The organism is Novosphingobium sp. 11B, assembly GCF_054589055.1.
In genome coordinates this window covers 7,182-52,093 of sequence record NZ_BAAILP010000332.1, presented here as the reverse complement: position 1 = coordinate 52,093, position 44,912 = coordinate 7,182, and the positions used below count along the sequence as shown (strand labels likewise).

Annotated in this window: 42 protein-coding genes; 9 read left to right on the top strand and 33 right to left on the bottom strand. The window is 65.6% G+C overall.

Features of this window, described 5'->3' with window-relative positions; translation table 11 throughout:
- Window positions 1-11: 11 nt before the first annotated feature.
- The 4 genes from ACYPYD_RS27470 to ACYPYD_RS27455 form a co-directional block, all read right to left on the bottom strand.
- The gene (locus tag ACYPYD_RS27470) at window positions 12-1,427 is read right to left on the bottom strand and encodes a sensor histidine kinase (protein ID WP_459666952.1); all 1,416 of its coding nucleotides are present in this window, start codon (window positions 1,425-1,427) and stop codon (window positions 12-14) included.
- Window positions 1,382-2,317 (bottom strand): hypothetical protein, encoded by a 936-nt coding sequence (locus tag ACYPYD_RS27465; RefSeq protein ID WP_459666950.1) that lies wholly within the window; start codon window positions 2,315-2,317, stop codon window positions 1,382-1,384. Before ACYPYD_RS27465 ends, ACYPYD_RS27470 begins: the two co-directional genes overlap by 46 nt.
- A gap of 35 nt (window positions 2,318-2,352) precedes the next feature.
- On the bottom strand, window positions 2,353-3,534 hold the full coding sequence (locus tag ACYPYD_RS27460; RefSeq protein ID WP_036522951.1) for a hypothetical protein: 1,182 nt from the start codon (window positions 3,532-3,534) through the stop codon (window positions 2,353-2,355).
- A 133-nt stretch (window positions 3,535-3,667) separates the two neighbouring features.
- Window positions 3,668-3,970 (bottom strand): hypothetical protein, encoded by a 303-nt coding sequence (locus ACYPYD_RS27455; RefSeq protein ID WP_008833042.1) that lies wholly within the window; start codon window positions 3,968-3,970, stop codon window positions 3,668-3,670.
- Window positions 3,971-4,039: 69 nt separating this feature from the next.
- On the opposite strand from ACYPYD_RS27455, the gene ACYPYD_RS27450 reads away from it, so the two are divergent.
- Window positions 4,040-6,682, top strand: coding sequence for a coiled-coil domain-containing protein (locus tag ACYPYD_RS27450; protein WP_459666948.1), 2,643 nt, complete (start codon window positions 4,040-4,042; stop codon window positions 6,680-6,682).
- 143 nt (window positions 6,683-6,825) lie between these two features.
- Here the strand turns inward: ACYPYD_RS27450 and trhO are convergent, their stop codons facing one another.
- From trhO to ACYPYD_RS27345, 21 genes are read right to left on the bottom strand one after another with little or no spacing between them, the layout of a single operon-like run.
- Window positions 6,826-7,782 carry an oxygen-dependent tRNA uridine(34) hydroxylase TrhO gene (gene trhO / locus ACYPYD_RS27445; RefSeq protein WP_459666946.1) on the bottom strand — a complete coding sequence of 319 codons (957 nt, stop codon included), beginning with the start codon at window positions 7,780-7,782 and terminating at the stop codon, window positions 6,826-6,828.
- Between the two features lie 38 nt (window positions 7,783-7,820).
- Window positions 7,821-8,111 carry a DUF1467 family protein gene (locus ACYPYD_RS27440; RefSeq protein ID WP_459667045.1) on the bottom strand — a complete coding sequence of 97 codons (291 nt, stop codon included), beginning with the start codon at window positions 8,109-8,111 and terminating at the stop codon, window positions 7,821-7,823.
- A gap of 10 nt (window positions 8,112-8,121) precedes the next feature.
- Entirely contained in the window at window positions 8,122-9,747 is a 1,626-nt protein-coding gene (locus ACYPYD_RS27435; protein WP_459666944.1) for a ribonuclease J, read from the bottom strand.
- Window positions 9,744-10,523, bottom strand: coding sequence for a type III pantothenate kinase (locus ACYPYD_RS27430; protein WP_459666942.1), 780 nt, complete (start codon window positions 10,521-10,523; stop codon window positions 9,744-9,746). Before ACYPYD_RS27430 ends, ACYPYD_RS27435 begins: the two co-directional genes overlap by 4 nt.
- A gap of 14 nt (window positions 10,524-10,537) precedes the next feature.
- Window positions 10,538-11,236 carry a biotin--[acetyl-CoA-carboxylase] ligase gene (locus ACYPYD_RS27425; protein ID WP_036522932.1) on the bottom strand — a complete coding sequence of 233 codons (699 nt, stop codon included), beginning with the start codon at window positions 11,234-11,236 and terminating at the stop codon, window positions 10,538-10,540.
- On the bottom strand, window positions 11,233-12,696 hold the full coding sequence (nuoN, locus tag ACYPYD_RS27420) for an NADH-quinone oxidoreductase subunit NuoN (RefSeq protein WP_036522929.1): 1,464 nt from the start codon (window positions 12,694-12,696) through the stop codon (window positions 11,233-11,235). The genes ACYPYD_RS27425 and nuoN overlap by 4 nt, the downstream gene beginning before the upstream one ends.
- Window positions 12,696-14,228, bottom strand: a complete 1,533-nt coding sequence (locus ACYPYD_RS27415; protein WP_037521769.1) for an NADH-quinone oxidoreductase subunit M — start codon at window positions 14,226-14,228, stop codon at window positions 12,696-12,698. Before ACYPYD_RS27415 ends, nuoN begins: the two co-directional genes overlap by 1 nt.
- 4 nt (window positions 14,229-14,232) lie before the next feature.
- The gene (gene nuoL, locus ACYPYD_RS27410; RefSeq protein WP_036522926.1) at window positions 14,233-16,344 is read right to left on the bottom strand and encodes an NADH-quinone oxidoreductase subunit L; all 2,112 of its coding nucleotides are present in this window, start codon (window positions 16,342-16,344) and stop codon (window positions 14,233-14,235) included.
- 4 nt (window positions 16,345-16,348) lie between these two features.
- A complete protein-coding gene (gene nuoK / locus ACYPYD_RS27405; RefSeq protein ID WP_008833052.1) occupies window positions 16,349-16,654 on the bottom strand; it encodes an NADH-quinone oxidoreductase subunit NuoK in 306 nt (101 codons plus the stop codon).
- Entirely contained in the window at window positions 16,651-17,268 is a 618-nt protein-coding gene (locus tag ACYPYD_RS27400; protein ID WP_008833053.1) for an NADH-quinone oxidoreductase subunit J, read from the bottom strand. Before ACYPYD_RS27400 ends, nuoK begins: the two co-directional genes overlap by 4 nt.
- Before the next feature lie 28 nt (window positions 17,269-17,296).
- Window positions 17,297-17,782, bottom strand: coding sequence for an NADH-quinone oxidoreductase subunit NuoI (nuoI, locus tag ACYPYD_RS27395; protein WP_008833054.1), 486 nt, complete (start codon window positions 17,780-17,782; stop codon window positions 17,297-17,299).
- Window positions 17,779-18,825 (bottom strand): NADH-quinone oxidoreductase subunit NuoH, encoded by a 1,047-nt coding sequence (gene nuoH / locus ACYPYD_RS27390; protein ID WP_036522919.1) that lies wholly within the window; start codon window positions 18,823-18,825, stop codon window positions 17,779-17,781. Before nuoH ends, nuoI begins: the two co-directional genes overlap by 4 nt.
- Window positions 18,822-20,840 carry an NADH-quinone oxidoreductase subunit NuoG gene (gene nuoG / locus ACYPYD_RS27385; protein ID WP_459666941.1) on the bottom strand — a complete coding sequence of 673 codons (2,019 nt, stop codon included), beginning with the start codon at window positions 20,838-20,840 and terminating at the stop codon, window positions 18,822-18,824. Before nuoG ends, nuoH begins: the two co-directional genes overlap by 4 nt.
- On the bottom strand, window positions 20,840-22,150 hold the full coding sequence (gene nuoF / locus ACYPYD_RS27380; RefSeq protein ID WP_036522913.1) for an NADH-quinone oxidoreductase subunit NuoF: 1,311 nt from the start codon (window positions 22,148-22,150) through the stop codon (window positions 20,840-20,842). Before nuoF ends, nuoG begins: the two co-directional genes overlap by 1 nt.
- The gene (locus ACYPYD_RS27375) at window positions 22,150-22,818 is read right to left on the bottom strand and encodes a complex I 24 kDa subunit family protein (protein WP_459666939.1); all 669 of its coding nucleotides are present in this window, start codon (window positions 22,816-22,818) and stop codon (window positions 22,150-22,152) included. Before ACYPYD_RS27375 ends, nuoF begins: the two co-directional genes overlap by 1 nt.
- The gene (locus ACYPYD_RS27370) at window positions 22,811-23,014 is read right to left on the bottom strand and encodes a hypothetical protein (protein WP_232493429.1); all 204 of its coding nucleotides are present in this window, start codon (window positions 23,012-23,014) and stop codon (window positions 22,811-22,813) included. The genes ACYPYD_RS27375 and ACYPYD_RS27370 overlap by 8 nt, the downstream gene beginning before the upstream one ends.
- A 22-nt stretch (window positions 23,015-23,036) precedes the next feature.
- The gene (locus tag ACYPYD_RS27365) at window positions 23,037-23,387 is read right to left on the bottom strand and encodes a nuclear transport factor 2 family protein (protein ID WP_459666937.1); all 351 of its coding nucleotides are present in this window, start codon (window positions 23,385-23,387) and stop codon (window positions 23,037-23,039) included.
- Window positions 23,384-24,589, bottom strand: coding sequence for an NADH-quinone oxidoreductase subunit D (locus ACYPYD_RS27360; RefSeq protein ID WP_036522905.1), 1,206 nt, complete (start codon window positions 24,587-24,589; stop codon window positions 23,384-23,386). The genes ACYPYD_RS27365 and ACYPYD_RS27360 overlap by 4 nt, the downstream gene beginning before the upstream one ends.
- Before the next feature lie 2 nt (window positions 24,590-24,591).
- Window positions 24,592-25,401, bottom strand: coding sequence for an NADH-quinone oxidoreductase subunit C (locus ACYPYD_RS27355; RefSeq protein ID WP_459666935.1), 810 nt, complete (start codon window positions 25,399-25,401; stop codon window positions 24,592-24,594).
- A 6-nt stretch (window positions 25,402-25,407) separates the two neighbouring features.
- Window positions 25,408-25,935, bottom strand: a complete 528-nt coding sequence (locus tag ACYPYD_RS27350) for a NuoB/complex I 20 kDa subunit family protein (protein ID WP_197524448.1) — start codon at window positions 25,933-25,935, stop codon at window positions 25,408-25,410.
- Window positions 25,936-25,973: 38 nt separating this feature from the next.
- Window positions 25,974-26,348, bottom strand: coding sequence for an NADH-quinone oxidoreductase subunit A (locus ACYPYD_RS27345; RefSeq protein WP_036522900.1), 375 nt, complete (start codon window positions 26,346-26,348; stop codon window positions 25,974-25,976).
- 431 nt (window positions 26,349-26,779) lie between these two features.
- Here ACYPYD_RS27345 and ACYPYD_RS27340 point away from each other — a divergent pair, with 431 nt between their 5' ends.
- Window positions 26,780-27,973, top strand: coding sequence for an acetyl-CoA C-acyltransferase (locus ACYPYD_RS27340; RefSeq protein ID WP_008833065.1), 1,194 nt, complete (start codon window positions 26,780-26,782; stop codon window positions 27,971-27,973).
- A 277-nt stretch (window positions 27,974-28,250) separates the two neighbouring features.
- The gene (locus tag ACYPYD_RS27335) at window positions 28,251-31,046 is read left to right on the top strand and encodes a bifunctional diguanylate cyclase/phosphodiesterase (protein WP_459666933.1); all 2,796 of its coding nucleotides are present in this window, start codon (window positions 28,251-28,253) and stop codon (window positions 31,044-31,046) included.
- Window positions 31,047-31,056: 10 nt separating this feature from the next.
- On the opposite strand, the gene ACYPYD_RS27330 is transcribed toward ACYPYD_RS27335, so the two are convergent.
- Entirely contained in the window at window positions 31,057-31,533 is a 477-nt protein-coding gene (locus ACYPYD_RS27330) for an SH3 domain-containing protein (RefSeq protein ID WP_459666931.1), read from the bottom strand.
- An 83-nt stretch (window positions 31,534-31,616) separates the two neighbouring features.
- On the opposite strand from ACYPYD_RS27330, the gene ACYPYD_RS27325 reads away from it, so the two are divergent.
- From ACYPYD_RS27325 to ACYPYD_RS27315, 3 genes are all read left to right on the top strand, one after another.
- Window positions 31,617-32,615, top strand: a complete 999-nt coding sequence (locus tag ACYPYD_RS27325; RefSeq protein WP_459666929.1) for a 2-hydroxyacid dehydrogenase — start codon at window positions 31,617-31,619, stop codon at window positions 32,613-32,615.
- Window positions 32,616-32,757: 142 nt separating this feature from the next.
- Window positions 32,758-34,056: an ammonium transporter gene (locus tag ACYPYD_RS27320; protein ID WP_459666928.1), complete on the top strand. Its 1,299-nt coding sequence runs from the start codon at window positions 32,758-32,760 to the stop codon at window positions 34,054-34,056.
- Window positions 34,057-34,087: 31 nt separating this feature from the next.
- The gene (locus tag ACYPYD_RS27315; protein ID WP_459666926.1) at window positions 34,088-34,564 is read left to right on the top strand and encodes a DUF805 domain-containing protein; all 477 of its coding nucleotides are present in this window, start codon (window positions 34,088-34,090) and stop codon (window positions 34,562-34,564) included.
- Between the two features lie 21 nt (window positions 34,565-34,585).
- On the opposite strand, the gene ACYPYD_RS27310 is transcribed toward ACYPYD_RS27315, so the two are convergent.
- The 7 genes from ACYPYD_RS27310 to ACYPYD_RS27280 form a co-directional block, all read right to left on the bottom strand.
- Entirely contained in the window at window positions 34,586-35,992 is a 1,407-nt protein-coding gene (locus ACYPYD_RS27310; protein WP_008830975.1) for an NAD(P)H-dependent flavin oxidoreductase, read from the bottom strand.
- 31 nt (window positions 35,993-36,023) lie between these two features.
- Window positions 36,024-36,788: a class I SAM-dependent methyltransferase gene (locus ACYPYD_RS27305; protein ID WP_008830976.1), complete on the bottom strand. Its 765-nt coding sequence runs from the start codon at window positions 36,786-36,788 to the stop codon at window positions 36,024-36,026.
- Between the two features lie 110 nt (window positions 36,789-36,898).
- Window positions 36,899-38,026 carry a peptide chain release factor 2 gene (gene prfB / locus ACYPYD_RS27300; RefSeq protein ID WP_036522883.1) on the bottom strand — a complete coding sequence of 376 codons (1,128 nt, stop codon included), beginning with the start codon at window positions 38,024-38,026 and terminating at the stop codon, window positions 36,899-36,901.
- 119 nt (window positions 38,027-38,145) lie between these two features.
- Entirely contained in the window at window positions 38,146-38,697 is a 552-nt protein-coding gene (locus ACYPYD_RS27295; protein WP_008830978.1) for a peroxiredoxin, read from the bottom strand.
- 41 nt (window positions 38,698-38,738) lie between these two features.
- Entirely contained in the window at window positions 38,739-38,969 is a 231-nt protein-coding gene (locus ACYPYD_RS27290; protein ID WP_008830979.1) for a biotin/lipoyl-containing protein, read from the bottom strand.
- A gap of 236 nt (window positions 38,970-39,205) precedes the next feature.
- Entirely contained in the window at window positions 39,206-40,621 is a 1,416-nt protein-coding gene (locus ACYPYD_RS27285; RefSeq protein WP_459666925.1) for an acyl-CoA reductase, read from the bottom strand.
- Window positions 40,618-41,967 (bottom strand): hypothetical protein, encoded by a 1,350-nt coding sequence (locus ACYPYD_RS27280; RefSeq protein ID WP_459666924.1) that lies wholly within the window; start codon window positions 41,965-41,967, stop codon window positions 40,618-40,620. Before ACYPYD_RS27280 ends, ACYPYD_RS27285 begins: the two co-directional genes overlap by 4 nt.
- Window positions 41,968-42,099: 132 nt before the next feature.
- Here ACYPYD_RS27280 and ACYPYD_RS27275 point away from each other — a divergent pair, with 132 nt between their 5' ends.
- From ACYPYD_RS27275 to ACYPYD_RS27265, 3 genes are all read left to right on the top strand, one after another.
- Window positions 42,100-42,747, top strand: a complete 648-nt coding sequence (locus tag ACYPYD_RS27275; protein WP_459666923.1) for a TetR/AcrR family transcriptional regulator — start codon at window positions 42,100-42,102, stop codon at window positions 42,745-42,747.
- A 50-nt stretch (window positions 42,748-42,797) separates the two neighbouring features.
- Window positions 42,798-43,661 (top strand): SDR family NAD(P)-dependent oxidoreductase, encoded by an 864-nt coding sequence (locus ACYPYD_RS27270; RefSeq protein WP_459666921.1) that lies wholly within the window; start codon window positions 42,798-42,800, stop codon window positions 43,659-43,661.
- 306 nt (window positions 43,662-43,967) lie between these two features.
- On the top strand, window positions 43,968-44,855 hold the full coding sequence (locus ACYPYD_RS27265) for an HpcH/HpaI aldolase/citrate lyase family protein (RefSeq protein WP_459666920.1): 888 nt from the start codon (window positions 43,968-43,970) through the stop codon (window positions 44,853-44,855).
- Window positions 44,856-44,912: the final 57 nt, after the last annotated feature.

Genomic DNA, 44,912 nt, shown 5'->3' with positions numbered 1-44,912 from the left:
GCTAAAACCAGTCAGGCGTCGGGATCGACCGGCACTGCGAGGATGAACCGGGCACCCTGCCCCGGCGAGCTTTCGATGGAAAGCTCGCCGCCCATCGCGCGGGCTAGTCGCCGGGAAATATAGAGACCAAGTCCTGAGCCGCCGTCACCACTGCGGCCCAGACGCTCGAACTTCTCGAATACCCGGAGCTGATCTTCATCGCTGAGGCCAGGCCCCTGATCCGCGACGACGACGATGGCGCGTCCTCCCTCGACCGAAACCCGCACATCGATGCGCGACCCTTCCGGCGAGTAGCGAATGGCATTGCCGATGAGGTTCAGCAGAACCTGCAGGACACGGCGGAATTCCGCCAGAGCCGGGGCATGGTCATCGAGCGGCGGCGCCACGATCGAGATGTCTTTCTCCCGCGCCCGGACGCCCAGGATACCGGCGGCCTGCCGCGAGACATCGGCGAGATCGATGTAATCCGGCGTCGTCGAGAAACCGTCCTCCTCTACGACTTCCAGATCGGCCATGTCCTCCAGCAGACCCAGCAGCAGCTTGCCCGCGCCGGCGATCTCTCCGGCATATTCGGCATAGGCGTCGGGAAGCGGTCCGGCGAGGCGTGTGCGGATGGTCTCGGCGTTGGCGACGATCCGCGCGATCGGCTGCTTGAGCACCGGCGCCAGATCCTGCCCCACCAGTCCGCGGCGCTGCAGCGGCGCTTCAGGCTCCGCTACCGACACCCAGTCCGACGGTGCCTCGTCGGAAAGCAGCAGCAGTTCGAAGCCCGACGGCTCGAAGCCGGGCCGGATATGCGGCACCAGCGAGACGCGCCAGGATCGCGGCGAGCCCGCGACGACCACCGGCGCGCCGTCGAGCAGTCGCCAGTGAAGCGGCTGCTGGTGCGTCACGTTCTCCGGCGGCAGGAAGTCGGTCCAGCAGCGCCCCGCGCCTTGCTCCATCGCGGCGGACACTTGCGCCAGTTCGGGAGAATCGCACGTCACCGCGACCAGGCGCTGCCCCGCGTCGAGCCATGCACACAGTTCCGCGACATGGCGATCGGTCACCGCGCGGCGATGTTCGCCCGGACTGCCTTCCTCGGAATCCAGAGCGGCCGTCTGCCAGCTGCGCACATGGATCGAGCATCCCTCGCCCTCCGGCTCGACTTCGATCCACGAAGAAATCGTATCGTTGCCATCCTGCGCCCTGATCGCCTGAGCCAGGCGGCGGCGCGCTTGTCGGGCACGGCGCACCAGTTCGAGCAATTCCGGCACCGCGATCGTGCCGGGCATTTCGCCGCCACAGCGCAGTTGCAGTCCGGCGAGAGGCTCGTCGGCGCTGATCAGGCGGTCATGCCCGTCGCACGTCGCATGGGCCAGAATGGCGCCTTCGCCCGGGCTCATCGTGAAGTCGCACCGTTCGAGAGGATCGACGCAGCGCGCCATGCATCGATGCCGGATAGCCCGTTCGGAAGGTTCGCCCCCGCGTGAATCGCCAACACCTGCTCCTCGGCAAGACCGGAGGGCAGTTGCGCGGCGAGCAGGCTCAGCGCCAGTCGCGCCTGCTGGCCCGGTTGCGTCGCCGTGGCGGCCACGTCGCGTGGTTCTCCCGAGCGCAAGGACAGAGCCGTCAGGAACAACGCGACCCCGGCATGAGAAATCGACAAGGCCGTCTCGGTGTCCAGATCGGCGACCAAGTGTTCCGCCCACTGCAGCCGATTGGCGTGGGCCGCGTGATGACGCCGGGCCTCCGCTTCGACCGCAGACGCGCGTTCGGATAGAACAGGTTCGGCACCGACAAGCGCACGCAGGATCGCAAGCACCGCTTCCAGCACGGCGTCAGGCAGTTCCGCCAGGGGCAGAGCCATGCGCCGTTGCCCCTGGCTCCAGTTCGCCTGAGCCGCAAGGAAGCCGCGCGCCAGGGCATCGCCGTAGCCTGCACGTTCGCGTATGAGCGGCGAGGCGACCGGGTCTAGACCGATCCGCTCCTGCAATCGTTCGGTCAGTTGCCATTCCAGCGCGGCGGCGTGGATATGCGCCAGCAACACCGGCTCATCGAGGAAAGCCCGCGTCAGCACCGCGATTTCCTCGGGAGCATGCGCGCGCCGGTCGGCGCTGCCGATCAGGGCGTCAAGCAATTGCCCGGCGATGTCGGCGAGAATGCCCTTCACGCGCGCGAGAATCTCCTCGCTCAAGGCCGCGTTCTGCTCGGCCGCGACGAGATAGCGCAGCACCGGGAGCGCAGACGCCGCCGCAGCGTCACCGCGCACGAGGTCGCGTCGCAGAGCGGCCTCCACGGCTTGCGTATCCGCCGGATGAGCGGCCTGATCGATCATATGACCCGTCTAACCGGCATCTGGTTAATTCGAGGTTAGCCGTCGCGCCGACGCGGCAGCACGAGTGCCGCAGCGACCAGCCCGGCCGAAAGTAGCCTCACGACAAGCAGCACCTGCCCGAACCCGGACGCGAACGCGAGGATCAGGCCCAGCAACGCCCGGTCTGCGAAGAGACCGGCGAACCGCCCGGCGGCGATGCGCGGCAGCAGCACCAGAAGCATCATGAGAACAGCCGGAGTGCACAGCCAGGCCAGCACCGGCTCCCCCGGAAAGCGCGGCGTGTCCAGCAGTATCAGCGCAGCGAAGACCACATCGACCAGCCAGACCAGTGCGTCCGCGCGCGGGATCGCCGGAGATGCCTGGCCCAGCGCGTGCCGCTCCGCCGCGCGCAGCAGTCTGCTCGCCTCCACCAGCAGCCAGGCGATCGCCAGGAACCCGAAGGCGCACCACAGGAAGCCGAACCAGCCCGCACCCGCCGCAATAAAGAGCATGACCAGCACCGCCGCCGACACCACATTGCTGGCATTGCCCGCATGCAGCAGCGACGATCCGAAGCTCAGGACCGCAAAGCGCGCGATCGTACGTCCCGGCGTCCGCGCTCCCTCCTGCGCGAAGCGCGTACGCATCCACTCGTCCTCCAGCGCGTAGGCTTCCGCCTCGCTGCGGACCATACGCCAGCCTGACCCCGCCCGCGCCGCAGGCGGAACCTCGCGCATGGTGATGCCGGACTGGAGCGCGATGCGTGTCAGCGCCGAGATCGCATCCACGTCGAGCGGCAATTCGTGCAATCGCTCGACCAGCGCCCCCGGCACGCGCATCAGCCCGGCGGTGGCGCGATTGATGTCGATCCGCTCGAAACCGGCGGCAAGCGCGCCTTCGACCGGCTGAACCAGCACGGTCGGAGCCCGTCCTTCGAGAAGCGCCGCAGCCGCCGTCGGATCGGCGAAAAGCCCCTCCGAAACGACGATCAACTCGTCTCCGGCCGTAACCAGACCGGCCAGTTGACCCGCCCCCGTCGCAATGCCGAACTGAAGCCCCGCGTCCTCCGCATCGTGTTGAAGGGCGATCAGTTCTGGCGTGGTGCCGCGCGCCATGCAGATGACGCGCTGGCATTCCAGCGCCAGCGCCATACCGAGTTGGTGCTGCGCCACGCTCGCCCCTGCAACGCGCAGGAATGCGCGCGGGAACGGCTGCCCTGTCGCGGCAGGCTCCGTCATGGCCAACAATGCTATGCGCAAATCCGAAACTCCAGCACCCCGGCCAAGGATGTAGGCAGGTCGGAGCCCAGTGCCAAGCCCCAGTGCCAAACCCCAGTACCCGACCAAACCGGCAGTCGGCCTGAACGGGGGATCAGGTTCCGGAAAACTCCGTCAGGTAGGTCTTGAGGCGGCGCACCACGGCAGGCTCACCCGGCGCGGCATCAAGGGCATCCTGTGCCAATCCCAGCAGATGCACCGAGTGAAAGCTCGCCGCCAACCCCTTCAGCCGCGTCGCTGCCACCACCCAGTTGCCGTCGCACCGCGCCCGCTCGAGGAGATCGACCTGCCGACCGACGCCCTCGATATAGGCCGCTCGCAGTTCCGCCATCAGTACGGGATCGCCCCCGGCTGCAGCGGCGAGAGTGGCTTCCAGGGCTCCTGCTTCATATGCCATTTCCCCAGTTTAATCCCGGAAGTCTTAAACCGGGGTTTATCGGTCCGGTGCACGTGGTATCCTGGCTGGATGGTTGGGGAAAACAGGATCATCGCGTTCGGCGCGGGCACCGGCGAGCCGTCGGACACCCAGATGTCGGAAACCGCCGTGGAATCGGCGACGGAGTCGGACACCTCCGAAACCTGGGACGACGCCTGGGTGGCGGCAGATGATGCCGGCGAATCCTTCACGCCCTCTTCCGGGCGCGAATGGATCGCGCCCGCCGTTGCCGGGGCGGCGGTCGTCGCATGGAGCGGCCTGTTCCTGTTCGCGCAAGTGCCCGCAATGAAAACCGGCCTGACGCTCGCCGCGGTTCCCGCGCTCGTCATGCAATGGTGTGTGCCCGTGCTGCTGGTCGGCGTCGTCTGGTTGATCGCGATGCGCCGTAGCACACGGGAGGCACGGCGCTTCGGGCATATCGCGCAAACGCTCTCGGCCGAATCCGCCCTGCTCGAACGCCGCCTCACCACGGTGAACCGCGAGTTGAGCCTCGCACGCGAATTCGTCGCCGCGCAGGCTCGCGATCTCGAAACGCTGGGCCGCCTCGCAGCGGAACGTCTTTCCCAGAATGCCGAACGCCTGCAGGAACTCGTGCGCGACAACGGCGCGCGGGTCGATTCGATCAGTTCGGTCAGCAGCGCCGCGCTCGACAACATGGAGAAGCTGCGCGGCCAGTTGCCCGTCATCGCCAGTTCGGCGAAGGACGTCACCAACACCATCGCCAATGCCGGTCGCACCGCCCATGCCCAGCTTGAGGACATGATCAACGGCTTCAACCGGCTCAACGAGTTCGGTTCCGCCAGCACCCGGCAGGTTTCGATCTTGCGCGATCAGGTCAACGAGACGCTCGACGGCTTCAGCGCCCGCAGCGAACAGCTCGAACAGGCCGTCACCGCGCGTTTCTTGGCCCTCCACGAACGCGGAGAGGAATTCCGCACCCGACTGGACAAGCACGAGGTCGATGCCCTCGCCGCGATTCGCGTCCGCGCCAAGACGCTGACCGACGAAATCGACGAAGGGCGTCGCCAGCTCGACCGTCAGGAAGCCGAAAGCCTCACCTCGCTGCGCGCCCGCCTCGGTGCCCTGCGCGACGAGAGCGACGTCGTCTCTCGCGCACTGCGCCAGGCCGAGGAACGTGCGACCGAGCACCTGCGTACGTCGCTTTCCAACCTGTCGGAAGAACAGGCCGCCACCGGCGTCGCCATCATGGAGGCTCAGCAAACCGCCGTCGATGCGCTGGCCAGCCGTCTGGCGGCGATCGCCGGCGAAGCCTGCCAGATCGACGAATCGATCGGCCTTCGTGCCGAACACCTCGCCATGGAAGCCGAGGAACGCCAGTCGCGCCAGGTCGAGCAGGAGCGGCACGCGATCGCCCGCATCGACCACATGCTGGGTGAACTCGACGCCTCGATCGCCGAGCGGCTCGAACGGCACCGTATCCAGGCCGCTGCCCTTGCCGAACGCGCGGCTGCGGTCACCGGCGAACTCGGCCGTTTCGAGGCCCGCCTCGAAACCATCGCCGCACAAACCGGCGAAGCGGAAGATCGCTTGTCCATCAGCCTCACGGCGCTCACCGATCGCCTCACTGCCGCGCGCGCCACGCTCGCGGTCACCGACGATGAGGTGGAGAAGCTCACCGAAGACAGCGTGCGACTGCTCGAACTCATCCAGGCGAGCGCCCGCCAGACCGGCAGTGCCCTTCCCGAAGCGCTGGCGGTTTCGGAAGACCGCCTGCGGCGCATTCAGGAAGGGCTCGGCAGCGTGCTTGCGCAGCTGCGCGAAGCGGCACAGGGCGGCGAGGATGTCGCAGCCGAAATCGGTGTATCCGGTCGCGATCTCGACGCGCTCATCGGTGGACTTTCGCAGGCACAGGCGCAGATTTCCGCACGCGGCGCCGATCACGTCGCCTTGTTCGGGCGCCTGCAGGACACGCTCGGCGAGATCGACGCGGCCACACAGACGGCCGCCGACAAGGCGGGAGGCGCCCTGGTCGGCGCCCTCGCCGCGCTCGGCACCACCCTCGACGAGACGGTGTCCGCGATCGAGGAAGACAGCGCCGAACGCATCGTGCGCATCGCCGAAACCCTCGGCGACGAAAGCGCCGCCGCTATCGAAAAGGCCATGCGCGGCAAGGTTTCGGAGATTTCCGGCCAGCTCGAGCAGGCCGTGGCTCATGCCTCGGGCGTCACCCGCGAAGCCGCCACGCAGCTACGCGAACAGATCGCCAAGGTGGATGACCTCGTCGGCAATCTCGAAGGCAGGGTCACGCAGGCACGCGAACAGGCAACGGAGCAGGTCGACAACGACTTTGCCCGCCGCGCCGCGTTCATCACCGAATCGCTCAATTCAAACGCCATCGACATTGCCACGGTTCTGTCGAGCGACATCTCGGACAGTGCCTGGGCCGCATACCTGCGTGGCGACCGGGGCATATTCACCCGCCGGGCAGTAAGCCTGCTCGACGCCGGCGAGGCCAAGGCCGTCCAGCAGGTCTTCGAGCGTGACGACGCCTTCCGGGCCAACGTCAGCCGCTACATCCACGATTTCGAATCGATACTGCGGCAGGTGCTCTCGACCAGAGACGGAAACGCCCTTGGCGTCACCCTGCTGTCGTCGGACATGGGCAAGCTCTACGTCGCGCTGGCACAGGGCATCGAGCGCCTGCGCGGGTGAGGTTGGGCTGACCGACCTTTCGTCATTGCAAGCATGGTGAAACAATCCAGGGCCGCGCTGAACCGCCCCGGGATTGTTTCACCATGCTTGCAATGACACAATATTAGGGCGTTGCGGCAGATACCTCAGCCCTCGTCGCGGCCTTATTCGCCCCGATATACCGCCCCGACATGAGCCTCACCCCGGCGGGCCGCGAGCTTTTCCTGCCGTTCGCGTTCGCGGTAGGCGGCGCGCTGTTCCTCGGTACGCTCACCGTGACAGGCCGGACAACTGACGCCAATCTCATAAAGTTCCGAAGCCCGGTCTTCGGCGCTGATCGGACGGCGGCAGGCATGGCATAGTTCATAGCTGCCCGGTGCCAGCCCATGGCCGATGGTCACCCGCTGGTCGAAAACGAAGCACTCGCCTTCCCACAGGCTCTGTTCCTCCGGCACGGTCTCCAGATACTTCAGGATGCCGCCCTTGAGGTGAAAGACGTCCTCGACGCCTTCCTGCTTGAGAAAGGCCGTGGACTTCTCGCAGCGAATGCCGCCGGTGCAGAACATCGCCACTTTCGGCGCCTTGCCCTGCCCGAGCAGCCGCTCGCGCTCGCTACGGAACCACTCTGGAAACTCACGGAAAGTCTTCGTGTGCGGATCGATGGCCCGCGCGAACGTACCCACCGCTACCTCGTAGTCGTTGCGGGTATCGATCACGATCGTATCCGGATCGGCAATCAGCGCGTTCCAGTCCTGCGGCTCGACATACGTGCCCACGATCGCCAGCGGGTCGATGTCGGGCTGGCCCATCGTCACGATCTCACGCTTGAGGCGCACTTTCATGCGGTGGAACGGCATGTGCGGCGCGTCGGAGAACTTGACGTCCACGCCCTCGCAGCCCGGCAGCCCACGCACATGCGCCACGATCGCATCGATCCCGGCGTCGGTCCCGGCGATGGTCCCGTTGATGCCTTCTCCCGCCAGCAGCAAGGTGCCGCGAACGCCATGCTCATGACATAGCGCCTCGAGCGGCGCCTTCAGCGCGGCCGGGTCGTCGAAACGGGTGAAGCAGTAAAGCGCCGCCACGCACAGACGCGGCGCGCTGGTATCCAGTGGTTCCATGGCGTGCCTCTAGCGCGGAACGACGCCAAAGCCAAAGCTCAGTAGCCGAGATCCTTGACCGGCGGCGTCCCGAACAGGTTCACGTCGTCCACGGTGATCCACCCGTTCGCATAATTGGCGTAGTAGAGCCCGAAAAGCACCACCGCCACGATGGTCGCCCGGCGCGCGACCAGCTTCGGGCGGAAGTTCACCGGCGCGCTGGAGGCGTGGCCCTTCTCGATGACATGGCCCTCCACCTCGTCGGGCGTGCGCAAGCCGACCGGGAGGACGATAAACGCGCTCAGCACCCAGAACAGGGCGTAGATCGCGATCATCGAGGTCCAGTTCATCGCCATCGCATCAATCCTCCAGCAACAGCACCTGCACTTGCGGCTTCTTGCCCGACCAGCGCGTCGCAGCGCGGCGAGCGGCAAGGCGCGCGGCTTCGGAGCGCGTATCGCGATCCGCCTTGCCCGCGCGCTTCAGCGCCTCGGCAACGTCGCGCCTGGCTTCCTCGACGAACCCAGCGTAGTCCTCGTCGAGCGGCAGGCCCAGCGCCGAGATTTCGACCCTGCCCTTGCGATCCGCTGCCACTGAAATGACGCCGTTGAAGGCGATGCGGCGGCGCATGATGATCGCCTCGCCGTCAGCGGGCGCGATGATGTCGCCGTCGAGCACCAGACGGCCCGCGCGCACTTCGCCGAACTTGCCCGGGTGACTGGGCGCGAGGCGCACGAGATCGCCGTTTTTCTGGAAGATCGCCTTGGGAATGCCGCTGGCGACGCCGAGACGTGCCTGCTCCTTCATGTGGCGGATTTCGCCGTGGACCGGCAGCAGGATCTGCGGACGAATCCACGAATAGAGCGCCTCCAGTTCGGGACGACCGGGGTGGCCGGAGACGTGGATTTCGCTCTGACGATCGGTGACGACGATGACGCCCTGCTCGGCCAGACGGTTCTGGATGCGGCCGATCTGGATTTCGTTGCCGGGAATCTGACGGCTGGAGAACAGCACGACGTCGCCCTTGTCGAGCTTGATCGGGTGATTGCCCTCGGCCACGCGGGCGAGTGCGGCGCGCGGTTCGCCCTGACCGCCGGTGGCGACGATCAGCACGTCGCCGCGCGGCAGGTCCATCGCGGTGTCGGGATCGACGAGGTCGGGCAAGTCCTTGAGATAACCGCAGGACTGGCCAGTCTGGATGATGCGGTCGAGCGAGCGGCCCGCCACGCACAGCTGGCGGCCGGTCTTCTTCGCGACATCGCCCAGCGTCTGCAGGCGCGCGACGTTGGAGGCGAAAGTCGTCACCAGCACGCGGCGGCCCTTGTGCTTCTTCACTTCGGCCAGCAGGCCCCGGTAGACGTCACCTTCAGAACCCGAAGCCTCGGGATTGAACACATTGGTGGAATCGCAGACGAGCGCCAGCACGCCCTCGTCGCCGATGGCGGTCAGTTCGGCCTGAGTGGCCGGGGTGCCGACTTGCGGCTCGTCGTCGAGCTTCCAGTCGCCGGTGTGGAAAATACGGCCATACGGCGTCTCGATCAGCAGCGCGTTGCCTTCGGCGATCGAGTGCGCCAGCGGCACGTAGCGGATGCCGAACGGGCCGATCTGGAAGTTCTCCAGGTCATCGACCACGTTGAGTTCGACCCGGTCAAGGATGCCCGCCTCTTCCAGCTTGGCGGCGACCAGCTTGGCGGTGAACGGCGTCGCATAGAGCGGCACGCCCAGTTCCTCGGCGAAGTACGGGACCGCGCCGATGTGATCTTCATGCGCATGGGTCAGGACGATGCCGAGCAGGTTCTCGCGCTCGTTCTCGATGAATTCGAGGTCGGCGAAGACCAGGTCGACGCCGGGGTATTCGTTACCGGAGAACGTCATCCCCAGATCGACCATCAGCCACTTGCCCTGACAGCCGTAGAGATTGACATTCATACCGATTTCGCCCGAACCGCCGAGCGCACAAAATAGAAGTTCCTTACCGGGAATCACTTAGAAGCTGCCCTTTCGGCAATGATGGCGAGGCCGTCGATCGTGAGATCCGCGTCAACGGCATCGAAAATATTGGTGGCCTCGTCGAACAGGACGGCAAGGCCGCCCGTGGCGATGACCTTGGCGGGGCGGCCGATCTCGGCGCGGATGCGGGCGATCAGGCCCTCCATCATCGCGACGTAGCCCCAAAAGACGCCGATCAGCATCTGATCCTCGGTGTTGCGGCCGACGACGCTGGTGCTCTTGGGCGCGGCGATGGCGATGCGCGGCAGCTTCGCCGTATTGCCAACCAGCGCGTCGAGCGAGAGGTTGATGCCCGGCGCGATGATGCCGCCCTTGTAGGCTCCGTTGAAGTCTATCACGTCGAAGGTGGTCGCGGTGCCGAAATCGACGACGATGAGGTCTCCCGCATGCTTGTCGTGCGCGGCGATGGCGTTCACCGCCCGGTCGGCGCCGAGCGAACTGGGCTGTTCCACGTCGATGTCGATGCCGTACTCGGCCCTGCCCTGCCCAGCGATCAGCGGTTCGATCTCGAAGTAATGGCGGGCCAGTATCTCGAGGTTGTGCAGCGCGCGGGGGACGACGGTGGAAATCACGATCTGCGTGACTTCCTGCGCCTTCACGCCGCGAATGGCGAGCAGTTGCATCAGCCAGACGGCGTATTCGTCGCCCGTGCGGCGCGGGTCGGTGGCGATGCGCCAGCGGCCCTTGATCGTGCGACCTTCCAGCAGCGCGAAGACGACATTGGTATTGCCGGCGTCGATAGCGAGCAGCATGCTCTTTCAGTTCCTCATACGAGCAGGACGTCACCCGCGTGGATCGTCCGGATCGATCCGTCAAGCAGGGCGAGGCGGAGGTTTCCGTCCTCCGCCAGTCCCGCGAACGCACCTTCGACCGCGTCTTCACCGGGCGGAAGCACCCGAAGCGGGGTTCCCTGCGGGTGTGCCGCACTCTGCCAGCGACGCAGCAGCGGGGCAAGGCCGACCGAGCGCCAGCGCTGCAGTTCGGTGTCGAAGCTGGCTGCCAGCGCCTCGGCGAAGATATCGCGGCTGGGGGCCAGCTCGCCCAGCGCAGCGGTCCGGCGACCCGGGACTTCGGGCGCATGGACGAGGTTCACACCGATGCCGACGATGACCACGCCCGAAACCATCTCCAGCAGGATGCCCGCGACCTTGGCTTCGTGAAGCAGCAGGTCGTTCGGCCACTTGAGCATCAAGCCGGAACTGACGAAGCGGGACAGCGCCTCGTGAACCGCAAGGCCCGTCAGCAGCGCCAGCGTGGCAGGCGACGGGTCGCCCGGCGCGATGCGCACCACGGTCGAGCCCATGAAATTGCCCGCACCGTCATCCCAGACGCGGCCAAGACGCCCCCTGCCCGCATTCTGCCGGTCCGCAACGAGCCAGCGGCCCTCTGGCAGGTATTCACCGCCGGAGAGCCGCTGCGCGAGATCCTGATTCGTGGACCCCGTTTCTGCTACGATTTCGATCAAAGCGTGTGGAACAGCGCGGTCGCGGCAGTGTCCGTCAGGCCCTGCAGCCATCCGCTCAGCAGATAGCCCAGCGGCGAGATGAACAGGCAGGTCACGACCAGGATCGCCTTGTGCCACACGTCGCTCTTCCACTTGATGGCATCGACCGGCTCATCGAAGTAGATCACCTTGACGACCTTCAGGTAGTAGAACGCGCCGATCACCGAGGCCGCGAAGCCGATCGCCGCGAGCGGCATCATGTTCGCATCGACGGCAGCCTTGAACACCAGGAACTTGCCCCAGAAGCCGAACATCGGCGGGATACCGGCAAGGCTGAACATCACGAATGCCAGCGCAGCGGCAAGACCCGGACGGGTGCGCGAGAGGCCCGCGTACTGGCCGATTTCCTCGACGTTGTCGCCGTTCTCGTCCCGCAGCATCAGCACGGTGACGAAGCCCGCAACGGTCATCGCGACATAGATCACGAGGTAGAACAGCATCGCCGAAGCACCCTGCGGGTTCGCCGCAGCGAGGCCCACGAGGATGAAGCCGACGTTGTTGATCGACGAATAGGCCATCAGGCGCTTGATGTTCTTCTGACCGATCGCACCCAGCGCACCAACCACGATCGAGGCGAGCGCCACGAAGACGATGATCTGGCGCCATGCGTCCGACTGGTCGCCGAAGGCATCGAGCATCACGCGCATGGTCAGGCCGATGGCCGCGACCTTGCCCGAAGTGGCGAAGAACTTCGTCACCGGGGTCGGCGCGCCTTCGTAGACGTCCGGCGTCCACATGTGGAACGGCACGGCGCTGATCTTGAAGGCAAGCCCCGCCAGCATGAACACGATGCCGAACAGCGCGCCGTTGGACAGGCCACCGGCCAGCGCGGCGTTGATGCCCGCAAACGAGGTGGTGCCGGTGAAGCCGTAAGTCAGGCTCATGCCGAACAGCAGGATGCCCGAGGCCAGCGCGCCCAGCACGAAGTACTTGAGGCCCGCTTCCGCCGAGCGTCCGTCGGTCCGCACGAAGGCGGCCAGCACGTAGGCGGCCAGCGAGTTCATTTCGAGGCCGATGTACAGCGCCAGCAGATCGCCCGCCGACACCATCATGCCGCTGCCGACCGCCGCGAAGATCACGAGGATCGGGAACTCGGCCCGCATCGCGCCGAGGCGCTCGAAGAAGGCAGGCGCGACGACGAGCGTGGCGGCGGCCGAAAGGTAGATCAGGATCTTGCCGAAGGCCGAGAAGGCATCGGCGTGAACCTGGCCGAAGAACGCGGAGTAGTCCGGACCCATGTGCCCGCCGCACAGCGCGGGGGCAACGAGGAATGCGGCCCCGACCAGCGCCGTGACGGCAAGGATCGAGATCAGGCGGCTTGCCTTGTCACCGCCCCAGGCGGCGATCAGAAGCAGGATCAGACCTGCAATGCTCAGCGTTTCTTCCGGCGCGATCAGGCGCAGGGAGTGCGACCAGTCCATCAGTGTGACCCCCCATGCGCAGCGGCTTCTTCGTGCGCAGGCTTAGCTTTTCCAGGTGTAGGCGCGCTGTCGCCGGCCGGCTTGGCACGGGCGAGGCGCGCGTCGAGCGCGGCGATGTCGGCACGCATCGGAGCGATGAAGCTCTCGGGATACACACCCATCCACAGCGCGGCGAGCGCGAGCGGGATGACCATCGCCAGTTCGCGGGCGTCGAGGTCGGGCATCGCGGCAGCATCGGCGTTCTTCTGCTCGCCGAACACGACCCGGCGGTAGAGGTACAGCATGTAGGCCGCGCCCAGGATGATGCCGGTGGTGCAGATCAGCGCCGTCCAGGTCGAGACCTGATAGATGCCGCCGAGGCTCAGGAATTCGCCGACGAACCCGCTGGTGCCCGGCAGGCCGATCGAGGCCATCGTGAACAGCAGAAAGAACACGGCGTAACGCGGCATGTTGATCGCGAGGCCGCCGTAACGGCTGATCTCGCGGGTGTGCAGGCGATCATAGATGACGCCGACGCACAGGAACAGCGCGCCTGCGACCAGACCGTGGCTGAGCATCACCAGCATCGAGCCTTCGAGGCCCTGCACGTTGAAGGCGAACAGGCCGATGGTGACGATCGCCATGTGCGCGACCGACGAATAGGCGATCAGCTTCTTCATGTCGCTCTGCACCAGCGCAATCAGCGAGGTGATGACGACGGCGGCCATCGACAGGCCCCACACCAGAGGTCCGAAATAGACCGAGGCTTCGGGGAACATCGGCAGCGAGAAGCGGATGAAGCCGTAGCCGCCCATCTTCAGCAGCACGCCCGCCAGGATGACCGAGCCGCCCGTCGGCGCCTGAACGTGCGCGGCGGGAAGCCAGGTGTGGACCGGCCACATCGGCATCTTCACCGCGAAGCTGGCGAAGAAGGCGAGCCACAGCCAGGTCTGGACATGCGGGTCGAAGTCGTAGGCCATCAGCGTCGGGATGTCGCTGGTCCCGGCCGTGTGGACCATCCACAGCATCGCGACGAGCATCAGCACCGAGCCGAGCAGCGTGTAGAGGAAGAACTTGTACGAAGCGTAGATGCGGTCCGCACCGCCCCAGATGCCGATGATGAGATACATCGGGATCAGACCGGCTTCGAAGAACATGTAGAACAGGTACATGTCCTGCGCCATGAACACGCCGAGCATGAACACTTCGACGAGCAGGAAGGCGGCCATGTATTCGCCCACGCGCTTCTCGATCGAGCGGCTCGCGCCGATGCAGATCGGCATGAGGAATACCGAGAGCATGATGAGCAACAGGGCGATGCCGTCGATGCCGAGAGCGTAAGTGAAGCCCGAGAAGATGTTCAGGCGCTCGGTGAACTGCCACTGGGCGCCGCCCACGTCGAAGTTCATCCACAGGGCGATGCCGAGGACGAGATCGACGAGGGTTGCGAGCAGCGCGACGGTGCGCGCCGCTTTCGCTTCGAGGAAGAGGCATGCCAGTGCGCCGAGGAGCGGCACCAGCAGCATCAGGCTGAGGATCGGAAAACCAGTCATCATCTTATCCCGCGATCACCCAGCTGATGGCGCCGACAAGGCCCAGCAGCATGACAAGAGCGTAGCTGTAGAGATAGCCCGATTGGACTTTCTGCGCGTAAGTCGAACCCCTGGCGACGACAGCCGCCGCACCGTCGGGACCGAAGCGATCGATCACGCCGATGTCGAGCACCTTCCAGAACACGCCGCCCAGCCAGAAGGCAGGCTTGACGAAGATCGTGTTGTAGAGCTCGTCGAACATCCACTTGCGGTAGACGAAGGTGTGGACCGGGCCGAGTTGGTCGGCGACCGCCTTCGGGAACGCGGTGTTCTTGATGTAGCCGTACCAGGCGGTGACGAAGCCGATGGCCATGACCGTGAACGGCGCCCACTTCACCCACATCGGAACGCCGTGCATGGCGTGGATCAGGTGCTCGTGGAAGACCAGCGCGCCCTTCCAGAACTCGCCCTCGCCTTCGGAGACGAAGGCATGGTTGAAGACGAAACCGGCAGCTACAGCGCCGACCGACAGGATCAGCAGCGGCAGCAGCATCACCAGCGGGCTTTCGTGCGGGTGATAGCCACCCGTGCCGTCGCCATGGTCGCCATAGTCCGGACCGCGCATGCCGAGTTCGGCAGGTGCGTGGGCGTGGTCATCATGCGCCGCATCATGAGCGTGGTCATCGTGACCGTGCGCGTCGTGGGCATGATCGTCATGACCGTGGCCATGGGCGTCATGCACAGCGTGCTGGACGTGCTCCGACTGGTTCCAGCGCGGCTTGCCGAAGAAGGTCAGGAAGACCAGGCGCCACGAATAGAAGCTCGTCATGAGCGCGGCGAAAATGCCCATCCAGAAGGCGAACGTGCCGACCTGGCTGCCCGAACCGAAGGCCGCTTCGAGGATCGCGTCCTTCGAGTAGAAGCCCGCGAAGCCGATCACGCCGGCAATGCCGACACCGGTGATGGCCAGCGTACCCGCCGTCATCGTCCAGAAGGTGATCGGGATCTTCTTACGCAGACCGCCGTAGAAACGCATGTCCTGCTCGTGGTGCATCGCGTGGATGACCGAACCGGCGCAGAGGAACAGCAGGGCCTTGAAGAAGGCGTGCGTGAACAGGTGGAACATGGCCGCACCGAACGCGCCCGAACCGGCCGCGAAGAACATGTAGCCCAGCTGCGAACAGGTCGAATAGGCGATGACGCGCTTGATGTCCCACTGCGTGCAGCCGATCGTGGCGGCGAAGAAGCAGGTGCAGGCACCGATCACGGCGACGACGTGCATCGCGGTCTCGCTCTGCTCGAACATCGGCGAGAGACGGCAGACCATGAAGACGCCCGCGGTGACCATGGTGGCCGCGTGGATCAGCGCCGACACCGGGGTCGGGCCTTCCATCGCGTCGGGAAGCCAGGTGTGCAGGCCAAGCTGCGCCGACTTGCCCATCGCGCCCACGAACAGCAGCAGGCACAGCACCGTCATGGTGTCGAACCGGTGGCCGAGGAAGCCGATGGTCGAACCGGCCATCGACGGCGCGGCATGCAGGATCTCGGGGATCGAGACAGTGCCGAACACCAGATACGTACCGAAGATGCCGAGCATGAAGCCGAGGTCGCCCACGCGGTTGACCACGAAGGCCTTGATCGCGGCGGCGCCTGCCGAGGGCTTGCGGAACCAGAAGCCGATCAGGAGGTACGAGGCCAGGCCCACGCCTTCCCAACCGAAGAACATCTGCACCAGGTTGTCCGCCGTCACCAGCATGAGCATGGCGAAAGTGAACAGCGAGAGGTACGCGAAGAAGCGCGGCTGATCCGGCTCCTCGCTCATGTAGCCCCACGAATAGAGGTGCACGAGCGCCGAGACCGAGGTGATGACCACGAGCATGACGGCGGTGAGCGTATCGACGCGCAGAGCCCAGTCGAAGGTCATCGTGCCCGATGCGACCCACTTCAGAACCGGGAAGACGCTGGCTTCAGCGCTGCCGGTCAGGAAAGAGATGAAGATCGGCCAGGACAGGCCGCAGGCGATGAACAGCGCGCCGGTCGTCAGCACCTTGGGCACGACGAAGCCGAGCGACTTGTTCGCGAACCCGGCAAGGATCGACGCCAGCAGCGGCAGAAAGACGATGAGGTAGATCGACACGGACTTACCCCTTCATCCGGTTGACGTCGTCGACGGCGATGGTGCCGCGGCCACGGAAGTAGATCACGAGGATAGCAAGCCCCACTGCGGCCTCGCCGGCCGCCACCGTCAGCACGAACATGGCGAAGATCTGGCCAGTCAGGTCGTGCAGGAAGGCGCTGAACGCGACGAGGTTGATGTTCACCGCAAGCAGGATCAGTTCGATCGACATCAGGATGACGATGATGTTCTTGCGGTTGATGAAGATGCCGAGGACGCCGAGCACGAAGAGGATCGAGCTCACGACCACGTAATGTTCGACGCCGATCACAGCGAGACCCCCTTGCCGATTTCAGGCTTGACGTTGACCGTCGCGTCCTGCGGACGGCGCTGGTTCTGCTTGCTGATCTTCTGGCCGCGCGTGTCGTTACGCTGGCGGTGGGTCAGCACGATGGCACCGATCATGGCGACGAGCAGGATGACGCCCGCGGCCTCGAACAGGAACAGGTAGCGGCTGTAGAGCAGTCCGCCGATCGCCTCGATGTTCGAGAGGCCCGCAGCCGTGGCGGCAGTACCGTCCGGCGTACCCAGTTCCAGGTTACCGGCGCGGTAGGCACCGATGCCCAGCACGATCTCGGCCAGCAGCACGATCGCCACCAGCGCCCCGAACGGGAAGTAGCGGACGAAACCGGCGCGCAGTTCGGCGAAGTCGATGTCGAGCATCATGACGACGAACAGGAACAGCACCGCGACCGCACCGACGTAGACGATGACCAGCAGCGCCGCGATGAACTCGGCGCCGGTCAGCACCATCAGGCCGGCGGCGTTGAAGAACGCCAGGATCAGCCAGAGCACCGAATGCACCGGGTTGCGCGAGAGGATGGTGATGGCGCCGGAGGCCACCGTCATCACCGCGAAGAGGTAGAAGGCGATAATATGGATCATGGGAAGCCCGTTTCCTTGCGCGCGCCGGTTAACGGTACGGCGCGTCGGCTTCAAGGTTCGCGGCGATAGCACGCTCCCACTTGTCCCCGTTCGCCAGCAGCTTGGCCTTGTCGTAAAGCAGTTCTTCGCGCGTTTCGGTCGCGTATTCGAAGTTCGGCCCTTCGACGATGGCATCGACCGGGCAGGCTTCCTGGCAGAAGCCGCAGTAGATGCACTTGGTCATGTCGATGTCGTAGCGCGTGGTGCGGCGCGAACCGTCCACTCGCGGCGCCGCCTCGATGGTGATCGCCTGCGCCGGACAGATCGCCTCGCACAGCTTGCAGGCGATGCAGCGTTCCTCGCCGTTGGGATAACGGCGCAGGGCGTGCTCGCCGCGGAAGCGGGGCGAAAGCGGGTTCTTCTCGAACGGGTAGTTGATCGTCGCCTTGGGCTTGAAGAAATACTTCAAGGTCAGCCAGTGCGCCTTCACGAACTCCCAGAGCGTGAAGCTCTTGATGAGGTATGCGACGGTCATGCGAAGTGTCCGGTAGCCATGAGGTAGCCGCTGACGATCACGACGAAAGCGAGCGAAACGGGGAGGAAGACCTTCCAGCCCAGGCGCATCAGCTGGTCATAGCGGTAACGGGGCACCGTCGCCTTGACCCAGCTGAACACGAAGAAGAAGAAGAAGATCTTGAGCAGGAACCACACGAAGCCCGGGATCAGGTAGAGCACGGGAATATCGAGCGGCGGCAGCCAGCCACCCCAGAACAGCGTCGCGTTGAGCGCGCACATCAGGAGCACGTTGGCATATTCACCCAGCCAATAGGCGGCGAAGGCCATCGACGAATATTCGGTCTGGTAACCGGCGACGAGTTCGGATTCCGCTTCGGTAAGATCGAACGGCGCGCGCTGCGTTTCCGCAAGGCTCGACACCAGGAACATCACCCACATCGGGAACAGTAGCGGGTTCGCGACGAAGCCGTTGATGATGCCGAAAACGTGGCCCTTCTGCGCCAGGACGATGCCGTTCATGTTGAACGTACCCGCCCACAGGACGACGCAGATCAGGATGAAACCGATCGAGACTTCGTAGGAGATCATCTGCGCCGAAGCGCGCATCGCCGAGAAGAACGGGTACTTCGAGTTCGAAGCCCAGCCCGCCATGATCGTGCCGTAGACGCCCAGCGAACTGATCGCGAGAACGTAGAGCAGGCCGATGTTGATGTTGGCCAGGATCGCGTTCGAATTGAACGGGATCACCGCCCAGGCCATCAGTGCCACGGTGAAGGTGACGACCGGCGCGATCAGGAAGATACCCTTGTTCGCGGCCGAAGGGATGATGGTTTCCTGCAGGAAGACCTTGAGGCCGTCCGCGAAGGACTGCAGCAGACCGAACGGACCGACCACGTTGGGACCACGGCGCAGTGCCATGGCGGCCCAGATCTTGCGGTCGACGTAGATGATCATCGCGACGGCCAGCATCAGCGGCAGCGCGATCAACAGGATGCCGCAGATGGTGGAGAGCAGCCAGGCCCCTTCGAAGGGCATGCCGAGAGACTGGAAGAACGAAGTCATTCCGCGGCCTCCGCGAACTCTTCACCGTGCAGCAGCTCAGCCGAGCAACGCTGCATCGTCGCGCTGGCGCGCGCGATCGGGTTGGTCATGTAGAAGTCCTTGATCGGATAAGCGATCGCGCCCGAAGCCGAACCGCCGCCCGCCGGGAGCGCGCTGCCGTAGTTGGCCAGCCCCTCGACGCCGAGTGCCGGGACTGCCGAAACCATGGCGGCGCGAAGCTGGTCGAAGCTGTCGAAGCCAACCGAGACGCCGAAGGCGTCGGCCAGTGCGCGCAGGATCGTCCAGTCCTCACGCGCGTCGCCGGGCGCGAAGACGGCCTTGTCGGCGAACTGCACGCGGCCTTCGGTGTTGACGTAAGTGCCGGCCTTTTCGGTGTAGGCCGAAGCGGGCAGGATCACGTCGGCAGCATGCGCCGCCTTGTCACCGTGGTGGCCGATGTAGACGATCATCGAGTCCGCGAACTTGGTGTAGTCCACTTCGTCGGCACCGAGCGAGATCAGGACCTTGGGCTTGGCGGCGGCGAGGTCGGCGATGCCGCCCTTCTGCGCGTAGCCGAGCATCAGGCCGCCCATGCGCGAAGCGGCCATGTGCAGGACGTTGAAACCGTTCCAGGCGGTGCCGTCTTCCAGCGTGCGGACGAGGTTGAGCTGGCCTGCCAGGGCAAGGCCGGCTTCCAGACCGCCACGGCCAAGAGCCGCGCCGCCCAGGATCACCGCCGGACGCTTGGCGCCCGAAAGGGTGTCCGCGACGTGGCCCGGCAGGTTGCCGATCAGCGAGAGGTCTTCGCCGAGGAATTCACCGCCGAAGGTGGTTTCCCACTCCGGACCGATGAGGAACACCTTGGCGCCGCGCTTCACGGCCTTGCGCAGACGGACGTTGACCGTCGGCGCTTCCCAGCGAACCATCGAGCCGACGATCAGGATAGCGTCAGCCGTCTCGATGTCGTTGAAGGTGGTGTTGAAGTTGACCGCTGCCAGGCTCGACGTGTCGTAGTCCATGCCGGTCTGGCGACCTTCGAGGAGGGTCGAGCCGAGCGCACCGACGAGCGCCTTGGCGGCGAACATCGTCTCGCAATCGACCATGTCGCCCGCGACAGCCGCGATCGAGGCACCGGGGTTCAGGGTCGACAAAGCAGCGAAAGCCTCGTTCCAGGTGGCCTGGACCAGCTTGCCGTCACGGCGCAGGAACGGCTTGTCGAGGCGGCGCTTGGTCAGGCCATCGACCTGGAAGCGCGCCTTGTCGCTCAGCCATTCCTCGTTCACGTCGTCGTTGTTGCGCGGAAGTGCGCGGAGCACTTCACGGCCGCGCGCGTCGATGCGAATGTTGGCGCCGGTCGCGTCCGAAACGTCGATCGAGAGCGTCTTCTTCAGCTCCCACGGACGCGCTTCAAAGGCATAGGGACGGCTGGTGAGCGCGCCGACCGGGCACAGGTCGATCACGTTGGCCGACATCTCGTGATGCGCGGCCTTCTCCAGATAGGTCGTGATCTGCATCGTCTCGCCGCGATAGAGCGCGCCGATCTCGTCCACGCCGGCGATCTCTTCCGAGAAGCGCACGCAGCGGGTGCAGTGGATGCAGCGCGTCATCGTGGTCTTGATGAGCGGGCCCATGTACTTCTCGGTTACCGCGCGCTTGTGCTCGTGGTAACGCGAGCCGCCGCGACCGTAGGCGACCGACTGGTCCTGCAGGTCGCACTCGCCGCCCTGATCGCAGATCGGGCAGTCGAGCGGGTGGTTGATGAGAAGGAATTCCATGACCCCTTCCCGCGCCTTCTTGACCATTTCGGAATCCGTGCGGATCTCCTGGCCTTCGGTGGCGGGCAGCGCGCAGCTTGCCTGCGGCTTGGGCGGTCCGGGCTTCACTTCGACCAGGCACATGCGGCAGTTGCCGGCGATGCTCAGGCGCTCGTGATAGCAGAAGCGAGGGATTTCCTTGCCGGCGAGTTCGGCGGCCTGCAGCACGGTGGCGCCTGCAGGGACCTCGATCTCGACGCCGTCTACTTTTACCTTAGGCATTATTCTGCAGCCTCTTGCAGCGAGCCGTGGCGCGCTTCGATGCGGCGCTCGATCTCGGGACGGAAGTGCTTGATGAGGCCCTGGATCGGCCACGCGGCTGCATCGCCGAGCGCGCAGATGGTGTGGCCTTCGACCTGCTTGGTGACCTGCTGGAGCATGTCGATTTCCTCGACATGCGCGTCGCCGGTGCGCAGGCGTTCCATCACGCGCCACATCCAGCCGGTGCCTTCACGGCACGGCGTGCACTGGCCGCAGCTCTCATGCTTGTAGAAGTACGAGAGGCGCGAAATGGCGCGGACGATGTCGGTGGACTTGTCCATGACGATGACGGCGGCAGTGCCAAGGCCCGAGCCGACAGCCTTGAGGCCGTCGAAGTCCATCGGCGCGTCCCAGATGTCGGCGGACGGTACCAGCGGCACCGATGAACCGCCGGGGATCACCGCCAGCAGGTTGTCGCGGCCGCCGCGAATGCCACCACAATGCCGCTCGATCAGTTCGCTGAACGGGATCGACATCTCTTCCTCGACCACGCAGGGACGGTTCACGTGCCCGCTGATCTGGAAGAGCTTGGTGCCCTTGTTGTTCTCACGCCCGAAGGAGGAGAACCACGAGGCGCCGCGACGCAGGATGGTCGGCGCCACCGCGATCGATTCCACGTTGTTCACCGTGGTCGGGCAGCCGTAGAGGCCCGCGCCGGCCGGGAACGGCGGCTTCAGGCGGGGCTGGCCCTTCTTGCCTTCGAGGCTTTCGATCATCGCGGTTTCTTCGCCGCAGATGTAGGCGCCGGCACCGCGATGGACGAAGACGTCGAAGTCGTAGCCCGAACCCGCCGCGTTCTTGCCGAGCAGGCCCGCCGCGTAGGCTTCCTCACGCGCGGCGAAGAGCACTTCGGCCTCGCGGATGTATTCGCCGCGGATGTAGATGTACGCCGCGCGCGCGCCCATCGCAAAACCGGCCACCAGCGCGCCTTCGAACAGAAGGTGCGGATCGTGGCGCATGATCTCGCGGTCCTTGCACGAACCCGGTTCGGATTCGTCCGCGTTGATGACCAGGAAGCTGGGCTTGGGGTTGCCGTTCTGGTCGAGCGGCGGCTGCTTGGGCATGAAGGACCACTTCATGCCGGTGGGGAAGCCCGCACCGCCGCGACCGCGCAGACCCGATGCCTTCATCTCGTCGATGATGGCGTCACGGCCGCGCGCGATCAGGTCCTTGGTGTTGTCCCAGGCGCCGCGCGCCTGCGCTTCCTTCAGGTTCCACGGCTGGAAGCCGTAGAGGTTGGTGAAGATGCGATCCTTATCGAGGAGAGCCATTACCACTCGCTCCGATAGTCATGGTTTTCGGTCATCATGGCGACGAGGTTGGTCGGCTCGCCCACCGGCTCCACGGTGTGACGGGCCGGGTCCTGCGTGCCTGCCTTCGGCGTCTCGCCGCGCGCCAATGCGTCGAGCACGGCGTTCAGGCGGTCCGAGGTCAGGTCCTCGTAGTTGTCGTCGTTGATCTGGACCATCGGGGCCGAGGCGCAGTTGCCCATGCACTCGACCTCGGTGAACGACCAGAGGCCGTCTTCCGAGATGTGGCCCTTCTTCATGCCGCGCGACTTGCAGGTCGCCAGCAGATCGTCCGAACCGCGCAGCATGCACGGCGTGGTGCCGCAGACCTGCACGTGGAAGCGGCCGATCGGCGCGATGTTGTACATCGTGTAGAACGAGGCGACCTCGACCACGCGAATGATCGGCATGTCGAGCTCAGCCGCGACATATTCCATCACCGGGATCGGCAGCCAGCCCTGCGTGTTCTCTTCGGCACCGACCTGGCGCTGGGCAAGGTCGAGCAGCGGCATCACCGCCGAGCGCTGGCGCCCTTCGGGATAGCGCGCGACGATGTCCTTGGCCTTGGCGGCGTTCGCCTCGGTCCAGGCAAAATTACCCCAACGGGCCCGCAATTCGGGCGTATCGGGTTCGATATAGCGGTCAGCCATGCTTACCTCTGCGCTTCAGCCACTGATCCTGGCCGAAAAAGAAAATCTCGAAGCCACCGATGGCAGTCGCCAGCATGGCGATCATCGGCGAGGGAGCGATCCCGAGCCAAAGAACGACGAAGTAGAGGCCGATGAGGAACAGACCCGTGAGGGTCGCCCAGATACGGATCATTTCTACAGTGTTGAACTTCGTCACAGGTCCCACCCCTTTGCGATCATCAACGAATGAATTCGACGCGCGAACACTTGTCGCCTTCGAAGCTGTAGACCGCGATCACGTCGAACGGGTCCACGAGTTCCGAACCGTCGCTCGCAGGTCCGCGCGTCACGTGCTCTCGCATCAGCACGTAAGCGCCGATCTGCGAGGCTTCGACGATCTCGGCCTTGTTCTGCGGCCACTTGGCGAAAGCGGCGGCGAGGCCCAAACGGGTACCTTCCTTGCCTTCGCGCACGACGGCGCCGCGATAGTTCGCCTCGCAAGCCTCATCGGTCATGTACGAGACGTACGTGTCCACGTCCTGCGCGTTGTAGGCCGCGATCATGGCCTTGGCGGTGTCCAGAAGGCTCAACGATCGCACTCCCCGAACACGATATCCATGGCGCCCAGGATCGCCGTGGCGTCAGGCAGCATGTGACCCTTGGACATGAAGTCCATCGCTTGCAGGTGACTGAACGCGGTCGGGCGGATCTTGCAGCGGTACGGCTTGTTGGAGCCGTCCGAGACGAGATAGACGCCGAATTCGCCCTTGGGGCTTTCGGTCGCGACGTAGACTTCACCCGCGGGGACGTGGAAGCCTTCGGTGTAGAGCTTGAAGTGATGGATCAGCGATTCCATCGAGCTCTTCATCTCGGCGCGCTTGGGCGGAACCACCTTGCGGTCGGTGGAGGCCACCGGACCTTCGGGCATCTCGCGCAGGCACTGCTTCATGATGCGGGCCGACTGGCGCACTTCCTCGGCGCGGCACATGAAGCGGTCGTAGCAGTCGCCGCTGGTGCCCACGGGAACCTCGAAGTCCATGCGGTCATAGACGTCGTAGGGCTGCGCCTTGCGGATATCCCAGGCGATGCCCGAACCGCGGATCATCGGGCCGGAGAAGCCCCATGCCAGCGCGTCTTCCTTCGACACCGTGGCGATGTCGACGTTGCGCTGCTTGAAGATGCGGTTGTCGGCGACGAGGCTCAGCGCGTCCTCGAACAGTTCCGGCAGGCGCGTGTCGAGCCAGTCGGCGATGTCGGTCAGCAACTTGAGCGGCACGTCCTGATGCACGCCGCCGGGACGGAACCAGGCCGAGTGCATGCGGGCGCCCGAGGCGCGCTCGAAGAAGTTGAGGCAGTCCTCGCGGATTTCGAACAGCCACAGGTTCGGCGTCATCGCGCCGATGTCCATGATGTGCGAACCCATGTTCATCATGTGGTTGCAGATGCGGGTCAGCTCGGCGAACAGCACGCGAAGGTACTGGGCGCGCAGCGGAACCTCGAGGTTCAGCAGCTTCTCGATCGCGAGCACGTAGGAGTGCTCCATGCCGAGCGGCGAGCAGTAGTCCAGGCGGTCGAAGTACGGCAGCGCCTGAAGGTACGTCTTGTGTTCGATCAGTTTTTCGGTGCCGCGATGGAGCAGGCCGACGTGCGGATCGATCCGCTCGATGATCTCGCCGTCCAGTTCCATGACCATGCGCAGAACGCCGTGGGCCGCCGGGTGCTGGGGACCGAAGTTGATCGTGTAGTTGGTGATGACCTCGTCGCCGGTGGTGGGCGACTGTTCAAGCAGCATGCTCACTTGGCGTCTCCCTTGTCCGGACGGCTTTCGGTTTCCTTGGGCGCCTCAGGGGCCTTCCCGTCTTCGGTCTTGGCCGGAGCGGGCGCGGATTCCTTTTCGGCGGCCTTTTCGTTCGCCTTGTCACCGGCGCCGGTATCGGCCTTGCTCTCGGTCGCCTTGGGCGTCGGAGCGGCGGCAGGCGCTGAGGGAGCCGGAGCCTTCTCGTCACCCGGAAGGATGTAGTCGGCGCCTTCCCACGGGCTCATGAAGTCGAACTGGCGCAGATCCTGCGCGAGGCTGACCGGCTCGTACACAACGCGCTTGTCCTCTTCGGAATAGCGCAGTTCCTGGTAGCCGGTGAGCGGGAAGTCCTTGCGGAACGGGTGGCCCTCGAAACCGTAGTCGGTGAGGATGCGGCGCAGGTCCTTGTTGCCGGCGAAGATCACGCCGTACATGTCGAACACTTCGCGTTCCAGCCAGCCGGCGTTCGGCCACAGCGTGGTGATCGTCGGGACCGGGGTGTGCTCGGCCGCCGTCACCTTCGCCATGATGCGATGGTTCTTCGTGACCGAAAGCAGCATGTAGACGACTTCGAAACGCTCAGGGCGCGACGGATAATCGACGCCGGCGATTTCCATCATCTGCTGGTATTCGTGATCGTCGCGCAGGATGCGCAGCGCGTTCTCGATCTCGTCACGCGCGATGGTGAGCACGATCTCGCCATGCTCCTCCTTCGCGGAGACGACCTTCGAGCCGAGCGCGGCGACGAGAGCGTCGAGGACGCCCTCGTTCGAGGCGATCTTCGGAGCGGAATGCAGAACGGGCATCTGGCCTTACCTCTCGACGGTGCCCACGCGGCGGATCTTCCGCTGCAACTGCATCACGCCATAAAGCAGCGCTTCGGCAGTCGGCGGGCAACCCGGCACGTAGATGTCGACGGGCACGATGCGGTCGCAGCCGCGCACCACCGAGTAGCTGTAGTGATAGTAGCCGCCGCCGTTGGCGCAGCTGCCCATCGAGATGACGTACTTCGGCTCCGACATCTGGTCGTAAACCTTGCGGAGCGCGGGGGCCATCTTGTTGCAGAGCGTGCCTGCCACGATCATCACGTCCGACTGGCGCGGGGAAGCGCGCGGCGCGGCGCCGAAGCGCTCCATGTCGTAGCGGGGCATGTTGACATGGATCATCTCGACCGCGCAGCACGCGAGGCCGAAAGTCATCCACCACAGCGAACCCGTGCGGGCCCACTGGAACAGTTCCTCGGTCGAGGTGACCAGGAAGCCCTTGTCGGACACTTCCTGATTGAGATCCTTGAAAAACGACTGGTCGGGCGCGGTGATCGCGCCGCCGACCGGCGACATCGGGGCCAGAGGCTGGCCCGCCGAGTTAACGAGCGTGCTCATTCCCAGTCCAAAGCTCCCTTTTTCCATGCATAGGCGAGGCCGATGGCCAGTTCGCCCAGGAATACCATCATCGTCGCCCAGCCGGCCCAGCCCGTCAGCTTGAGCGACACGGCCCAGGGGAACAGGAAGGCAGCTTCGAGATCGAAGATGATGAAGAGGATCGCCACCAGGTAGAATCGCACGTCGAACTGGCTGCGCGGATCTTCGAAGGCGGGGAAGCCGCACTCATATTCACTGTTCTTGTCGGCGCTGGGCTGGTGCGTGCCGGTCAGCCGGGCAACGCCCAGCGGAAGGAACACGATCACGGACGAAAGCCCAAGCGCGATCACCAGGAAGATGAGGATCGGCAGGTATTGCGACAGATCGGTCAATGTTCTTGCCTCTTACCGCGAATGCGACGTTGGCGGACTCGAATATGTCATGGTGAGCCCGTCAAGTTGGCGCGTCCTTAGGCCAGCCTACCGCGCCTCGCAAGGGTATCCCGGCACAATAATCCGCCATTCGCATTGCATTGCAACACGACAAAGTGTCCAATCCCGCAGTTTCCCGGCGCTTGCCCACCCCGAGGCGCCTGACGCAATCGTCAAGTCGCTTCGCGCAACCGGTTTATTGCGAATTGTTCGCGAAACGCGGCCGACATATCTTGGCAATCAGGCAAGGCTTCCCATCTCCTGGCCATCGTCCGAATGAAACCGGCGGGACGGTGTAGAGGCGGCTCGTACTGTCGCATCATTGCAATTGACGCAGCGCAACATTATCCCGTTCGTCAACTAGAACAGTCATCAGTGTGAAAGGTATGCCAATGGCCCAGATTTCGGCTTCCGACCCGATCGTCATCCTCTCTTATGCGCGCACCCCCATGGGCGGTCTGCAGGGCGTGCTGGCGGACGTATCGGCGACCGACCTCGGCGCGACCGCGGTGAAGGCCGCCGTCGAGCGTGCAGGCGTCGCGGGCGAGGACATCGAGCGAATCTACATGGGCTGCGTGCTGCCCGCCGGTCTCGGCCAGGCCCCTGCCCGCCAGGCCGCGCTGAAGGCCGGCCTGCCCAAGTCGGTGCAGGCTACCACCGTCAACAAGGTCTGCGGCTCGGGCATGCAGACCGTCATCATGGGTGCCGAGGCGCTGGCCGCCGGTTCGCTCGACGTGGTGATCGCGGGCGGCATGGAATCGATGACCAACGCCCCGTATCTTTCGAAGAAGCACCGTTCGGGCGCACGTGCCGGTCATGACACGATCTACGACCACATGTTCCTAGACGGTCTGGAAGACGCCTACGAAGGCGGCTCGATGGGCTCGTTCGCGCAGGTCACCGCCGACGAATACCAGCTGACCCGCGAGAACCAGGACGATTACTCGATCGAGTCGCTGCGCCGCGCGCAGGAAGCGATCACCTCGGGCGCCTTCGCCGCGGAGATCGTCCCCGTCACCGTGAAGACGCGCAAGGGTGAAGTCGTCGTCGACACCGACGAGCAGCCGCCGAAGGGCAATCCGGACAAGATCCGCACCCTGCGCGCCGCCTTCGCCAAGGACGGCACGATCACTGCCGCCAGCTCCAGCTCGATCTCGGACGGCGCGGCCGCCGTGGTGCTGACGCGCAAGAGCGTAGCCGATGCCAAGGGCCTGACGCCGGTGGCCACCGTCGTCGGCGTCGAGGCTCACGCGCAGGAGCCGGCCAAGTTCACCACCGCCCCGGTCGGTGCAATCACCAAGCTGGTCGAGAAGGTGGGCTGGAACCTCGCCGACGTCGACCTGTTCGAAGTCAACGAAGCCTTCGCCTGCGTCGCCATGTTCGCGATGCACGACCTCGGCATCCCGCACGACAAGGTCAACATCCACGGCGGCGCGACCGCACTGGGCCATCCGATCGGTGCCTCGGGCACGCGCATCATCGTGACGCTCATCAACGCGCTCAAGGAAAAGGGCCTCAAGAAGGGCGTCGCCAGCCTCTGCATCGGTGGCGGCGAAGCCACGGCGATCGCGGTCGAACTGGCCTGACGACAAGGAAATTCCCTCTGCCCGCAACCCGGGCAGGGGGCATTTCCTAACGCGCGGCGTGTCTTGTGGTGGGCGATCCGTGTCATCGTCATCCCCGCGAAGTCGGGAACCCCTCTCCTGACAGTTCCTGTTGCACCGGCATCAGCTGGGTCCCCGCCTTCGCGGGGATGACGAACGGTGTTTCAGTCAGACATGACCTCACTGCGGGAACAGAGTTAGGCCCGTGTTAACCAATAAACCCTAACAGCCATCAGGTTTCTGATGACTAGGGTTGCCGATGTTCGACGTTCTGCTGTGCATTCACGATCAGCATGACAGATGGTTTGTCCTGCTGGCAGCCGCGATCTGCGTCGTCTCCACCCTGTGCGCGGTGCAGTTGCTGCGTCATGCCCGTCACTTGTCGGGATCGGCTGCGTGCCATTGGATCGTGGGTGCGGGCAGCGCTATCGGCTTCGGCGTCTGGGCAACGCACTTCGTCGCGATGCTCGGCTACGGCCCAGGACTGGTCGTGGGATATCATGTTCCCGCCACTGTGATCTCGCTGCTCATCGCGGTGGTCATGACCTCGCTGTCGTTCGCGGTCTCCCTCGCCCTGCCGCATCGCAAGGGTTTCGCGCTTGCCGGCCTGCTCGCGGGCTCGGGCGTCATCGCGATGCACTACATCGGCATGTCCGCGATCGAGTTTCCCGCCGACATCCACTGGCGTCCCGCCTTCGTCGCGGTGTCGCTGCTCTTCGCGGTGCTGCCCGCCTGCCCCGCCCTCGCGCTTTCGGTCAAGGGGCGTTCGATTCCCAGCGCGCTGGCGGCTGCGGGCCTGCTGGCCCTCTCGATCGTGTCGCTGCACTTCACCGGCATGGCCGCGATGCAGTTGACGCCCGCGCCGCTCGACCTGCACGGCGGCACCCTGCTCTCCCCCGACAGCATGGCAGCCGCTATCAGCGCCGGATCGCTCGCCCTGCTCGCCATCAGCATCGCGGTCCTGAGCATCGCCCGCCGAGCCCGCCTCGTGCTTCATGCGACCGAGCGCGACATGAGCATTCTCGTCAAGGGCATCACCGACTGCGCGATCTACATGCTCGACCGCGACGGTCAGGTGGTCAACTGGAACGCGGGCGCACAGCGCCTGAAGGGCTACTCTTCCGATGAAGCCGTCGGAATGCCGCTCGCCGCGTTCTACACGCCCGAAGATCAAGCCGACGACCTGCCCCGCCGCGCCGTCACCGATGCCGCCAAGACAGGCAAGTTCAGCGGCGAGGGCTGGCGCGTCCGGCGCGACGGCACCCGCTTCTGGGCTCACGTCACCATAGAGAAGGTCGCCAACGAACTTGGCGAGCACATCGGCTTCGCCAAGATCACCCGGGACATGACGCGGTTCAAGGAGGACGAGGACCGGGTTCGTGAAATGACGGGCCACCTCGACGCGGCGCTGGCCAACATGCACCAGGGCCTGTGCCTGTTCGACGCGGACGGCCGCCTGCGCATTGCCAATCCGCGCTTCAACGCGATCTGGGGAATCGCCCCGGACACCTCCCTGTCAGGCATGAAGGCCGAAGCCGTCGCGGGCGCCGTTCTCGCCGCGCCCGCCGGGCGCTCGGCCTCGCGCGGGCGCCGCGATGACCTGCATCGCCATTTCACGCGCCCCGTCGCCGACATGGCCGCCGCGTCGGTCACCCTCGACCTCGGCGAAACCCTCGTCGTATCGATGACGAGCCGCGCGATGCCCGGCGGTGGGCGCGTCGTGACGTTCGACGACATCACCGAACGCCGCCGCTCCGAGGCGAAGATCGCGCACATGGCGATGCACGACAACCTGACCGGCCTGCCCAACCGCAACAGCTTCGCCCACTGGATCGACGCCGAACTGGAAGAGGCGCGCCATTTCGGACACCAGCTTGCCGTAGTCATGATCGACCTCGACCGCTTCAAGGAAATCAACGACACCCGCGGCCATTCCGCAGGCGACGCCGCTCTGCAACATCTCGCCCAGCGCATGGTCGATGTGCTCGACGACGGCGAGATCGTCGCACGCCTTGGTGGCGACGAATTTGCCGCCGCCAAGCGCTTCCGCGACCGGAACGAACTCGACGTCTTCCTCCAGCGCGTCGAAGAGTGCTTCGCGACTCCGTTCGGGGCGGACGACAACGCCTTTCACCTCGGCGGCAGCATCGGCCTCGCGGTGTTTCCGGAGGACGGCGCCCGACGCGAGCAGTTGCTCAACAACGCCGACCTCGCCATGTACCGCGCCAAGGGCAGCGTCACCGAACGCATCGCCTTCTACGAGCCGGAAATGGACGAGACGGCGCGTGCCCGCCGCCAGATCGCCAATGACCTGCGCCATGCGGTCGATCGCGGCGAACTCACGGTGCTGTATCAGCCCCAGCATGAACTCGCGACCGGCAGGCTGTCCGGCTACGAGGCCCTGCTGCGCTGGCGCCACCCGACGCGTGGCTTTGTCTCGCCGGTCGAATTCATCCCGATCGCCGAGGAGACCGGCGAGATCTTCCGCATCGGCGAATGGGTCATGCGCGAAGCCTGCCGCGAGGCGCGGTCCTGGCCGGATCACCTGAAGGTCGCCGTCAATCTCTCGCCCATCCAGCTACTGCAGAACGACTTCGTGGCGATCGTGCAGAACATCCTGATTGAGACCGGCCTGTCGCCGCGCCGCCTCGAACTGGAGATCACCGAGACCGCGATCATCGCCGACAAGCTGCGCGCCCTGCATTTCCTGCGCCAGATCAAGACGCTGGGGGTCAGCATCGCGATCGACGATTTCGGGACCGGCTATTCCTCGCTCGACACGCTGCACTCGTTCCCGTTCGACAAGATCAAGATCGACAAGTCGTTCGTGCTGCGATCACAGCAGAGCGTGGAGGCCTGCGCGATCATCAAGGCCGTCCTCGCGCTCGGCCACAGCCTCAACGTGCCGGTTCTGGCGGAAGGCGTGGAGACGATCGAGCAACTGGACCTGCTTCGGGAACAGGGCTGCGACGAGGCGCAGGGATTCTACTTCGGCAGGCCGGGCCTGTCCCCGAGCCTCATCGGCCAAGCGGCGGACAACCTGCAGACCGGCTGAGAACCGAATCTCAGGGCTCCCCGGTGCCCCAAAGCTGCTCTTCGCGTACGAAGCCCTTGTGCCCGTCGGTGTCGAACGGACACCAGCCCTCCTTGCACTCCCCAAGCAGGCCGACCACGCCCGGCTCGACGCGCCAGAGCATGGCGGCCGCGCTGCTGCCCTTGGCGCGCATCTCGATCAGGCTGCCGTCCTTGACCATGGCCGCGCGCTGGCGGGACAGCAGGAGGTCGCGCATCCAGCCCTTCGAGCCCTCGGGGTCTTCCACCAGGCGCCACGGGCCCTCGCGGCGCAATACCTTCACCGGAAGATGCGGACGGCGATAGACCCAGTCGATCCGGTACGAATCGCCCGGCCCTACGCGCAAGTTGGCGATCTCCGCATCGATCGAGGCCCAGTAAGGCACCTTGTTGTCATTGGCGGCGCGCGCGGGCTGTCCGGCCAGAAAGGCAAGGGCAACGAGCGGCAGAAGGAAGGCGGGACGGTTCATCGCGGCGATCTTACCGCGCGGCGCCGAGGCCCATCAAGGGCGCTTGACCACGCCCCTGTGGACGGCCTAGCCCATGTCCCGAAATGGACACCGCGCGCCCGCTCCCGCCCCGTCCCCGGGTGATCGTCACGCGGCGGCTTCTGCCGCAGGTGGAAGCACGCATGGCCGAGCTTTTCGACCTCGTCCCCAGCCCCGACGACAGACCGATGACACGGGCGCAACTGGAGGCGGCGATGCGCGATTGCGATGTGCTGGTGCCGACCGTCACCGACATGATCGACGCCGCGATGATCGCCGGAGCTGGAGAGCGCATCGCGATGATCGCAAGCTTCGGCGCGGGAACCGATCACATCGACCTCGCCGCTGCACGCGCGCACCGCATTCTGGTGACCAATACGCCCGGCGTGTTCACCGACGACACCGCCGACCTCACGCTCGCGCTGATCATCCTCGTCTCGCGCCGCTTCAGCGAGAATGCCCGGACCTTGCGCGAGGGGCGCTGGGAAGGCTGGGCGCCTTCCTCGATGCTGGGCCATTCGCTCAGCGGCAAGACGCTGGGCGTGGTCGGCATGGGGCGGATCGGTCAGGCGGTGGCGCACCGGGCGCGGGCTTTCGGGCTGGAGATTCGCTATCACAACCGTCACCGCCTGCCCCCGGCGGTCGAGAACATGGTTTCGGCGCGATATGAGCCCGAACTCGACCGGCTCGTCGCCGAAGCCGACATCCTGACACTCCATTGCCCGGCCGGACCGGAGACCGAGCATCTGATCGACGCACGTCGGCTCGGGCTGATGAAGCCGGGCGCCTGCATCGTGAACACGAGCCGCGGTCGCCTCATCGACGAGGAGGCACTGATCACGGCGCTGTCCCACGACCGCATCGCCGCTGCCCTCGACGTGTTCGAGCGCGAGCCGCAGGTCGATCCGCGTCTTCTGGCGATGCCCGGTCTCGTCGCCCTCCCCCACCTCGGCAGCGCTACGTACGAAGGGCGCGGCGCGGCGGGGCACAAGATCGTGACCAATATCCGGTCGTGGGTGGACGGCCATCGCCCGCCCGACATGGTCCTGCCCGACCTGATCTGAAATCGCAGGCACCGATCCACTTCGGGATCGCAACCCCTTGTCCCGAATTAGCTTCCTGATCTAACCCGGCGTAAAGGGTTCGGCCGCTATCGCGGGATCGAATCTCTTGAGGAATGACCGCGCGATGTTCAGGCGTTCGACAATGGCTGCTCGTCTGCTGCTACCGGCGGCGCTCGCCGCGCTGGCGCCGACGGCCGCCTTCGCGCAGGACGGGCGGCTCGACGTCGCGGACGGCGGCGACACCGCGTGGCTTCTTGCGGCCTCGGTTCTGGCGCTGTTGGTGCTGCCGGGCGTCGCACTGCTTTATGCCGGGCAGGTCCGGGCGAAGAACGTGCTGTCCATCCTGATCCAGTGCGGTGCGATTTTCGCGGCGGCCTCCACGTTGTGGGTCATGGTCGGCTATACGCTCGCTTTCGGCGACGTGGGGGGAGGCTGGCTGGGCAAGGGCAATGCGTGGATGCTGATCGCGCTGGGCAACGTGCGCGCGGGAACTGCCGTACCGGAAAGCACCTATGCACTGTTCCAGATGGTCTTCGCCGCCCTCGCCCCGACCCTGATCGTAGGCGCCTGCGCGGAGCGGGCACGGTTCGGCTGGGTCGTCGCCTTCGCCGCGCTGTGGAGCCTCGTCGTCTACGCGCCGGTCGCGCACTGGGTCTGGGGCGGAGGCTGGCTGGCGCAAGGCGTGGGCACGCTCGACTGGGCGGGCGGGATCGTCGTCGATGTGACCGCCGGTGTCTCGGCGCTGGTCGTCGCGGTGATGCACGGGCGGCGCAAGGGCGTCGTGCAGGGCCTGACCGCGCCGCATGCGCCCGCGCTCGCCATCGCGGGCACTGCGCTGCTGTGGGTCGGCTGGCTGGCGCTGAGCGGAGGATCGGCCGTCGCCGCCAACGACGATGCCGCCGCCGCCATCATCGCCATGCACGTAGGCGCCGCGGCCGCCGCCATGGCATGGCTTCTGGTAGAGCGGCTGACGATCGGCAAGCCGACCGCGATCGGCTTCGCGAGCGGCGCGGTCGCCGGATTGGCGACGCTGGCCCCGGCGGCGGGCTTCGTATCGCCGGGCGCCGCCATCCTGATGGGCGTGCTAAGCGGCGTGACCTGCCATTTCGCCATGCGGCTGGTGCGTCGCAAGCTGCTGATCGACGATGCCCTCGGTGTCTTCGCAGTGCAGGGCGTCGGCGGGATCGTCGGCTCGCTGCTGCTGGCGGTGTTCCTTTCGGAGGGTCTCGGCGGCGTCGGCTATGGCGAGGACATGAACCCGGTCGCGCAACTTGCGGCGCAGGGGATCGGCGTGCTGGTGGTCGCGGTATGGTCGCTCGTCGGCACGGTGATCCTCGCGCTCATGGCGTCGCTGGCGTTCCCCATGCGGGTGTCGGAGGATGCCGAACGCGAAGGACTGGACAGCGCCACCCACGGCGAACGGGCATGGAATTTCGATTGACACTCACCCCCGCAAAACCGGAAATGCGGCGATGATCACCTATTTCCGGCAGGCAGGCCGCAGTGTCGCCCGCTCCCTGGACTTTCGCGGCAAGGCCGACCGCCGCGAGTTCGTCACCTACATCCTGATTTCGCAGATCCCGGTCGCAGTGCTGGCCCTGGCGACGAGTTGGCTCGATCCCAGCCCTGTCCTGCGCGCCGTCATGCTGAGCGTACAGGTGAAGGTCGCCCTGCCCCTGTTCGCCCTGTCGATCCGCCGCTTCCACGACTTCGGCCGAAGCGGCTGGTGGAGCGCCCCTCTGCTGATCCTCGTCGCCCGCATGCTGCTGCTGGAACTCGTTGGCATCCTTGCCGGATGGAGCGTGCGCAGCGCGATCGAGGCCGTGCTCAGCTATGTCGACTGGTTGCTGACCTTGCCCGCCGTCGCCAGCTTCCTTGCAATGGTCGCCTGGCCGTCCCGCTCCGAAACGACAACGGCCGGCACGGATCGCTCCGTACCGGCCGCTTGAAAGCCGCGTTGGCCTGTCCGATCAGTCGCCGGTCAGGATACGATCCACCAGTTCCTTGACGGTCGGCGTGAAGCCATTTGAATAGAACGGGTCCTGCTTGAACTTGTAGGCCGCGTGACCCGCGAACATCAGGTTCTCGTCGATCGGACCGCCGTGGGCGATGTCCTGCAGGGTCTTCTGGATGCAGAAGCTGCGCGGGTCGGCGAGGCGGCCGGTGGTGTAGTCGTCGTGGTCCTTCCACGAAGAGAAACCGCAGTGCGACAGGCAGCCCATGCAGTCGGCCTGATCCTTGCGGATTTCGTCGCGCTCTGCCGGGTTCACGAAGATGATCGTGTCGTCCGGCGTACGCAGGCCATCGGTGAAGCCCTGCGCCGACCAGGTGCGCGCGCGCTCCAGATCCTTAGGGGCGACCCAGAAGTTCTTGCCCTTCACACCGACGTCGAGACGTACGGTGTGCACGCCCGCCTCAACCTTCGAATAGGGGATCTGACGCTCCGAGCGTGCTTCCAGATTGCGCAGGAACGGGTTGCGCACGGCCGAGGAATAGAAGCCGGTGGGCGAGAAGCGGTGGAGCAGCACGTCGCCGGGCTCCAGCGTGCGCAGGTGATCCTTCCACGCCTGCGGGATCGGGCTCTCGTGCGTCAGCAGCGGACGGGTGCCGTACTGGAACGCGATCGAGCCGAGTTCCGGGTTGTCGATCCATTCGTTCCAGTCACGCAGGAACCAGACGCCGCCCGCCATCACGATCGGCACGCTGTCCGGCACGCCTTCCGCGCGCATGGTGTCGCGCAGGGCCTTGACGCGGGGATACGGATCCTCGGGCTTGAGCGGGTCTTCGGCGTTGGACAGGCCGTTGTGACCGCCCGCCAGCCACGGATCCTCGTAGACCACCGCGCCCATCAGGTCGGCGACCTTGTGATAGGCACGCTTCCACAGCGCGCGAAACGCACGCGCGGAGCTGACGATCGGCAGGTAGTTGACGTTGAAGCGCGCCGCGATCTCGGACAGCTTGTAAGGCATGCCCGCACCGCAGGTGACGCCCGTGACCATGCCCCGGGTCTTTTCCAGAACGCCTTCGAGAATCTGCTGCGCGCCGCCCATTTCCCACAGGACGTTGATGTTGATCGCGCCCTTGCCGCCCGAAATGTCGAAAGCCCGGCGGACCTGCTCGACCGCGCCGTCGATGGCGTAGTCGATCAGTTCCTGGTGGCGTTCCTTGCGGGTCAGTGCGTTGTAGATCTGCGGGATGATCTTGCCTTCGGCGTCGTAGCTGTCGGCATTCACCGCGCTGACCGTGCCGATGCCGCCCGCAGCCGCCCACGCGCCCGAACTCATGTGGTTCGTCGCGGCGACGCCCTTGCCGCCTTCGACCAGCGGCCAGACTTCACGGCCACCATAGATGATCGGCTTGAGACCCTTGAAACTCATTTTCTCTCGTCTTTCCCCAGGCTTTCGCGGCTCAGCCCTGCGATCCATTGGTTTTCGGCGGCGCTACCCCCGAAATTCGGCACGGCTTGATATCTGCCGGCGCAGGCCTTGCCCCTGCGGCTTCAAACTGCGCATAATAGCCCTGTAATTCGGGCTTGCGAACAAATTCCGTCAACCGATAGCCCACCGACGCAAATTCGCAGAAAAGCAGCGAAGGCGGCAGGCCGTGCCCACCGGCGGGGCGATCGACATCCACGACCACCAGCTTACCGCCGGGACGCAGCGCCGGGCGCAGCCTCCAGAGGAAACCGTAAGGGTCGCCGACCTCGTGGTACATATGGACCAGGAAGATGCGGTCGAAACTCTTCTCGGGCAGGCTGGGATCGCTCGGGCGGCCCAGCTTGATCGAGACGTTCTCCAGTTCCTCGCGCATGACGCGCGTGGCGAGGCGTTCGTTGGCACCGCGATCGATATCCTCGCCCAGAACCCGGCCCTTCTTGCCGACGCGGTGCGAGAGGCGGACGGTGTAGTACCCCTCGCCCGCGCCGAGATCGGCCACGCTCATGCCAGGCGCCACGCCTGCAAGGTCCATTACCGTGTTGGCCTCGCCCGCGCTGTCGCGCTGGGCTTCGGTGGAGAACGTGCTGGAGGTGCTTTGCGCAACGGGGCGATCGGGCTTGGGGAACTTCGGCGCGCCCTTTTCCCGGCCGTCATCGACGGCGGGCTGCTGGCAGGCGGCCAGGCTCAACAGAGCAGGCACCAGCACGGCCGGAAAGAGGGTATGCGCGCGAAACATGCGGCCCCTTAGCGCCTGTGCGCCCGATTGGCAAAACGGTTGAAAGAGATCCGTCGCATTCATGCCCCCTCGCCCCGGCCACTGTCCCGGGACGAGACGGCCGCCACGTTTCAGTCGGCGTCTTCGACTTCGACCTTCTCGCCGGTCACGCGCTGCGACAGGGCCGCGGCCATGAACGGATCGAGGGCGCCGTCGAGCACGTCGTCGGGCGCGGTCGAGACCACACCCGTGCGCAAGTCCTTCACCTGCTGGTACGGCTGCAGCACGTAGGAGCGGATCTGGTGCCCCCAGCCGATGTCGCTCTTGCTCGCGTGTTCGGCGCTCGCGGCTTCCTCGCGGCGGCGCATCTCGGCCTCGAACATGCGCGCTTTCAGCATGCCCATGGCGATTTCGCGGTTCTTGTGCTGCGAACGGTCGATCTGGCTGGCGACGATGATCCCCGAGGGCTGGTGCGTGATGCGCACTGCCGAATCGGTGGTGTTGACGTGCTGACCGCCCGCGCCCGAAGCGCGATAGGTGTCGATCTTCAGGTCCGACGGGTTGATCTCGATCTCGAAGGTATCGTCGATCACCGGATAGACCCACACCGACGAGAAGCTGGTGTGGCGCCGCGCCGCGCTGTCATAAGGGCTGATGCGGACCAGGCGGTGGACGCCGCTTTCGGTCTTGGCATAGCCATAGGCGTTTTCGCCCTTGATGAGCAGGGTGCAGCTCTTGATGCCCGCCGCTTCGCCCGCGTGATAGTCGACCAGCTCGACCTTGTAGCCGTGGCGCTCCGCCCAGCGCGTGTACATGCGCTGAAGGATTTCCGCCCAGTCCTGGCTCTCGGTTCCGCCGGCCCCGGCGTGGACTTCGAGATAGGTGTCGTTGCCGTCCGCCTCGCCCGAAAGCAGCGCGGTGACCTTGTCCTGATCGGCGCGCTCGGCCAGCGCGGCGAGCGCCGACAGGCCCTCGGCGATGGTTTCCTCATCGCCTTCCATCTCGCCCAGTTCGACGAACTCGACGGCATCGGCCATCTCGGCGCTGATCGAGTTCACCGCGCCGATCGCGGCCTCGAGACGGCGACGTTCCTTCATGACCGCCTCGGCCTCCTTGGGCTTTTCCCAAAGGGTCGGGTCCTCGACGCGCGCGTTCAGCTCGTCGAACCGGCGCAGCGCGCGGTCCCAGTCGAGGAACTTGCGGACCAGCGCGAGGGCCTTCTCGATACGGACAATGTGGGCCTGCCCCTCGGCACGCATGGCGAAAATCTCCGATGAGCCGGGATCACGACCGGCCTGAAACAAACGAGCCGCACCGCTTAGCGCAGTACGGCTGTTTGTAAAGTGGCGCTCAGGCGGTTCGGCGCAAGGGGCCGGGTTCAACCGGGACGTTTGGCTTTCATCGCCTTGACCGCCGCCAGCGTCATCGTGACGTGTTCGCGGTAGTCCATGTCGGAGTGGACGAAGGCGACGTGGCCGCTCTGGTCGATGACGTAGCTGACGCGCTGGGTCATGCCCGCCGGGACGCCCGGCCGGGTGAGTGCAACGTCGTAATCCTTGGTCACCTTGGGGCTGGCGGTGGCGACCGCGAACTTGTCGCGGCATTCCTCGGTCGAGAATTTCTTGAGCGTCGGCAGGTCGTCCGCCGACATGCCCACCACGGTTGCGCCAAGCTGCGCGAACTCGGGCGTGGCTTCGGCGAAGGCGTGAGCCTCCAGCGTGCAGCCCTGCGTGAATGCCTTGGGATAGAAGTAGAGCACGACCGGCCCTTTCTTCAACGCCTTGGCGAGATCGAAATCGACCTCCTTGCCCGCCTTGGCGCCCTTGGCCGCGAACTGCGGGGCCTTCGCGCCGACTGCGAGACTGGCATGCGCGGTGCCCGAAACGGCGAGGAGCCCGAAGGCGGCGACAGCGGTAAGAAGGCGGTTCATGACGCGGATAGTGACCCGACGATCCGCGCCTGTCCAGCCGGTTACTCGATCCAGCCGAGAACGGTGCCGACTTCGTAAGTCTCGCCCGTCTGCGTGACGATCTTGAGTGTGCCGGTAGCGGGAGATTCGACCTCGTTGGTGGACTTGTCCGCCTCCAGCGAGAATAGCGGCTGGCCTTCGGTCACTTGCGCCCCATCGGCGGCGAGCCATTCGGCGACCTGGCCCTCCTGCATGGAGAAACCGATCTTCGGGAGCAGGATTTCGACGGCCATGGTGGTTATGATCCCCTTCGCGTGCCCGGCATGGCGGGCTGTTCGATCGATGGGTAGCGCACTCGCGGCGGCAGGCAAGCGAGGGGCGGACATATCCGTCTCGGCGATGTTGCGGGTGATCGGAGAGGGCTTCGACAGGCTCAGCCTGAGCGGGGTCGGAGGTTGGAAGAACCTTGCGATGGGGCAGGAAATCCACTCCACCCCGCTCACCCTGAGCTTGTCGAAGGGTGCCTGCGCTACCCCCGCCCGTCCTCGTGCGCCATCCAGTGCACGAAGCGGTGAAGCGGGTACATCGCGTCGTGCGGATTGCCGATGGTCGAAGGCCCCGCCTCTCCCAGATGCACGATGCGCTGCGCGCCCCCGGCGGCGAGGCGGTCGCGGTAGGCGGCCATGCGGTCGAACGGGTAGAAGCCGACCGTCTGCGTCGCCACGTTGATCCACTTCACCGCATCGTCAAGGCTGCCCACGCGCACGACGTTGGCGGTCTTGTTGATCGGGTGGAAGTCCACCGGCTCATCCGAGCGGATCACCAGGCCCCGCCCGTCGGTGCGGCCCCAGACGCCGTACTCGTCATCCATCAGCGTCATCGATTCGACCGCTTCGCGCATGTCCATGTCGAGCGGGCGCACGTCGCCGCTTTCCGCCGCACGGCGAGCCACGTGATGGTGCAGGCGCGCGCAGAAACGGTCTACCGCCGCCTCGTCCCCCTCGACGAACTGGAAGCGGCTGGCGACGCAGGCCTCCTGGTTGAGTGTCATCACGTCCGCCGAGCACAAGTCCGCGACGCGGTCGATGGTTGCCTCGTCCACCAGCGCCTCGCGCCCGACCATCGAGATCGAGGTCTTGGGATCGAAGGACACCAGCTGGAAGCCGGGGCCGAGGTACTTGATGACGTTGTTGATCGCGTCCCCGCCGCCCCAGGCGACGATCTTGTCGAAGTACTGCGGGCGATAGAGCACCCGCTCGGTCGCATCGTCGCCGCCGCGCCAGTAGACCGCCGACATCGAGCGCACGATCGGATGGGTGGGATCGAGGTCCGCCATCGTGCGCAGGATCGCGACCATGGTGAAGGGATCGGCGCTGCTCATCTTGAACAGGTTGATGCCCTTCACCATCGCCCCCTGCGCCACCGACTTCACCGCGACGCCGGGAGAATTGCCCGGCAGCACATGGATCAGGCGCGGTGCGAAGGCGCGCACGAAGCTCCTGCGGCCGGTGAAGTCCTGCTTCGGCACCCATTCGTCGAGCGCGCGCGGATCGGGGAAGTTCTGCTCGACTTCCGCCATCAGCACCCGCTTGTCGAGATAGGCGGCCGCATGACGCGCGGTGTTCTCTACCACCGCGCGTGGCAGGATATGCGTGCGGCACATCCGCTCGATGCATTCCTGCATGTGCGAGTTGTCGTGCGCGAGCAGGCGCTGGCCGGTCTCGACGAGGAAGTCGATGATCTCGGCCAGCGGTACGTTGAGGAGCGGCGGCACTTCGGTGCGCGGCGGCACTGCGCGGTCGAAGGGAATGCGCGGCGTGGCGAACGTGACGCCGAGGTCGCGCGACGTCTGGATCACGTCGGTCCCGTGCAGCACCTCGCCGCGCAGGAAGAACGGGGCGGAGACGAGGTCTTCGCTGACCTCAGGCTGTGCGATCTCGTTCATGCCACACCTCGCACATAAGCGTCGACCGTGCCTGCGCAGCCGATCTTGTCGTCGCCTTCCAGATCCGCATAACGGGCGATGTCGTCGCGGATCGACGGGCCGTGGTTCCCGCAAGCGCAAGGGGAATGGTCCAGCGAAATCCTGTCGCCGGTGATGACGCCGCCCCAGCGTCCGTCGAGCGAGAGGTCGAAGAACGCCGCGCGCCCTTCCTGTTCGCCGCCCGCATGGGGAAGCGCCTCGTCACCCGACTTGTCGAGCAGCACCGGCACGATCCACGGCGGCACGTGATAGCGCCCGCCCTCTCGGCACTTCGGCATGCCGGAGTTCAGTTCCTGCATCGAATAGTTCTGGAAATGCCGGTCGGCCGGGATGTTGAACGTCTCGAACACATAGTCCTGATAGTCCGCCGGAAGCTGCGCGCGCTTGAGCCCCCCGCCGACGTAGATCGAGTTGTCCGGATTGAAGTCCTCACGCCCGTAGCCCGCGTCGCGCACGGCCTTGGCGACCTGCCACAGCCCGTTCCACAGCCCCGAAAGCTGGAGCTTGCGGTGGCGGTTCTCGATGATGAACTGCGCCGTCGCGGGCACCGCATCGGCGACCAGCCGCGCGCGCTCGGCCGATGTTTCCTCGAAGGCGGCGATCTCGTCCGGACGGGCGGTGCCCTCGGCGATCTTCTTGCGCATGACCACCATCGCCGTCAGCGAACCGACCGTGATCGGCGGCACCGGATAGGCCCAGCGCGGCCACTCGGGATTGGCGAAAGCCTCGTACTGCGCCTGGGCGATCGCCGCGTTCTTGGGCACCGTCGCCACGGGAGCGCAGCCGACGATCAGCCGGTCCTGCGCCGGCACAACGCCCGAGCCCCAAGCGAAGACGTTGACCGTGTCGATCCGCGACCAGTCCATGTCCTTCCGCGAGGCGATCAGCATCGCCGACTTGCCGGTGGTGCCGCTGGAGCAGGAAATGAAGTGCCCCTGCTCCGCCAGCCGCGCGATCCAGTCGTCGATCCCGGCGATCCCGTCCGTCGCGATGCCCTCGATCGGGTAGGCCGAGACCGTGCCGAGCCACTTGGTCAGCCGATCCCAGCGCTCGTCCATCAGGTAGCTTTCCGGATAGGACTTGTAGGCGGTGTGCGGAAACAGCACCGGCACCACGTCCTCGATCCGCGCGATGCTGTCGATCCCGGCGTCGCGGGCGCGCAGGCCGAGCAGCTTGATCCGATCGCGGCGCTCCTGAAACCGCTCGTCCAGCGCGGCGACCTGGGTTTCGCGCAAGTCGCCCGCGGAGAACGCGAAGCGCTCCGGGTCAGCGACCAGCGCAGTGAGTTTGTCCGCAGCAATGCCCATGCTTCCCTTACTCCTCTCCCTTGCCGCCGCGACGGACTGGACAGTCCATCGCGACTCGATTAATAACACCTTATGCGTTTCATTATTCACGAGCCTCTTGGCGACGCAAGCCAAATCGGGTCCATGGGGATCATGCTCGAAGACACGCACCCTGCGCTCCCCAAGGCGGGCCGACCCACGCGCGAACAGGCGCAGGCCCGGCAGGTCGCCCTGCTCGACACCGCGCTCGAACACTTTCTCGACAAGGGATACGAAAGCGCCACGATCGAGGGGATCGCCGCCGACGTGAACATGACCAAGCGCACGGTCTATGCGAAGTACCCGGACAAGGCCGCGCTTTTCCGCGCCGCCGTCCGCCACGGCACCGAGGCCCGTGCGGTCGGTAGCGGGACGATCGCCGCCACGCGCGGGGACACGCTGGAGGATACGCTCATTGCCATCGCGATGCTGCGGATCGGACTGGTGGGAGAACCTGCGGGTGCGAAGCTGCAACGGCTCATCAATACCGAGAGCTACCGCTTCCCGGACATCTTCCAGACCTATTACGACATCGCCGCGCTGCCGACCGTGCGGTTCCTCGCGCAGATCCTCGAGGAAGAGACCGAGGCAGGCCGCCTCGCCATCGGCGACGCGATGCTTGCGGCCAACGTGTTCATGAGCATGGTCGTCAGCGGCCCGGTGCGCTTCATTCTGTCGGGCAATATGCTGACCGAACAGGACATCGACCGGCGCGTGCGCTTCGCGATCGACTTGTTCCTCAAGGGGGCCGAGCCACGATAGACAAGACACCGCGACCCGCAAAGGCCGGGCGCGCGAGGGAGAATGCCGAAATGTCCGATAATTCCGCGAAGCCGCAGCCCGTCGTCGTGATCACCGGCGCCAGTTCCGGCATCGGCAAGGCCAGTGCGGCCGAGTTCGCCCGCATGGGCTGGCACGTCATCGCGACCGGGCGCGATCCGGCCCGCTGCGACGCCGCCGAAGCGGAACTGCGCGCTTTCGGCAAAGTCGATTTCCTGCGCGGCGACTTCGCCGAGATGGCCGACGTGCGCCGCGTCGCGAGCGAGATCGCCGCGCTAACCGACAAGGTCCACGTCCTCGTCAACAACGCGGGCGGCATCCGCGACGGGCTCTACCTCTCATCCGAGGGGCTGGAGGCGACTTTTGCCGCCAACCACCTTGCCCCTTTCCTGCTGACCCGCGAACTGCTCCCTCTGCTGGAGCGCGCGGCGCAGGACAGCCCCTCCGGCACGGTGCGGGTGATCGCCGTCTCATCGCTCGCGCACGAACAGGCGAAAGCGATGCGCTGGGACGACCTGATGATGCTGGACGACTTCGCCACCGGTCCCGCCTATTGCCAGGCCAAGCTCGCCAACCTGCTGTTCACCCGCGAACTGGCCAGCCGCCTCGCCGACAAGGGCATCACCGCGCAGGCCATGCATCCGGGCAAGGTCGGCTCGAATTTTTGGAGCCACGGCGAAGCCTCGCTGCAGGCCTATGGCAAGGGACAGGATCTCGTCTCGCCCGAGCAGTCCGCGCGCACGATCGTCTGGCTCGCCACCGCGCCCGAGGCGGGCGTGAACGGGGGGCGCTACTTCCACGACCTTGCCGAGATTCCGGCCGCCCCGCAGGCGCTCGACGATGCGGCGGCCGCGCGGTTGTGGCAGGAGAGCGAGCGCATTCTCGCCGATCTCTGAGGAAGTGCCCCGTGCCCGATCCTTGATGGAGCAGGTCACGGGGCGACGTCTGCGACCCGCATGGGCTACCGCTCAGGGCGCGGAGGAAGGGAGAGGACTCCGCGCCCTTGGCCGCGATGCGCGGGCGACCATTTGCGGCTGATAAAGGGTATATAGCAGGCAAACGATTGCAAATTGTTCTTTAGGCCTAGAGGAATTTGCGTAGCGGTTGGTCGATACCCTAAAAACCACGGCGCCCGCGCTTGACCCCGTGGCGCCGCGCGCCGCAAGGAGGCGGCGACATACTCGACACGGGAACCTGCCCTGATGACTTCGATCGACCGCCCCCGCCGCAGCGCGCTCTACCTGCCCGCCTCGAATGCCAAGGCTCTCGCCAAGGCGCGCACCCTGCCCTGCGACGTGGTGATCCTCGACCTCGAGGACGCGGTCGCGCCCGAGGCCAAGGAAGAGGCACGCGCTGCCGCCGTCGCCGCGATCGCGCAAGGCGGCTTCGGCCACCGGGAAGTCGCGATCCGCGTCAACGGGCTCGATACCGAATGGGGCGCGGCGGACCTTGCCGCCGTCGCCGGGTCGAAGGCCGACGCGGTGCTGGCGCCCAAGGTCAACGGCCCGCAGGACATCGACCGGCTGCAGGATGCGCTGAGCGGCGCTCCCGAAACCCTGCAACTCTGGGCGATGATAGAGACTTGCGCGAGTGTCTTCGCGCTGGAGCCGATCGCGGCGAAGGCCCGTTCGACGCGGCTGTCGTTGTGGATCATGGGCCTCAACGATCTCGCCAAGGAGATGCGCGCGCAGTCCGTGCCCGAGCGCACGCCGTTCCTGCCGTTCCTGTCGATGGCGGTCGCGGCCGCGCGGGCGCACGGCGTCACCGTGCTCGACGGCGTCTGCAACGAATTCCGCGATTTAGGTGTGTTCGAGGCGGAGGCGCGGCAGGGGCTGCTGTTCGGCTTCGACGGCAAGAGCCTGATCCATCCCGCGCAGATCGAGCCCTGCAATACGGTGTTCTCACCGAGCGAAGCGGACCTTGGCTGGGCGGCCTCGGTGATCGCGGCATTCGCGCTGCCGGAGAACCAGGGCAAGGGCGCGATCAAGGTCGATGGCAAGATGACCGAACTGCTGCATCTGGAGCAGGCCCGGCGGCTGGTCGCGGTGGCGGAGCAGATCCTTCGACAAGCTCAGGATGAGCGGGGGTAATGTGACGAGCAGCGAGGATTGAAATCCCTCGCTCTCAATTCCGCTCAGGCTGAGCTT

What these genes read in the sequence shown, in the direction of transcription:
- ACYPYD_RS27340 (WP_008833065.1), top strand. Translation starts at nt 26,780, where the DNA reads ATGGCCCAGATTTCGGCTTCCGACCCGATCGTCATCCTCTCTTATGCG.
- ACYPYD_RS27430 (WP_459666942.1), bottom strand. Translation starts at nt 10,523, where the DNA reads ATGCTGCTCGCTATCGACGCCGGCAATACCAATGTCGTCTTCGCGCTG.
- ACYPYD_RS27400 (WP_008833053.1), bottom strand. Translation starts at nt 17,268, where the DNA reads ATGATCCATATTATCGCCTTCTACCTCTTCGCGGTGATGACGGTGGCC.
- ACYPYD_RS27325 (WP_459666929.1), top strand. Translation starts at nt 31,617, where the DNA reads ATGGACACCGCGCGCCCGCTCCCGCCCCGTCCCCGGGTGATCGTCACG.
- nuoN (WP_036522929.1), bottom strand. Translation starts at nt 12,696, where the DNA reads ATGGACTGGTCGCACTCCCTGCGCCTGATCGCGCCGGAAGAAACGCTG.
- ACYPYD_RS27450 (WP_459666948.1), top strand. Translation starts at nt 4,040, where the DNA reads ATGGTTGGGGAAAACAGGATCATCGCGTTCGGCGCGGGCACCGGCGAG.
- ACYPYD_RS27285 (WP_459666925.1), bottom strand. Translation starts at nt 40,621, where the DNA reads ATGAACGAGATCGCACAGCCTGAGGTCAGCGAAGACCTCGTCTCCGCC.
- ACYPYD_RS27330 (WP_459666931.1), bottom strand. Translation starts at nt 31,533, where the DNA reads ATGAACCGTCCCGCCTTCCTTCTGCCGCTCGTTGCCCTTGCCTTTCTG.
- ACYPYD_RS27290 (WP_008830979.1), bottom strand. Translation starts at nt 38,969, where the DNA reads ATGGCCGTCGAAATCCTGCTCCCGAAGATCGGTTTCTCCATGCAGGAG.
- ACYPYD_RS27310 (WP_008830975.1), bottom strand. Translation starts at nt 35,992, where the DNA reads ATGAGTTTCAAGGGTCTCAAGCCGATCATCTATGGTGGCCGTGAAGTC.
- ACYPYD_RS27465 (WP_459666950.1), bottom strand. Translation starts at nt 2,317, where the DNA reads ATGATCGATCAGGCCGCTCATCCGGCGGATACGCAAGCCGTGGAGGCC.
- nuoG (WP_459666941.1), bottom strand. Translation starts at nt 20,840, where the DNA reads ATGCCTAAGGTAAAAGTAGACGGCGTCGAGATCGAGGTCCCTGCAGGC.
- ACYPYD_RS27460 (WP_036522951.1), bottom strand. Translation starts at nt 3,534, where the DNA reads ATGACGGAGCCTGCCGCGACAGGGCAGCCGTTCCCGCGCGCATTCCTG.
- ACYPYD_RS27305 (WP_008830976.1), bottom strand. Translation starts at nt 36,788, where the DNA reads ATGTTTCGCGCGCATACCCTCTTTCCGGCCGTGCTGGTGCCTGCTCTG.
- ACYPYD_RS27315 (WP_459666926.1), top strand. Translation starts at nt 34,088, where the DNA reads ATGATCACCTATTTCCGGCAGGCAGGCCGCAGTGTCGCCCGCTCCCTG.
- ACYPYD_RS27355 (WP_459666935.1), bottom strand. Translation starts at nt 25,401, where the DNA reads ATGCCCGTTCTGCATTCCGCTCCGAAGATCGCCTCGAACGAGGGCGTC.
- ACYPYD_RS27280 (WP_459666924.1), bottom strand. Translation starts at nt 41,967, where the DNA reads ATGGGCATTGCTGCGGACAAACTCACTGCGCTGGTCGCTGACCCGGAG.
- ACYPYD_RS27320 (WP_459666928.1), top strand. Translation starts at nt 32,758, where the DNA reads ATGGCTGCTCGTCTGCTGCTACCGGCGGCGCTCGCCGCGCTGGCGCCG.
- nuoI (WP_008833054.1), bottom strand. Translation starts at nt 17,782, where the DNA reads ATGACCGTCGCATACCTCATCAAGAGCTTCACGCTCTGGGAGTTCGTG.
- prfB (WP_036522883.1), bottom strand. Translation starts at nt 38,026, where the DNA reads ATGCGTGCCGAGGGGCAGGCCCACATTGTCCGTATCGAGAAGGCCCTC.
- ACYPYD_RS27415 (WP_037521769.1), bottom strand. Translation starts at nt 14,228, where the DNA reads ATGACTGGTTTTCCGATCCTCAGCCTGATGCTGCTGGTGCCGCTCCTC.
- ACYPYD_RS27270 (WP_459666921.1), top strand. Translation starts at nt 42,798, where the DNA reads ATGTCCGATAATTCCGCGAAGCCGCAGCCCGTCGTCGTGATCACCGGC.
- ACYPYD_RS27440 (WP_459667045.1), bottom strand. Translation starts at nt 8,111, where the DNA reads ATGAACTGGACCTCGATGATCGCGATCTACGCCCTGTTCTGGGTGCTG.
- ACYPYD_RS27350 (WP_197524448.1), bottom strand. Translation starts at nt 25,935, where the DNA reads ATGTCGCCGGTCGGCGGCGCGATCACCGCGCCCGACCAGTCGTTTTTC.
- ACYPYD_RS27375 (WP_459666939.1), bottom strand. Translation starts at nt 22,818, where the DNA reads ATGGCTGACCGCTATATCGAACCCGATACGCCCGAATTGCGGGCCCGT.
- nuoH (WP_036522919.1), bottom strand. Translation starts at nt 18,825, where the DNA reads ATGACTTCGTTCTTCCAGTCTCTCGGCATGCCCTTCGAAGGGGCCTGG.
- nuoF (WP_036522913.1), bottom strand. Translation starts at nt 22,150, where the DNA reads ATGGCTCTCCTCGATAAGGATCGCATCTTCACCAACCTCTACGGCTTC.
- ACYPYD_RS27275 (WP_459666923.1), top strand. Translation starts at nt 42,100, where the DNA reads ATGCTCGAAGACACGCACCCTGCGCTCCCCAAGGCGGGCCGACCCACG.
- ACYPYD_RS27455 (WP_008833042.1), bottom strand. Translation starts at nt 3,970, where the DNA reads ATGGCATATGAAGCAGGAGCCCTGGAAGCCACTCTCGCCGCTGCAGCC.
- ACYPYD_RS27470 (WP_459666952.1), bottom strand. Translation starts at nt 1,427, where the DNA reads ATGGCGCGCTGCGTCGATCCTCTCGAACGGTGCGACTTCACGATGAGC.
- trhO (WP_459666946.1), bottom strand. Translation starts at nt 7,782, where the DNA reads ATGGAACCACTGGATACCAGCGCGCCGCGTCTGTGCGTGGCGGCGCTT.
- ACYPYD_RS27295 (WP_008830978.1), bottom strand. Translation starts at nt 38,697, where the DNA reads ATGAACCGCCTTCTTACCGCTGTCGCCGCCTTCGGGCTCCTCGCCGTT.
- ACYPYD_RS27360 (WP_036522905.1), bottom strand. Translation starts at nt 24,589, where the DNA reads ATGCTGCTTGAACAGTCGCCCACCACCGGCGACGAGGTCATCACCAAC.
- ACYPYD_RS27335 (WP_459666933.1), top strand. Translation starts at nt 28,251, where the DNA reads ATGTTCGACGTTCTGCTGTGCATTCACGATCAGCATGACAGATGGTTT.
- ACYPYD_RS27265 (WP_459666920.1), top strand. Translation starts at nt 43,968, where the DNA reads ATGACTTCGATCGACCGCCCCCGCCGCAGCGCGCTCTACCTGCCCGCC.